The sequence below is a fragment of the Rhodoplanes azumiensis genome (assembly GCF_042682915.1).
In the GTDB taxonomy this organism is placed as follows: Bacteria; Pseudomonadota; Alphaproteobacteria; order Rhizobiales; family Xanthobacteraceae; genus Rhodoplanes; species Rhodoplanes azumiensis.
In genome coordinates this window covers 170,459-226,025 of sequence record NZ_JBHUIW010000003.1, presented here as the reverse complement: position 1 = coordinate 226,025, position 55,567 = coordinate 170,459, and the positions used below count along the sequence as shown (strand labels likewise).

Sequence of the window (55,567 nt, the reverse complement as noted above, 5' to 3'; positions counted from 1 at the left end):
GCCCGACATCGCCGAGGAGAACCCCTTGGCGTTGATCTGCAGATCGACGAGCCGCCGCGACAGCGCGTCGGCGCGCCGCTCGGTCTCGTCGAAATCGCCGGCGAGGCTCCGGGAGAGCCCGGAGGGGTCGAGATCGTCAGCCATCGGGATGTCTCCTCATCAGATCGTCGAAGGCGGTGCGGTCGATCGGGACGGCGAGGCCGAAGCCACGCGCCCGCAGCGCCAGCGCGAGCTCGCGCGGCGTCATTCGCCAGAAGGCGTCGGGAGAAAGCCGCAGGACGCCGAGGCCGAGGCCGATCGCCTCGTCCCAGGGAAACGGCGCCGCCGGCGCGCCCCGCCGCGCGCGGCCGCGCGCCGGGTCGGGCGACGTGCCGGTCAGCGGCTGCCGGCGTCCTGCGGCGAAGGAGGGTTCGGGGCGGCCCCCGCCCCGCCCACCGGCGCCAACGACCGCGGTGGTGCAGCGGGCGCGACCTCGCCGAACGTCACGGCCAACAAGTCGGCCGCGATCGCGACGAAGCCGGCGGCCCCGCCCGGCGTCGTCATGGCGGCGACCTCGGCGTCGGTCACGCCGTCGCCGGCGCCGCGCAGTCCCGCGGCGACGACGCGCGTCAGATCGCGCGCCGCCAGGCGGCCGGTCGCGAAGCGCTCGGCCAGCGCGACGAGATCGTCCGCCCCGAAGGCGCTCTCCAGCTCGGCGAGCGCGCCGAGCGTCAGCACCAGGCGCCGGCGCACGCCGCCGAGCTCGGCCTCGATCTCGCCGCGGTGTCGATTGGCCATGTGGTTGTCTCCGGTGGGGCGGCGGCCGGCGCGCGGAGCAGTGCCGTCGGCGGCCCAAAAATAGTAAGATCGATCTAGAGAGGCTAGACAGCGCTCATCCGGGCAACGGAAGAACGTCATTCGAAACGCTTTGCGGCCGACCGCAGATTTCACGAGCGCTTAAGGGACTGACTTCATAGTTCCACCGCCTCGAATGCAGAGCGGTCCCCCATGCTTCATCGCGTTTCGTCGAACGTTCTTCTGAAATCCGTCATCCTCCTGATGTCGGCCATCCTGGTTCTGGTTCTCGCCGTCGGCGCCGTCGACGCCTGGCGTCGGCAGGCGACGGCCGAACGCCTCGCCGACGTGGCCGAGGTGTCGCACGACCTGTTCCGCTCGCTCGCCAATCTGCGGCTCGGCCGCGCCCTGATCCCGCGGGCGCTCGCCTTCGACGGCGTCGTCGAGCCGGCCCAGCTCAAGCAGATCGAGGACACCCGCACGGCCGGCCGCCCGGCCCTGCGGACCGTGTCGCGGCTGCTGCCGACCATCGACTTCGCCGACCGCGACGCGCTCGCGAAAGAGTTCGCCCGGCTGTCGCAGACCTATCTGGCGCTCGATCAGGAGGCCGCCGCCGAGGTCATGAAGCCGAAGGCGCAACGCCGCGCCGATCTCGGCAAGGAGCTCGCGACGACCGCCACGGCGCTGATCGCCGTCATCGAGAAGGCCGGCCGGGCGATCGACGCGGCGGCGCGCGGCCGCGACGCCTTCATCGACCAGATGATGACCCTGAAGGATGCCGCCTGGCTGGTGCGGGTCGACGGCGGCGAGATCTCGGTGGCGATGTCGAACGCGCTCGCCGCCAAGAAGCATCTCGACGCCGCCGCGCTGACGACGCTCCAGCGCAACATCGGCCGCGTCCAGTCGGGCTTCGACATGATGGAGGCGACCGCGATCGGGCTGCCCGCGGGCTCGCCCGTGACGGCCGCCATCCGGCCCGCCAAGGACGGCTTCCTCGGCGCCGATTTCGTCGCCAAGCGCGACCGCATCGTCGCCATGCTGGGCGCCGCCGACCAGCCGATCACGCTTCCGGTCGGCGAGTGGACGCTCGACTCGGTGCCGCGGCTCCTGCTGCTCACCAAGGTCGCCGAGGCGGCGCTCGACGCGGCCGGCGATCACGCCGGCGCCCAGGTGGCGGCGGCCGGCACCAATCTGTGGATCAGCCTCGGCCTCGTGGTCGGCGCGCTGGCGCTCGCCGCGGGCGGCATCGTGATGGTCGGGCGTCGGGTGATCCGGCCCCTGCAGGGCATCCAGGCCGCGATGGTGAAGGTCGCCGACGGGAACCTCACGACCGAGGTGCCCTATCTCGACCGCACCGACGAGATCGGCAGCCTCGCCGCGGCGCTCGGCACCTTCAAGCAGAACGCCGTCGAGAAGGCCCGCTTCGAGGAGGAGCAGGAGAAGCGCCGCGAGCAGGCCGCGCGTCGCCAGGTGGCGATCGAGGAGGCGATCGCGGCGTTCGAGATCGGCATCGGCGAGGCGCTCGGGGCGCTGGGCAGCGCCGCCGGCGAGATGCGCCGCACCTCCGACACGCTCGGCGCCACGGCCGAGCAGACCAACGGCCAGGCGCGCGACGCCGCCGCGTCGTCCGACGAGGCCTCGCAGAACGTGCAGACCGTCGCGGCCGCCTCCGAGGAGCTGTCGTCGTCGATCGGCGAGATCAGCCGGCAGGTCGCCCACGCCGCCACGGTGGCCAAGCGCGCCGTCGCCGAGACCGAGGAGACCGATGCGACCGTGCAGGGCCTCACCGACGCGGCCCACAAGATCGGCGAGATCGTCAACCTGATCACGGCGATCGCCAACCAGACGAACCTGCTGGCCCTCAATGCCACCATCGAGGCCGCCCGCGCGGGCGAGGCCGGCAAGGGCTTCGCGGTCGTCGCCTCCGAGGTGAAGAGCCTCGCCGGCCAGACCGCCAAGGCGACCGAGGACATTTCCGGCCAGGTCGGCGCGATCCAGGAGGTGGCCGACCGGGCACTCGCCGCGATGCGCCGCATCGTGACGACGATCGGCGAGGTGTCGAGCGTGGCGAGCTCGATCGCGGCCGCCGTCGAGGAGCAGGGCGCGGCCACCGCCGAGATCACCCGCAACACGCAGGAGGCGGCCCGCCGCACGCGCAGCGTGTCGGAGAACATCTCCGGCGTGCAGGCCTGCGCGGGCGAGACCGGCACGGCGGCGGGCGGCGTCAAGGCGAGCGCCGAGATCCTGAAGACCCAGTCCGACACGCTGCGGAACCGGATCGACGATTTTCTGGAAAAGATCCGCGCCGCCTGAAGCAAGCCTTCAGCAACTCGACCAGAAAACACCCGCCGAGGCCCCGCGGCGGGTGTTTTTGCGTCGGCGACGGGTGCAGGACGACCGTATCGGCCCGCACGGTGCTCGTCCCGACCGTGGCGTAACCCCCGATTAATCCGAAGGAACTAAGGTTCCAGGCACAACACACGGGTGCCCCCACTATGTCGTCGCGACTGTCCACCAACGTTCTTCTCACCTCCGTCATCGCGCTCATGGCCTCGATCATCGTCCTCGTCCTCGCGACGGGGGCGTTCGAGGCCTGGCGGACCGACCGCACCGCCACCCGCCTCGCCGACACGGCCGATGCGTCCCGGCAGATGTTCCGGGCGATGGCCGCCCTGCGGGTCAAGCAGTCGTTCACGGCCCGCGCGCTGAGCACCGACGGCATGCCGGACCCGGGCCAGCTCAAGCTGATCGCACAGTCGCGCACGACGGCGATGCCGGCGCTGCGCGAGACCCTGACCATCCTGCCGAAGATCGACTTTCCCGGTCGCGACGCGCTGGTCGGCGACCTCGCCCGGCTGACCGATGCGATCGACACGTTCGACAAGCAGGCGCTGGAGGACTTCGGCAAGCCGAAGGCGCAGCGCAAGCCGGGCCTCGCCAAGGAGTTCCTCGCCACCTCCAACGCGCTGATCGGCACGCTCGACACGATCGGCAACACGCTGACGGTCCAGTCGCGCAACGAGGACGCGGTCGTCGACCAGATGATGGCGATCAAGGACGCGGCCTGGCTGGTGCGCGCCGAGGGCGGCGACATCTCGATCGTGATCAGCAACGCGCTCGCCTTCAAGAACCGCATCCCGCCCGAGACCGTGCAGACCGTCCACACCCGTGTCGGCCGCACCGAGGCGGCGTGGCAGCTTCTGGAGAGCGCCGCCGTCGGCCTCGCGCCCGGCTCGCCGGTCGCGATCGCGATGGCGAAGGCGAAGGCCGCCTACTTCGCCCCCGAGCTCGGCGCGCTGCGCGAGCGCGTGCTCGCCGCCGCGGCCTCCGGCCAGCCGCTCGACGTGCCGCTGTCCGCCTGGGACGCGGCGCAGCGCCTGATGGTCGTCGTCGCGCTCGCCGAGACGGCGCTCGACGCGGCGAGCGACCACGCCCAGGCGCAGGTCGCCGCCGCCCGCACCACCCTGATCGTCCGCCTCGCGCTGCTCGTCGGGGCGCTCGCGCTCGCCGCCGGCGGCATCGTGATGGTGCGCCGCCGGGTGATCCGGCCGCTGCAGGGCATCCGCACCGCCATGGTGCAGGTCGCCGACGGCGACCTGTCGACCGAGGTGCCCTATCTCGACCGCCGGGACGAGATCGGCAGCCTCGCCGCCGCGCTCGCCACCTTCAAGCAGAACGCGGTCGAGAAGGCCCGCATCGAGGCGGAGCAGAGCCGCCGCCACGAGACCACCGCACAGCGCCAGCAGGCGATCGAGCAGGCCATCGCGGAGTTCGAGACCGGCATCGGCGAGGCGCTTTCGGCGCTCGGCTCCGCCGCGGGCGAGATGCGCCGCACCTCCGAGACGCTCACCACCACGGCCGAGCAGACCAACGGCCAGGCGCGCGACGCGGCGACCTCCTCGGACGAGGCCTCGCAGAACGTCCAGACCGTCGCGGCCGCCTCCGAGGAGCTGTCGTCGTCGATCGGCGAGATCAGCCGCCAGGTGACCCACGCCGCCGTGGTGGCCAAGCGCGCCGTCGCCGAGACCGAGGAGACCGACGCGACCGTGCAGGGCCTCACCGACGCGGCCCACAAGATCGGCGAGATCGTCAGCCTGATCACGGCGATCGCCAGCCAGACCAACCTGCTGGCGCTCAACGCCACCATCGAGGCGGCCCGCGCCGGCGAGGCCGGCAAGGGCTTCGCGGTCGTCGCCTCCGAGGTGAAGAACCTCGCCGGCCAGACCGCCAAGGCGACCGAGGACATCTCCGGCCAGATCGGTGCCATCCAGGAGGTCGCCGACCGGGCGCTCGCCGCCATGCGGCGCATCGGCGCGACCATCACCGAGGTGTCGACGGTGGCGAGCTCGATCGCGGCCGCCGTCGAGGAGCAGGGTGCGGCGACGGCCGAGATCACCCGCAACACGCAGGAGGCCGCGCGCCGCACCCAGAGCCTGTCCGAGAACATCGCCGGGGTGCGCAGCTGCGCCGATCGGACCGGCACGGCGGCGGGGGGAGTGCGCTCCAGCGCCGCGGTGCTCAACGTCCAGGCCGACAAGCTGCGTGGCGAGGTCGACGCCTTCCTGACGAAGATCCGCGCCGCCTGAACGGCACCGCACGCCGCACAAATCCTCGGAGAAAAGCCGGCGGTCGCGAGACCGCCGGCTTTCGCGTCTTGGTGCCAACAACCTCGGCGCCCGCCCCGGCGACACCGCCGGAGCACCCGCCCCGCTCACATCATCAGCTTCGGCAGCACCAGGAAGCAGGTGCCGACGATGACGATCCAGAACATGCAGATGAACGCCATGAAGCCCCACACCTCCTTGAGCTTCATGCCGACCAGCGCCAGCGCCGGAATGACGTAGAGCGGCTGGATCAGGTTGGTGGCCTCGTCGCCGTGCACGAAGGCGTTGAACACCAGCGGCATGTTCGCCTTCAGGGCGAGCGCGGCCTCGGTGAGAATCGGCCCCTGGACGATCCACTGTCCGCCCTGCGACGGGATGAACAGGTTGATGAAGCAGGCCGACAGGAACGACCAGAGATAGATGGTGTCGACGGTCGCGACCTGGATCAGCAGCCCGGCCAGCACCTTGGCGAGACCGGAGGCGGTCATCATGCCCATGATCCCGCCGTAGAACGGGAACTGCAGCATCACTTCGGCGGCCGGCCGCATCATGTCCTTGAAGGCGGCGACGAAGCGGCGCGGTGTGTTGTACAGGAACGCGTTGAGGGTCAGGAACAGGAAGATCACGAAGTTGAAGTCGAGCGACTTCATCAGTCCCTTGGTGACGACGCTGTCGACGATCACGGCGATGCCGGCAACGCCGATGATCAGCATCAGGATGCGGCTCTCGTTCATGCGGTCCGCGAAGGTCCGCTCGCCCGCCTCCTCCTCGGCCTCGACGACCGGAACCGGCTCCTGCTTCGGCGCGAAGGCGATCACCTCCTCGGCCGGCGGCCGGGTGAACACACCGATCAGGATCACGGTGACCACCATGATGAAGAAGATCGTGGTGTTGACCGGGTTGTAGACCGTCTGGTCCTGGGTCCACACGCCGATCGAGCTCTCCAGGAAGTGGCCTTTGGTGGCGACCAGGGCGTAGACGCTGGCGCTCGGGCCCCAGGTCTGGCCGATCACCATCGTGGCATAGCCGGCCGCGATCATCAGCGGGAAATGCATCCCCTTGACGTTGCGCGACAGCTGCATGGCGAGGATCGGCGTCAGGATGGTCGAGAACGCCCAGTTGATCAGGCTGGAGACGAAGCCGAAGACGAGCAGCACGATCATGCCGACCCACGGCGCCCGCGGCAGGCGGGCCACCGCGGCGAGCCCGCGCTCGATCAGCGGCGCCTTGGCGGCGGCGCCGCAGCACACCACCATGAACGACATCTGGAAGGCGAAGCCGATCATCGACCACAGGCCGTTGTACCAGCCGACCACCAGTCCCATAGGTTTGTCCGGGCTCACCATCAGGCCGCAGACATAGGCGAGCAGAGTGAGGATGACGCAGAAGACGAACGAGTCCGGAATGTAACGGTCCGCGGCGAATTGAAACGACTTCGACAGTCGCCAGAGCATCTGTTTTTCCCTCGTGTGTTCTTGTCGGTTCCGACGCGGCTCAGGCGTAGAACGCGGACGCCTTGAGCTGATGGACGAGCTTGCGCATGAACTGCCTGCGGATCGCCGCGACCTGGTCGGGCGGATAGGTGAAGAACCCCTCCCCGGACTTGAGGCCGAGCTTTCCCTCCCGCACCTTGGCCCGCAGCATCGCGTTGGCGCGGCGGGAGTCGTCCATCACGGCGAGCAGGTTGTCGCCGACCACGCACCAGATATCGAGGCCGCCGAAGTCGGCCACCTCGAGCTGGCCCGTGGTGGCGTAGCGGAACGCCGGCCCGAACTTCAGCGCGCGGTCGACGTCCTCGGGCGCGGCGATGCCCTGTTCGATGATCGAGAACACCTCGCGGGCGACGCCCTGCTGGATGCGGTTGGCGACCAGCCCCGGCACGTCCTTGAGCACCTTGACGGTCTGCTTGCCGACGGCGCGGTGCAGCGCCTCGATCTCGGCGTAGACCGCCTCCGGCATGTTGCCGAAGAAGGAGAGCTCGACGATCGGCATCAGATGCGCCGGGTTGTACCAGTGCGTCACCATGGTGCGGCGCCGGCGCTCCGGCCCGAGTCGGGCCGTGATGGCGTCGAGCGGCAGGCTCGAGGTGTTGCTGGCCAGCACCGCGTCGGGCCGGCAGATCGCGTCGAGCTCGGCGAACAGCGACTGCTTCAATTCGAGCTGTTCCGGTGCCGCCTCGACGACGAAGTCGCACGGCGCGACCGCCTCGCTCAGGTCGGCGACCGGCACGATGCGGTCGAGAGCCGCGGCCGCGGCCGCGGCGTCGACGTAGGCCTCCTCGACCAGAAGGTCGAGCTCCTCGCGGATCAGCGGCTTGGCGGCAGCGAGCACCGCCGCGCTCGGATCCTGGAGTCTCACGTCGAAACCGCCGAGCGTGAAGGCCGCGGCGATGCCGTGGCCCATCGTCCCGGCGCCGACGACCCCGATGGTTCTGATCATCGTCGCCCCCTAGCGCCGCAGGTCCAGGATCTCGCGCACCTCGGCCGGGGTCGCGACCGCGTTGCCGGCCTCGCGGATCAGCCGCGCCGCCCGCTCGACGAACTCGGCGTTCGACTTCGCCAGCCGTCCCTTGGCGTAGAAGACGTTGTCTTCCATCCCGACCCGGACATTGCCGCCGAGCGCGATGGTGGCGTAGAGGATCGGTAGATGCGCGGCGCCGATTCCGAACGCCGACCACTTGGCGTCGGCCGGCAGCAGGCCCTTCAGGAACACCAGGTTCTCGACCGTCGCGGCGATGCCGCCGGCGGCGCCGAGGACGAACTGGAAATAGCCGGGCGACGGAATCACGCCCTTCTTCATGTAGTGCTGGGCGTTGTAGAACATGCCGGCGTCGAAAACCTCGATCTCCGGCCGCACGCCGTGCGCGCCCATCGTCCGGCCGAGCGCCTCCAGAAAGCTCGGATGGTTGATGAACAGCGTCGTGTGCATCCAGTTCATCGAGCCGCAGTCGTAGGAGGCGAGCTCCGGCTCGAGCGCGATCAGATGCGCCATGCGGGTCTCGTCGGTGGCGTTCAGGTCGCCCGATGTGGTGAGATTGAGGACGATGTCGCAGCGCTCGCGGATCAGCGCCACCGTCTCGGCGAAGCGGTCCTTGTCCATGGTGCCGCGGCCCTCCGCGTCACGCATGTGGAGATGCGCGATCCCGGCGCCGGCCTGCCAGCACTCGTGAACATCGGCGGCGATCTCCTTCGGGGTCAGCGGGATGTTGGGGTTGTGCTCCTTGGTGGGAAAGGCGCCCGTGGTGGCGACGGTGATGATCTGTCTGGTCATGCGGTCTGATCCTCGCAGTGTGCGAAAGGACGGACTGCAAGACCAAAGCCAGCGGCGATCGACGACGTCACAAGGGCTTTTCGGCATCCGGCGATGACCGTCGTCATCGCGATCCGGGGATGCGGCGCGTCCGGCCGCACCGCGACGCGGAGACGGCGGCGATGCCGAACCGCATCGCCCCGATGACGGACATCATCGCGCGATGCGCAGCCCGAGGCGCTTGGCCTTCTTCACCACGGTCGACTGGTCGATGCCGAGCAGGTCGGCCGCCCGCCGGGTGCTGCCGCCGGCCGCCAGCGCCCCCGCGATGGCGCGCCGCTCCGCCTCGGCGACGATCGCCTGGAGGCTGCGCTCGGTGCCGGCGCCGCCGCCGGTCGGCAGGTCGAGCAGCGGTGCCAGCAGCGCCTCGTCGATCACGGTGCCGCGCTCCGAGACGATCACCAGCCGCTCCATCAGGTTGCGCAGCTCGCGCACGTTTCCGGGCCAGGCGTAATGCGCCATCATGTCGAGCGCCTGCCGGCTGATCCGCACCGCCTTGTCGTACTTGGCGTTGTCGGTGCCGAGGAAGTGCCCGGCCAGCACCTCGACATCCTCGGGCCGGTGCCGCAGCGGCGGCAGCGTGATGGGGAACACGTCGAGCCGGTAGAACAGATCCTCGCGGAACCGGCCCTGCCGGACGTGGTCGCGCAGGTCGCAGTTGGTGGCGGCGAGGATGCGGACGTCGAGCCGCTGCCGGCGGGTGCCGCCGACCCGGGTGACCTCCTTGTGCTGGATCACCCGCAGCAGCTTCGACTGCAGCTCGATCGGCATCTCGCCGATCTCGTCGAGCAGCAGCGTGCCCTTGTCGGCGAGCTCGAACAGGCCCATGCGGCCACCGCCGGCGGCGCCCGTGAACGCGCCCTTCTCGTGGCCGAACAGCTCGGACTCGAGCAGGCTCGCCGGAATCGCCGCGCAGTTGACCTTGATGAAGGGGCGGTTGCGACGGTTGCCGCGGCGGTGGATCTCGTCGGCGACCACCTCCTTGCCGACGCCGGTCTCGCCGCCGATCAGCACCGTCACGTCGAGGTCGGCCACCTGCTCGATCTGGGTCAACACGGTGCGGATCGCGGCGCTGCGCCCGAGCAGGCTGTGGCTGGGCACCTGGCGGCGCAGATGCTCGATCTCGCGGCTGGTCTTCACGGTCGCGTCGGCCACCGCCTTCATCTTCTCCTGGGTCGCCTCCAGCTCGGCCTGCATGACGGAGAGGTCGGTGATCTCGCGATCGACGACGATCACCATCTTGACCTCGCCGTCGTGGTCGAGCAGCGGATTGCCGCTGATCAGCATCCGGGTGCCGTTGCGCACACTCTCGCCGACCGCGTTGACCTGACGGCGCCGGCGGATCACCTCCGGGGTCACGGCGTTCCGGTAGAGGCCGGCGGCGAGCAGATCCGCGACGTTGCGGCCGACGATCTCCTCGGCCGCGATGCCGGTGATGCGCGTGTAGGCGCGATTCACCCACAGGGTGCGGCCGCTGCCGTCGGCGATGTAGACGCCGTCGTAGAGATGATCGCCGATCTCCCGGAAGTCGAGCTCGCGCGCCCGGCGCAGCGCCGTGCGCACCGTCTCGAGATCGCGCCGCAGGGCGGTCGGATCGAGCGCCGCCACGCCCGGACCGGCGACCGTGGCGATCAATCCGTCCAGGATGGCGGCGGCATCGGTCTCGTCGGGCGCGAGCATGGCACGTCTCCGGTCGGGCGGCGGCGCCGGCGCGGAGACGGAGAGGACGCGCGAGCCGCCGGCGTCCGGACCGCCACGACCGGCTCGGGTGGGACCGGTGAACACTATGGCACCACGGCCCGGCATCAATTGGGGACGCTACCGAGGGCGCCGCCGCCACGACCGGCGTTCATCGGACCAGGTCGCGCACCACCCGGAACCCGACGATCGCGCTGCGGTCGTCGGGCTTGTTCATGATGCGGGCGGCGGCGCGCAGCCGTCGGGCGTCGTCGACCCAGGAGCCGCCACGCACGACGCGCCGGCTGCAGTCACCGTCCGTCCGCGCCCGTCCGTCGCCCGGCCTGGCGGCATGGCCGTCGTTCCAGCAGTCGGCCGCCCACTCGGCCGCGTTGCCGTGCATGTCGAAGAGCCCGAACGCATTCGGCGCATAGCGGCCGGCCGGCGCCGTGTAGACGGCGTCGTCCCGGCACGGCACGAACAGGGTCGGGCCGCGGCCCGCGAGCGCGTTGCGCAGCGTCAGGTCGGCCGCGTTGGCGTAGCCGCACATCGCCGCCGCGTCGTCGCCGAAGTGATAACGTGGCGCCGGCCCCGCGGCCGTCACGCCGCGCGCCGCATACTCCCACTCGGCCTCGCTCGGCAGACGATAGGCGCGGCCCGTCTGCTGCGACAGCCACGCCGCATAGGCCGCGGCGTCGTGCCAGCCGACGCAGACGACCGGATGGTCGCCGGCCTGCGCAAAGCCCGGATCGCGCCACGAGCGCCCGGCGCGCTCCTCCACATTGCCGTCCTCCAGCGTGTAGCAGGCCGACGCGGTCGGCCGGCCGGTCGCCGTCACGAAGGCGGCGTACTGGTCGACCGTCACCTCGCTGCGGCCGACCGCCACGGGCCGCGCGATCGTCACGACCTGGACCGGGCCCTCGTTGGCGGTGCGCTGCGGCTCGGTGTCGGGCGAGCCCATGCCGAAGCGACCGGGCGGCACCACGATCATCTCGGGGCAGCCCGGGCAGTCGGTGAAGCGGTCGCCCGGCGCCAGCGCGCGCTCCTGCACGTCGCTCAGCGGCCCGGCGAGCATCTTCGGGGGCGCCGCGAATCCGACCGCCGGTGTCGCCTCTGTCTCGTGCGGCGCGGCGGGGGCGACCGGCGGCGCCACCGCCGCGACACGATCCCGTCCCTCGCCCTGCGGCTGCGTCGGCCGTGCGACCGGCGCGGACGCGGCATCGCCGCCGGCGAGAAAAACGTCGCCGCCGACGATCTGATCATAATAGGCGGGGAACTGGTCGTAGCCGACCGCCCGGGTCATCGCGACGACGCGCCGGCGCGTCTCGGTCGCCACCGCCTTGAGGTCGAGCCCCGGCGTCTTCAGCGTCTCGGCGAAGACGCGGGTGAACACCGAGTTCGGATGCGGGTCGTCCGGTCCCAGCCGGTCGAGCGCCGACTGGCCGAAGCCGGCCGCGTAGATCGAGAACAGCCCTTGCGCCGAGGCGCCCGGCAGCAGGCCCCGCGCGCCGCCGACGGCGCGGCGGTCGCTGCCCTGCAGGGGATTGTCGCGGCAGGCGTCGAGCACCACGATCGACACCCGGGCGCCGGCCTGCACCAGGCGCTCGACGACGCTCGCCTCGGCGATCGCGTGCTCGGCGAGCCGGCCCTCCTCGCCGCGTCCGGCGGCGCGCGGCACCGGGATGTCGGACGGCAGGAGATAATTGGCGCCCGACAGCGCGACCCCGTGGCCGGCGAAATAGACGAAGGCGGTGTCGTCGCGCCCGACCCGCGCGGCGAGATCGGACAGGCGGTCGACCAGGGTGCGGCGGTCGGCATTGGCGACGAAGATCACCTCGAAGCCGAGCCCGGCGAGCGTGTCGCGCATCAGCCGCGCATCGGCGACGGCGTTCCTGAGCTGCCGCTCCGGCCCGAGATGGACGTAGGCGTCGTTGCCGATCACCAGCGCGACGCGCCGATCGGGCGCTGCCGCGGCCGACGTCGCCAGGCAGATCAGCACCAGCGCGACCGCCCCCGCGAACACCCGCGACAGACGCGCCGCGACGCCGCGCCATGGACGCGATAACCCGGTCGATAACCCGGTCGAGCGACATCCGGTCGTGATCAGCACCCGCGGCCGGCACGCCATCTCACGCCACCGCATCGCGAGCCTCCTCGCGCGGTCAGGAGCGGCCCGCCGCGGGCCCCGCGGGCAGGGCTACTCACCGTGAATCTGGGGCGCGCCGAGGCCCGTTCAACTCCGTAAGGACGCGGAGCCACGCCGGCGGCAGCGCCGCGGCTAGCTCGTGTTCGGATAAGCAACCAGAATGGACTATCAGTTTTATTTTAATTCTCCTTTTACCGGAGGTTGTCATCTTGCATTTGGAATGTGAGCCTCCCGACGCCCCGCACTCGCGCCGAAGAGAAAAAGGCCCCCCCGATGAGCGACGCCGACATTCGTGCCCGCCTGCAGTTCGCCGACATCGACGACGAGACCCGCAACCTGCTGCGCGAGATGCGTCCCCTCGTCGAGAAGCATCTGCCGGGCATTCTCGATCAGTTCTACGCCCAGGTGGATCGCTTCCCGGACGCGTCGGGCATGTTCGCGAGCGACGCGCGCAAGCGCCACGCCAAGCAGAAGCAGCTCGAGCACTGGGCGACCATCGTCAAGGGCGACTTCAGCGACGACTATGTCCGCTCGGTGAAGCGCATCGGCGAGACCCACAACAAGCTCGGCCTGGAGCCGCGCTGGTACATCGGCGGCTACAGCTACGTGATGGTGCGGCTCGTCGCGATGATCGAGACCGAGTTCAAGGACGGCTGGTTCGGCTCCGCGGCGGAGCGCCGCACCAAGCTGATCGGCGCGCTCGTGAAGGCCGCGATGATCGACATGGACTTCGCCATCTCGGTCTATATCGAGGCCGGCGCGCGCGACAAGCGCGAGTCGCTGAACCGCGTCGCCGCCGACTTCCAGGCGAGCATCGGCGGCATCGTCGAGACCGTCTCGTCGGCCTCGCACGGCCTCGAGGACTCGGCCCGCCAGCTCACCCGCACGGCCGAGGACACCCGCTCGCTGGCGCTGACCGTCGCGGCCGGCTCCGAGGAGGCCTCGACCAATGTCGAGACGGTGGCGGCCGCCGCCGAGGAGCTGTCGAGCTCGGTGCAGGAGATCACCCGCCAGGTGCAGGAATCGAGCCGCATCGCCGGCGAGGCCGTCAAGCAGGCCGAGCGCACCGACGCGCGCATCACGGCGCTGTCGCAGGCCGCCGCCCGCATCGGCGACGTCGTCAAGCTGATCACGAGCGTCGCCGACCAGACCAACCTGCTCGCGCTGAACGCCACCATCGAGGCGGCCCGGGCCGGCGAGGCCGGCAAGGGATTCGCCGTGGTCGCCCAGGAGGTCAAGGCGCTCGCCGCCCAGACCGCCAAGGCCACCGAGGAGATCTCCGGCCAGGTCTCCGGCATGCAGATGGCGACCACCGACTCGGTGACCGCCATCAAGGAGATCAGCGCGACCATCGCGCAGATCTCGGATATCGCCGCCGCCATCGCGGCCGCCGCCGAGCAGCAGGGCACCGCGACGCGCGAAATCGCCCGCAACATCCAGCAGGCCGCGGCCGGCACCGCCCAGGTGGCGACCAGCATCAGCGACGTCAACGCCCGCGCGGTCGACTCGGGGACCGCGGCCAGCAACGTCCACGACGCGGCCCGTTCGCTCGCCGGCGAGAGCGGACGGTTGAAGAGCGAGGTGGCGCGCTTCCTCGCCTCGCTCACCGGCGGCAAGGCGGCCTGATCGCTCCGGCGGGGTCGACCAACGGCGTCGGCCACGCCGCCGGCCACGAGCCACGACACGGCCGCTCCAGCGTCCTTGTATGCACGCGCCGCCCACCGGCCCGTGCAGTCGGACGTCGCCACAGCCGCGAACGGTACGTCGCGACCGTTTCGCCGCGGCCTCGCGCCGCGGATCGACGTCCCGTTGCCCAGCATTCGCTCTTTCGCTGATCATTTCCGCGCCGCACCGCGACGACACCGCGCGAACCCCTTCGGCATCAACCTCCGGCCAGTGGCACCGTTATTGCTTTTCCGGCGTCCACACCCCCGCTGGAGACGTCGATGCGTTTTCTTCAAAGCTGTCTCTCCCCGGCCCTCCTGATCGTCGGATCGTTCGTCGCCGGATCGACGATCGCCGGGCTGCCGGCGCACGCCGAATCGGTCGTGCGCTACGGCATCTCGCTCGCCGACATTCCGCTCACCTCGGGCCAGCCCGACCGCGGCGCCGGCGCGTATCAGTTCACCGGCTACACGCTCTACGATCCGCTGGTCGCCTGGGAGATGGACGTCGCCGACCGCCCCGGCAAGCTGATCCCCGGCCTCGCCACCAAGTGGGAGGTCGACGCCACCGACAAGAAGAAGTGGCGCTTCACGCTGCGCGACGGCGTCAAGTTCCACGACGGCTCCGCCTTCGACGCCGACGCCGTGGTCTGGAATCTCGACAAGGTGCTGGACGACAAGGCGCCGCATTTCGACAAGCGCCAGAGCGCCCAGGTGAAGCCGCGCCTCCCCTCGGTCGCGAGCTGGAAGAAGCTCGACGCCAAGACGGTCGAGATCACCACCAAGGAGGTCGACAGCTTCTTCCCGTATCAGATGCTGTGGTTCCTGGTGTCGAGCCCGGCCCAGTACGAGAAGCTCGGGCGCGACTGGGACAAGTTCGCGGCCGCGCCCTCCGGCACCGGGCCGTTCAAGCTCGACAAGCTGGTGCCGCGCGAGCGCGCCGAGCTGGTCAAGAACGCGGACTATTGGAACAAGAGCCGCCTGCCGAAGACCGACCGCATGGTGCTGATCCCCATGCCGGAGGCGCTGAGCCGCACCAACGCGCTGCTCGCCGGCCAGGTCGACCTGATCGAGACACCCGCTCCGGACGCCGTGCCGCGCCTGAAACAGGCCGGCATGACGATCGTCACCAACGTGACGCCGCACGTCTGGAACTATCATCTCAGCATGCTGCCCGGCTCGCCCTGGACCGACGTGCGGCTGCGCCGCGCCCTCAATCTCGCGATCGACCGCGACGCCATGCTCGAGCTCCTCAACGGGCTCGCCAAGCCGGCCGTCGGCCAGGTCGATCCGTCGAGCCCGTGGTTCGGCGCGCCGTCCTTCAAGATCAGGTACGATCTCGCCGAGGCGAAGCGCCTCGTGAAGGAGGCCGGCTACGGCCCCGACAAGCCGCTCAAGACCACGTTCGTGATCGCGCAGGGCGGCACCGGCCAGATGCTGTCGCTGCCGATGAACGAGTTCCTGCAGGAGAGCTTCAAGGAGATCGGCATCCAGGTCGACTTCAAGGTCGTCGAGCTGGAGGCGCTCTACACCTACTGGCGCAAGGGCGCCAAGGACGAGATGTCGGCCGGCCTGACGGCCAACAACATCGCCTATGTCACGTCCGATCCGCTCTACGCCATCATCCGCTTCTTCCACTCGGGCCAGGTGGCGCCGGTCGGCGTCAACTGGGGCTTCTACAAGAACGAGAAGGTCGACGCCGTCATCGACGAGGCCAAGCGCACCTTCGATCCGATGAAGCAGGACGAGCTGATGGCCGCCGCCCACTCCATGGTGGTCGACGACGCGCCGCTGGTCTGGGTCGTGCACGACACCAACCCGCACGCGCTCTCGCCCAAGGTGAAGACGTTCGTCCAGGCGCAGCACTGGTTCCAGGATCTCACGACGATCGGGATGGAGTGAGGCACCCCCGTATCCCGTGAACGCGTCACGGCCGGCCTCGTGCCGGCCGTCCACGGGCCGCGTATTCCGCACGGACGACGTCGATCGCCGGGACGAGCCCGGCCATGACGACGGCGAAGTGACGATCGACGCGCGGTCTCGGCCGTTCGTCTTCTGCTCTGATCCCAGTTTCAGGAGCACCACCATGCGATCCCGGACTCTCGCACTCCTCCTCGCCGCGACGCTGCTGACGCCGCTCGCGAGCGTGCCCGCCGCCGCGCAGGGCACGCTGCGCATCGGCATGACGGCCTCCGACATTCCCCTCACCACGGGCCAGACCGACAACGGCGGCGAGGGCATGCGCTTCATGGGCTACACGGTCTACGACGCGCTCGTGGACTGGGACATGTCGTCGGCCGACAAGCCCTCCGACATCCGCCCCGGCCTCGCCACGTCGTGGAGCGTCGATCCGAACGACAAGACCAAGTGGACGTTCAAGCTGCGCGACGACGTGACGTTCCACGACGGGTCGAAGTTCGACGCCGCCGCCGTCGTGTGGAACCTCGACAAGCTCCTCGACGACAAGGCGCCGCAATACGATCCGCGCCAGTCGGCGCAGGGCCGCACCCGCATCCCCGCGGTCGCCTCCTATCGGGCCGTCGATCCGACCACGCTCGAGATCGTCACCAAGACGCCGGACGCGACGCTGCTCTATCAGCTCGCCTGGATCATGATGTCGTCGCCGGCGCAGTGGGAGAAGGTCGGCAAGAGCTGGGAGGCCTTCGCCAGGATGCCCTCCGGCACCGGGCCGTGGAAGCTGACGAGCTTCGTGCCGCGCGAGCGCGCCGAAATGGTGCCCAACAGGGCCTACTGGAACAAGGCGCGGGTGCCGAAGCTCGACAAGCTCGTCCTCGTGCCGCTGCCGGAGGCGAACGCCCGCGTCGCGGCGCTGCGCTCCGGCCAGGTCGACTGGATCGAGGCGCCGGCGCCGGACGCCGTCGAATCGCTCAAGAAGGCCGGCTTCAAGATCGTCACCAACGCCTATCCGCACAACTGGACCTGGCACCTCTCGCGCGTCGAGGGCTCGCCCTGGAACGACATCCGGGTGCGCAAGGCCGCCAATCTGGCGATCGACCGCGAGGGCATGAAGGAGCTGCTCGGCGGCATGATGATCCCGGCGCAGGGCTTCTTCCCGCCCGGCCACCAGTGGTTCGGAAACCCGAGCTTCAAGATCGGCTACGACCCCGCGCAGGCGAAGAAGCTCCTCGCCGAAGCGGGCTACGGGCCGTCCAAGCCGCTCGTCACCAAGGTGCTGATCTCGGCCTCCGGCTCGGGCCAGATGCAGCCGCTGCCGATGAACGAGTTCATCCAGCAGAACCTCGCCGAGGTCGGGATCAAGGTCGAGTTCCAGGTCGTCGAGTGGAACACGATGATCAACATCTGGCGTGCCGGTGCCAAGCATCCGACCGCGCTCGGCACCACGGCGATGAACTACTCCTACTTCATCCAGGATCCGTTCACCGGCTTCATCCGCTTCTCGCAGTGCAATCTCGCGCCTCCCGCCGGGGTCAACTGGGGCTACTACTGCGACCCCGAGATGGACAAGCTGCTCGACGGCATCCGCAACACCTTCGATCCGGCCGAGCAGACCAAGGTGCTGCGCAAGGTCCACGAGAAGATGGTCGACGACGCGCTCTGGCTGATGGTGACGCACGACGTGAACCCGCGCGCCATGAGCGCCAAGGTGACGGGCTTCGTCCAAGCCCAGAACTGGTTCCAGGACTTCTCGCCGATCTCGATGGAGAAGTGACAGACTCGTCATGGCCGGGCTCGTCCCGGCCATCCACGCCTTCCCGGCCGAGTCGCCGCCAGACGTGGATGCCCGGCACAAGGCTGGGCATGACGGCTCAGAGGTTGCACCATGCTCGCCTTCACGCTGCGTCGTCTGCTCTACGTCACCCCGGTCGCGATCGGGGTCACGGTGGTGTGCTTCCTGCTCGTCCACATCACGCCCGGGGATCCGCTCACCGCGATCCTGCCCGCCGACGCGACGCTCGAGCTGCAGGAGCAGATGAAGGCCGCCTACGGGTTCGACAAGCCGCTCCCCGTTCAGTACGCATTGTGGTTCTGGAAGGTTCTGCACGGCGACCTCGGCAACTCGATCGCGACCGGCCGCCCGGTCGCGACCGAGGTCTTGCGCGCGGTCAAGAACACGCTGATTCTCGCCACCGTCGCGACCGCGATCGGCTTCACGTTCGGCACCCTGTTCGGCTTCGTCGCGGGATACTTCCGCGATTCGTGGCTCGACAAGCTCGCCTCGTTCGTCTCGGTGCTCGGCGTCAGCGTACCGCACTACTGGCTCGGCATGGTGCTGGTGATCATCTTCGCGGCGCAGCTCGGCTGGCTGCCGCCGACCGGCGCCGGACCCGACGGCTCCTCCGACTGGCGGCCCGACGCCGCGCATCTGCGCTACATCATCCTGCCCGCCGTCACCATGTCGGTGATCCCGATGGGCGTCATCGCCCGCACCGTGCGGGCGCTGGTCGGCGACATCCTCTCGCAGGACTTCGTCGAGGCGCTGCGGGCGAAGGGCATGAGCGAATTCGGCGTGTTCCGTCACGTCGTCGTCAACGCCGCGCCGACCGCGCTTGCCGTGATGGGACTGCAGCTCGGCTATCTGCTCGGCGGCTCGATCCTGATCGAGACGGTGTTCTCGTGGCCGGGCTCCGGCTTCCTGCTCAACGCCGCGATCTTCCAGCGCGACCTGCCGCTGCTGCAGGGCACGATCCTGATCCTCGCGATGTTCTTCGTGCTCCTGAACCTCGCCGTCGACGTGCTGCAGACCGCCCTCGATCCGCGCATCAAACGAGGGTGACGGAGAAACCCCATGGCCGTGACGACCATCGATTCCGCGCCGGTCCCGGCGGTGCGGGTGAAACAGCTCGGACGCGGCTACTGGGCCGGCGTGCTGCGCCGCCTCTCGCGCGATCCGGTCGCCGTGACGGCCGCCGTGATCATCCTGCTGATCTTGCTCGCGGCGATCTTCGCGCCCTATGTCGCCCCGGCCGATCCTTACAAGAGCTCGATGATCCGCCGCCTGCGCCCGATCGGCACGCCTGGCTTCCCGCTCGGCTCCGACGAGCTCGGCCGCGACATGTTGAGCCGCCTGATCTACGGCGGCCGCCTGTCGCTCGTGATGGGCGTGCTGCCGGTGTTCTGCGCCTTCACGATCGGCTCGGTGCTCGGCATCGCGGCCGGCTACGCCGGCGGCTGGATCAACACCGTCATCATGCGCACCGTCGACGTGTTCTACGCCTTCCCGTCCGTCCTGCTCGCCATCGCGCTGTCGGGCACGCTCGGCGCCGGCATCCTCAACGCCATCGTGGCGCTCACGGTGGTGTTCGTGCCGCAGGTGACACGCGTCGCCGAGAGTGTGACGACACAGATCCGCACCCGCGATTACGTCGAGGCGGCGCGCGTCTCCGGCGCCGGGCCGTTCACCGTCGTGCGCGTGCACGTGCTCGGCAACGTGCTCGGGCCGATCTTCGTCTACTCGACGAGCCTGATCAGCGTGTCGATGATCCTCGCCTCCGGCCTCTCCTTCCTCGGTCTCGGCTCCAAGCCGCCGGAGCCGGAATGGGGCCTGATGCTGAACACGCTGCGCACCGCGATCTACACCCAGCCGATGGTCGCGGCGTTGCCCGGCGTGATGATCTTCGTCACGTCGATCTCGTTCAACCTCTTGTCCGACGGCCTGCGCTCGGCCATGGAGGTGAAAGCGTGACCGACACGATCTCGATCCCCGCTGCCGACACCGCCTTCGATCCCGGGGCGCGCGACCGCGGCGGCCCGGCCCAGCCGCTCCTTTCGGTGCGCGGCCTCGTCAAGCATTTCGGTGGCAAGAAATCCTGGCGCGGCGTCACCACCAGCGCCGTGCGGGCCGTCGACGGCGTCGATTTCGACATCGCCAAGGGCGAGACGCTCGGCGTCGTCGGGGAATCCGGCTGCGGCAAGTCGACCACGGCCCGCCTGGTGATGCAGATCATCGCGCCCGACGCCGGGGAGATCGTCTTCGACGGCGAGGCGCTCGGCTCGCGTGCCCTCGACCTCACGACCTATCGGCGCGAGGTCCAGATGGTGTTCCAGGACAGCTACGCTTCGCTCAATCCCAGGCTCACGGTCGAGGACACGATCGCGTTCGGACCGCGCGTGCACGGTGTGCCGAAGCACGAGGCGATGGGCCGCGCCCACGACCTCCTGTTCAAGGTCGGGCTCGAGCCCGCCCGCTTCGCCGGCCGTTATCCGCACGAGCTCTCCGGCGGGCAGCGCCAACGCATCAACATCGCCCGCGCGCTCGCCCTGCAGCCGCGCCTCGTGATTCTCGACGAGGCCGTGTCGGCGCTCGACAAGTCGGTCGAAGCGCAAGTGCTGAACCTGCTGCTCGATCTGAAGGCCGAGTTCGGTCTCACCTACATGTTCATCTCGCACGATCTCAACGTCGTGCGCTTCATGGCCGACCGCGTGATGGTGATGTATCTCGGCAAGGTCGCCGAGGTCGGCCCCTCCGACGTGATCCTGCAGCACCCGAGCCACCCCTACACGGGCGCGCTGCTCGCCTCGATGCCCTCGATGGATCCGGACGCGCGCACGCAGGAGGCGCCACTCTCCGGCGATCCGCCCAACCCGATCGATCCGCCGCCCGGCTGCCGCTTCCACACCCGCTGCCGCTCCACGTCGGCGATCTGCGCCCATGTCGAGCCGGCGCTCGCCGTCGTCGACGGCACGCACCAGGTCGCCTGCCTGATGGCGCAGCCGGGATCGGGCCATCCGCAAGCGGTGTCACTGCAGGAGACCGCCGCATGAGCACCCCACCCGCCGGCGCGCCCTTGGTCTCCGTGAGAAACCTCACCGTCGATTTCGTCGGCACGGGAAAACCGGTGCGCGCCGTCGCCGGTGTCGATCTGTCGCTCGGCGCCGGCGAGGTCGTCGCGCTGCTCGGCGAGTCGGGGTCCGGCAAGAGCGTCACGCTGCGCGCCCTGATGCGGCTCCTGCCGGAGAAGCGCGCCCGCATCGGTGGCTCGCTGATGGTCGATGGACGCGACGTGACCGCCCTGTCGCGACAGGAGCTCGCACGCTTTCGCGGCGGTACCGTCGCGATGATCTTCCAGGAGCCCGGCCTCGCCTTCGATCCGGTCTACCGGGTCGGTGATCAGATCGCCGAGGCCGTGGTCCGGCACGAGCGCGTGTCGCACAAGGCGGGCCGCGCCCGCGCGCTGGAATTGTTCGAGCGCGTGCGGATCCCTTCCCCCGAGCGCCGGCTCGACAACTTCCCGCACGAGATGTCCGGCGGCATGCGCCAGCGCGCCATGATCGCGCTCGCCCTCGCCTGCCGGCCGAAGGTGCTGCTCGCCGACGAGCCGACGACGGCGCTCGACGCCACCGTGCAGATCCAGATCCTGCTCCTCCTGCGCGAACTGCAGCGCGAGTTCGGCCTCGCCGTGATCTTCGTCACCCACGACATCGGCGTCGCCACCGAGGTCGCCGACCGCATCGCCGTCATGTATGCGGGCCGCATCGTCGAGCGCGGCGCCTGCCGCGACGTGATCCGGGCGCCGGCCCATCCCTACACGCGCGGCCTGCTCGCCTCGCGGGCCGATCACGTCTTCACCAAGGGCGCGCGGCTGGAGACGATCCCGGGCGCGCCGCCCGATCTCACCGCGCTGCCGCCCGGCTGCGCCTTCGCGCCGCGCTGCGGGCACGTCCTGCCGGACTGCACCGAAGCCGTGCCGGAGGAGATCGAGACCGGCGCGACTCACGTCGCGCGCTGCGTGCTGCTGCGTCCGACAGCGATCACGGCATCCGACGCGACGGATGCGACCGCGGCAGCGTGACGATCGGCTTCGCGTAGAAGCTGTCGGGACGCGGCGACATCGTGGCACGTCGATGGCGCGAGCGTGGACGTGATGCGACAGCGCGACGACGCCGTTGCCGTTCGGTCGCACCGTCGTCCGGAATGCGTCCGGACCGCGCCATCGGCGCGTCTGCGCGATTGACTCGCCTCGTTCGGGCTCCTCTATCGGGGTGCGGCTCCACCGTCACCGCCCGTGTCGGCGATGCGGCGACCGCGTGGAAAGTGGAGGAGTTCATGTCCCGGTTGAAAGTCGCTCTCCTGCTCGCCGGCGGCGCCGTGCTCGCGTGCACGCCCGCCTCGGCGCAGTCGCTCGTCAGGGTCGGCACGCTCGCCTGCCAGGTGTCGCCCTCCGTCGGCTTCGTGCTCGGCTCGAACCAGCAGGCGCAGTGCATCTTCAAGCCGAACCGCGGCCGCCAGCAGGTGTATGCGGGCGCCATCTCGCGGGTCGGCGTCGATGTCGGCGTCAGCCAGGGCGGCCCGGTCGTGTGGAGCGTGTGGGCGCCGCCGATCAAGCGGATTCCGCGCCACGCGCTCGCCGGCCGCTACTCCGGCGCCTCGAGCTCGCTCGCGGTCGGCGTCGGGCTGGGCAGCAACGTCCTGGCCGGCGGCCCGGGCGGTGTCGTGTCGCTGCAGCCGCTGCGGCTGCAGGAGTATGTCGGCGTCAACGTCGCGCTCGGCATTTCGGGCCTGGTCCTGCAGTGAGCGAACGCTCTTTCTGATCCGCCGTCTCGCTCGGATCGACCAAGGCCGCGGCGCCGACGCCGCGGCCTTCTTGTTTGGAGGCGCCGCGATGCGGCAGACGGCGATCGCGCCGCGCGATCGTCAGAAGAAGCGTGCGTCGTCGCCCACCAGCAGAGGCCGCAGACTCGGCACCACCGGAAATCCGTAGCCGCTTCCGGGCGCGTCGAAGACGAGGCGACCTTCGGCGTGATAGCTGGAGGTGTACAGCTCGGCCCCGATCATCTGCAGCGCGACCACCAGCGCCTGCATCGAGTCCACACCGGCCGCCTCCATTCGCCTGGTGCCGTCCGGCCAATCGATTTCGTAGACGCAGACCCAATGCCCGTCGATCGTTGCGGGCGCGTGGATGCGGATCTGCATTCGGACTGTTTCTCCACCTTCGGCGCGGTACGACAGATTGCGGTCCACCATGATCATCGTTTGTCGCTCAATAGTTCAGTGGCGGTATGGGAAGCCCTTGCAGGCAATTGGCATAGCGAAGGCTCGCTTGAGCATAACACGTGGACAATCCAACCATACGGCAGTGGAAAACATCCTGTTTGTACTGAGCTTCGCATTCCGCCTCGCGTGCCGGCGAGAAGCGGCGAGCGGCCAGTCGTACGGACCCGGTCAAGCCCTGGCCTGCGTTGCTGCGACTGCCCGAAGTCGTGTTTGACTGTGCATACCGCGCACCAGGGGTCCAGTCGTTGTCCGGCGTGACATCCGAGAGAATTTCGAGCTCGTCCTGCCGAGCAAGGGCCTCACCTCCCCCGCCTTCGCTCGTCCACTGCCCGCCGTCGGGATTGCCGGCGGGCACGCACGGCTGGTTCTCGTCGTAGTTGGCCTTGCGGCAAGTCTCGGCGTAGCGACGGAGCGCTGTCATGCAGCGGGCGAAGGCGCGATCACAAGCCGTCTTCAGCTCGGATTGCCGTGCGCGGTCGAGGCGCAGACGCAGGCGCAGCAGCTTCACCTCGACGACGAGCGCGTCGTGAGCGATGCGCAAGCGTGCGATGTCCGCCGCGAGAAAGGAGTCGAGCGGCATGATGGAGCAGTCCGCGTGGAAGCGGGACGAGACGGCGATCGCATCGCGCTACAGCGCCGCGAAGGTCAGCGCGCCGGCCGATTCGAGCGCCAGCTCGAACGTCACCTCGCCGTCGTGCTCGCCGGCGAACTCGAGGCTGGTGATCTGGAACGGCCCCGTCACGGTGCCGAAGTCGGGGACGACGAGCTGATAAGTGCGCACCGTTCCGTCGAAGAAGGTCTGGCGCAGCAACGCGTCGGAGGCGGCGTCCTTGAACAGGCCGCGGCCCGACACGGCGGCGCGTTTGACGCCGGCGCCGTCCAGGAGCTCGCGCCAGCGATCGACCGACTCGGCATGCGTGACGTCGACCGTCTCGGCGTTGAAGGCGAGCCGTCGCGAGCGCAGGCCCGCGACCGTGACGAAGCCGGCGCCGTCCTGCACCTTCAGCAGCAAATCCTTGCCTTTCTGGGCGGCCATGTCTGTTCTCCGATCTGATCAGGATCACGCCGGCTCGGTGACGGCGCGGAACCGCACCAGCGCGTGATAGGTTCGGCCGTCGCTCTCGCGCCGCACGTCGGCGAGCGAGAAGCGCAGGTTGACGAGGCGGTGGCCGGCGAGCGTCAGCGCCGCGTCGTCGAGCGCCTGCAGGAGCGCGCCGGCGATCGTGTGCGCCTCGCGATGGCCGCCCTGGCGCGACCAGGCGTGCAGGGTGAGCTGATGCTCCTCGGTCGGGCCCATGTCGCCGGAGACGTCGGTCGCGCGCGCCTCGCCGAGCGTCACGTAGGGAAAGGCCGGACGGCGCGGCGGCTCGTCGTAGACGCGGGCGCCGCCGAGCAGCGCGACCAGCGCGCCGTCGGACGACAAGGCGGCATGCACGGCGCTGCGCAGCGCCACGGCGGCCGTGGACATGGGACGTCTCCGTGATGTGACGAGAGCGATGGGATCGGGATCAGTCGATGCGCTCCTCGGCATCGACGATCAGATACCGGCCGGCCGGATCGAGATCGCGCACGGCGACCACCCGGAACAGCCGCGAGCCGGCGCGAAAGCGGTTGAGCGTCGTGATCTCGGGCCCCGCCCGGACGAGGATGCGATGCGTGACGACGGCGCCGGCCGAATCGGCCTCGACCACGCCACGCTCGCCGCGCGGCGCGAGCGCCGCCCACAGCGTCGCCACCGCGACGTGATCACGAACCGTGCCGCCGGCGCCGTCGGCGGTCTCCACCGGCGCCTCGAGCACGAGGCGGCGGCGGAGCGTTCCGGGATCGGGCGTCACGGCGCCAGCACCCGGAAGGGCGCGACGAGGGCCGCGATCGTCTGCGGCGGCTGCGCCTGCGCCTCGGTGCCGCGGTGCTCGTAGAGATGCGCGAGCCACAGCCGCACCGCCTGGACGAGCGGCGCCGGCACGGCGGCCGCGTCGTCGCCGTGCCCGACCGTGACGTCGATCGCGATGCCGGCGACCCGCAACCCCGGCGCCGGCACGGCGGCGCTCGAAAAGCTCACGATGCCCGGCAGCGACACGGTATCGAGCGTGAACACGGCCGGGTCGATCGCCTGCGGCATGCCGGCGGCGTCGAAGACACGCGCCGCGGCCACGCTGCACAGCGGCGCCGGCAGCACCCGCAGGCGCCCGCCCGCCGGCCAGGCGTCGCGCACCAGCCGCCAGGTCTGGGTGATCAGGGCGCGCCGGGTCGCCGCCTCGACCAGCCGGCGCGCCGCCGCGATCAGAGCCGCGATCGAAGCGTCGTCGGCGTCGTGATCGACCCGCAGGAAGGTCTTGGCGTCGGCGAGCGTCACCGGCTCGCTCGCCGGCCCGGCGAGGAGAATGGCCATCTCGGTTCTCCGCTTCTGGTGACAAAGCGCGTTGACAAAGCGCGCCGGTTGCGGCTCTTCGGTCGCATGCGCCGCTCGCCCGCCCTGCCGCTCACGCTCGCCGGCACCGTTCCCGGCGCGGCCGTCGTCGGTTTCCTCGTCGCCGGCCTGGTCGCCGGCACGATCCTGCTCGGACCGACCTCACCCGCCGCCGCCATGGTGGCGACGCCGACCGCGCCGCCGCAGCTCGCCCGGCACGTCGTGATGATCGTCGGCTCGCGCGGCACCTCGTGCACGGGCACGGTCGTCGCCCGCGATCTCGTGCTCACGGCCGCGCATTGCGTGCAGCCGGGCGCCGACTACAAGCTCGTGAGCTTCGACGCGGCCCGGCAACCGACGCTGCTCGACGTCGCGAGCATCGCGCGCCATCCGGGGTTCGCGATGGCGGAGCTGAACGGCCACCGGGCCACCGCCGACATCGCACTGTTGAAGATCGCCGCGCCGCTGCCGGCCGCCTTCGTGTCGGCACGCCTCGCGCCCGCGACGAGCGCGGCGGTCGGCGACACCTTCACGGTCGTCGGCATGGGGCTCGCCGTGCGCGGCGACGGCCGCAGTGGCGGCACGGCACGCGCCGCCGTGCTGGTCGCCACCGGCCGGCCGGGCTCGCTGCAGCTTCGCCTGCACGATCCCACGACCCGCGGCGAGACGGCGGGCGCCGGCGCCTGCACGGGCGACTCCGGCGCCCCTGTCTTCACCGAGACGAGCAGCGGCCCTGCGATAGCCGGCGTGGTGAGCTGGTCGACCGGACCGAAGCTCGCGGCCGGCTGTGGCGGCCTCACCGGGGTGACGCCGCTGACGAGCTACCGCGCCTGGGTGGTCGACACGGCGCAGCGGCTGGGCACCCGCCTCGCCGCGCCGTGAGGCGGCGCCGCGACGCCGCACCACCGGAAGGCCGACCTGCCGGTCGTCCTGGTGACGGGCTACGTCGAGTCGGCGACACCGAGGCGCGCGAGGCCGAACAATCCGGTGCAGTTCAGCGACGCCGAGCGCCGGCATCACGGCGACGACGAGACCTGAGTCGTTTCCCTTACGGATTCGACCTGATCACGACCTCTCCGATCGGATCGTGCCCGGCGGAGCCGGTCGCACGAGTCGCGTCAGCCCTGTTCAGCTCTTGTTAACTCATGTGATTTCGAGCGACACGCCGGGCCGACGAGCAGCCATGCCGTCGATCCCATAGTGGCGAGCACGCCACGATGTTAGGAATTGTCGCGTCGGGCGCCGCCGCGGATCTGGCCGATGCTCGCACCGTGTGTCATCCTCGGCACAATGCTTGCTTCGTGATTACGGACCCTGTCGGGGACGACGTGACATACGAAGTCGGCACGGAAAAAAGGAGCACCCCCATGGACCACTCCGTCACCGCCATCGTCCTGGACGCCATGCCGGTGTTGCTGCTCGCGCTCGCGGTGGTGCTGCTGCCGGCGACGATCGAGCCGCCGACCAGCAGACAGCCGGTGCGCGCCCGCACGCCGCGGCCGCGCCGCTGAACGCGCGCAGGCCTCTGCAGCACGGGCCTCACAACCGCCGCACCTGCGGGCCGGCACGCGCGCCGCTGATCAGCGCCGTCACGGCCCAGACCAGCGCGTCGAGCCGGTCGGGCGAGCGGCCGGACGACAGGCCGTCGAGGCCGAAGTCGCACATCTCGTCCTCCAGCGCGGCGAGCGCGCCGACATGCTTGACGCGGCCCTGCTCGTAGAGCGCCGCGACCGGCTCGGCCCTCAGCCACTTGCCGCGCGTCGCGTGCACGGCCTTCACGGGCACGGTCGCGTCGACCTCGCGCAACACCGTCTTCACCATCTCGCCGCCCATGTTCACCTCGGCGACGATCGCGTCGGCATCGAGCCGGCGATAGAGCGCGACGGCGCGCGCCGCCCACCCGGCGGGCGTCAGTCCGCCCTGCGAGGCATCCTCCAGCACGTAGACGACGCCGCCGGCGCCCCGCCCCGCCGCGACCAGGCCGCAGGCGTCGGCGCCGCGGCGTGACGTGCCCGGCGGATCGAGCCCGACGACGATGCGCGCGAGCGGCGGCGCCGCGCGCACCCGGCACGCTTCGATCAGCGCCCGCGACCACAGCGCATCGGGGCGGTCGTCGATCAGTTCGCCGTCGAGCTCCTGGCGGCCGAGCCGGGTGCCGGCGTAGCGGGCGACGACCGTCCGAAGGAACACGGGCGAAAGATGATCGCGGTTCGCCGCCGTGCCGGCCCGTGTCACCCGCGTATGCGGGTCGACGAGCAGTCGCCTGATCAGCGGGATCGGCCGCGGCGTCGTGGTGATCATCTGGCGCGGCCGAGGGCCGAGCCGCAGGCCGAACTGCAGCATGTCGAAGGCGGCCTCGGCATGGCGCCACTTGGCCAGCTCGTCGCACCACGCGGCGTCGAACTGAGGGCCGCGTAAGGAGTCCGGATCGTCGGCCGAGAACACCTGCGCCACCGCGCCGTTCGGCCATTCGAGGCGGCGCCGCGTCGGCACCCAGGTCGGTCGCTCGGCCCGCGGCGAGATGCGCAGGAGCCCGGAGGCGCCCTCCACCATCACGTCGCGGGCGTCGCGCTCGCTCTCGCCGATCAGGGCGAGCGCGCCGTAGCGCCGCGCCGCATAGGGCGGCGTGCCGGCGACCAGCGCCCGCACCCATTCGGCGCCGAGCCGGGTCTTGCCGGCGCCGCGCCCGCCCAGCACCAGCCAGGTCGTCCACGGGCCGCCGTCGTTGCCGGTCTCGGCGTGCTGCTGATGCGGGTGGGCGAACAGCGCGAAGTCAGCCTCGAGCCTCCGCAGCGCCGTCGCCGGCAGGTCCGCCAGCATCGTCCCGGTCAGTCCCGCCGCGGACGAGCTGCTCAATGCGGCGCGCAAGCACGCGACGGAACTCGTCGATGTCTCGGGGCAGGTCGTCATCGGGATCGCTCGGGAGAGGCTCGCGCAGACGGCGCACCTTGGCGAGCGTGTCGGTGAGACGCTCGAGGCTGCGCACCACCCGCTCGGTGTCGCTCGCCGCGCTCCTCTGCGCCGTGCTTCTTCGCGCGCTGCCGGACCGCTCCGGTGGAGCCGACCGGCTCGCCTCCAGCGCCGCGATCTCGCGGGCCACCGCCCGTTCGAGCCGATCGGCCAGAGTGCCGATCGCCGGTGCCGCCGACCGCGCCGGCCGCCGGACTCGCGCAGCGGGCGTCGCGCGCACGGCCCGTCCAGCGCGCACGGCCGGCGCGATCGGCGCGATCGGTGCCGCGTCGGCCGGCGGCGTGGTGGGCGGGTCGTCGCCCGGCCGCCGCCAACCCTCGCGGCGGACGAGCTGATAGAAGGTCGAGCGCGGAACGTGGTGCTCGTCCGCGATCGCGTAGAGCGGGATGTCGGTCGTCTCGACGCTGCGCCGCAGCGCCGCCAGGCGCTCCGGCGCCCAGATGCGCGGCTCGAATCGGTCCGTCATGGCGGTCCCGCGAATTGGATCGGACGTGGATCGGATGATGCGGCGCACGCGGCGACGGCGGCGGCGAGCCCGGCCGTGCCGAGACGGGCGCGCGGATAGAACCGGCGCACGACTGGAAAGGGCGCACGAACGATCTGTCACACCGGCGGCTCACCCGGCCGGCACGACGAAGAACAGGCATCCGACGGCCCACCGGCAGGTGGACCATCGGCAGGCGACGCGACATCACGCCCGACCGCGTCGCAGCCGGACCGCACAGGGCGCGAGGCTGGTCAGAACCCGCGTGCGATCACCGGCCCCTGCGCGATCACCGACGCAGGCCGACGGCTCACTGACGCACGTAGGTGTCGGTGCAGTTGACCGGGCCCCAGGTCGACTTGCTGCACGTCTGCTTCGTCACCCAGGTCACCGGCGCAGCCGCCACCTTGGTGGGCGCGGATGCGGGCGCGGCCGCCGCGGGACTCGCGGCCGGAGCCTTCGGGGTCGCCGCCGGCGTCGACGCCGTCACGGGTGCGACCGGCTGCCGCTTGGAGATGAACGGGATCTTGTCGAACGCGAACAGCACCGCGACCAGGGCCACGAGGACGAAAACGATGCGCATGACGACTCTCCGAAATGGGGCGTCCGGCTCGATCGAGATCAGCGACAGGAAGGCCGGCCGCCAGAAAAAATCCGTTCGAACAATTCCAGGTCGGCAGTAGCCCGGTGCCGACACGCGGTCAAGAGGACGGCCCTCCGGCAAGCCACGTATGCGGCGGATCGTCGGGGGGTGCGCCGCCGTCTCCGCCGTCGCCGTATCGACCACCGCGGCGCGGCCGCGCCGCGCCCGGCGCCGCGACGGTGCGACCCGCTGCCGCTCACCGGAACCGGCACGGCGGTGAGCGGTTGCCGGTCGAAACGCCACGGAGGAGCTCATGAAAGTCATTGCGATCACGGCCGTGCTCGGCGTGCTGGTGCTCGTCCTGTCCGGCCGGCTGACGCCGTTCGACAGCGACAAGACGCGCCAGGATCAGACGCGCCAGCAGGTGAGCGCGGCACCGCCCCCGGCGACGCCGACCCCGGCGACGCCGACCCAAGCGGCGCCGACCCAAGCGGCGCCGACCCAAGCGGCGCCGACCCAAGCGGCGCCGCCCCAGGCGGCGCCGCCCCAGGCGGCGCCGTCGCAGCCGGCGACGTCGCAGCCGGCGGCGTCGCAAGCGGCCGCCGCCCCGACCAAGGCGCCGAGCCCGCAGGCGGCCCAGACCGCCGCGCCTGGCGCGCCCCCGACCGCGACCCCGGCCCCGGCGGCGCAGTCGCAAGCCCGGACGCAGGCGCCGGCCGCCGAGGCCGCGGACCGCGCGGCGACGCCGGGACGCACCGCCTTCAAGACCGAGCTCGTCTGCTCACGCGGCATCTGGGGCACGCAGAGCTGCACCGAGAGATACGTGCAGGAGTGACACCGGGGAGTGTGACACCGGGGAGTGTGACACCGGGGAGTCACACCGTCGCGTGACACCGCCGGCGCGAGACGTGCCGCCGGCGGGGGCGAGCGGGTCGTCCCCGCCGGGGGCTTCCAGGCGGCTCAGCTCGCGGCGAACTTCAGGAGCTTGATCGCCTCGAAGTCCTGCACGCCGCCGCCCACCCGCTTGGTGGTGTAGAACAGCACGTAGGGCTTGGCGCTGTAGGGATCGCGCAGCACCCGCACGCCGGTGCGGTCGACCACCAGATAGCCGCGGCGGAAGTCGCCGAAGGCGATCGACAGCGAGCCGGCGGCGATGTCCGGCATGGCGTCGTCGATCACCACCGGATAGCCGAGCAGCGTCGCCGGCTGACCCGCCGCGAGGCCGGGCGCCCACAGATACTGTCCGGTCGTGTCCTTGAACTTGCGCACCACCGACTCGGTCTTGCGGTTCATCACGAAGGTGGCGTTGCGGCGATAGGCGACGCGCAGCGCATAGGCGAGATCGATCAGCACGTCGGCCGGATCGGAGGCCGGGAAGGCCCCGGCCGCGCCGCTCGCGACGGTGCCGATGTTGCCCCAGCTCCACGAGCCGTTCGCCACCGTCGGGTAGGCGAGGAAGCCCTTCGGCTTGTTGACGCCGTCGCCCGCCACGAAGGCGGCGCCCTCCTGCTCGGCGAACGCCTGATCGACCTCCGCGGCGAGCCAGGCGTCGATGTCGACCATGGCGTCGTCGAGCAGCGTCGCCGTCGCCGCCGGCATGGCGTAGAGCTCCATGGTCGGGAAGGCGAGCTCGGCGAGCGCCGGCGTCGCGGTCTGCGGCCGGCTGCCGGTCTCGCCGATCCAGCCCACCGTCGGGCCGCTCGTCATGAACGGCTTCTTGTAGACGCTCGCCGAGACCGTGCGGGTGCCGGCGATCGACCGGATCGGCGACACGTCGACGAGGCGGCGGCCGATCTCGCGCTCGACCTCGGGCGGCACCAGATAGCCGCCGTCCGGCGCCGAGCCGATCGACAGCGCCTTGCGCTCGATCGCCAGCAGGCCGGACGCGTCGCCCTTGCGGACATAGGCGTCGAACGCCGCCTTGTGCTCGCACGCCGCCGGGTTGTCGAAGGCGTCGCGGCCGTCGCGGGCGTCGCGGCCGAGTGCCGGGCGGGCGCTCTTGAGCGCCAGCGCATCGACCCGGCGCTGCTGCTCGACGAGCGTCGCGTCGATGCGGGCGAGACGCTCCTCGGTGAGCGGGTCGGCGGCGCCGCGCCGCTCGATCCGGCCGAGCCGGGCGTCGTTCGTCGCCTTGTAGGCCTCGAAGGTGCGCATGAAGTCGTCCATGGTGGGCTGCGCGCCGACATGCGCCGGGATGCGCAGGTCGATGCGGGGATCGAGCCCCGCCTTGGTCTCCGGCGAGGCGCAAGGCGCGAGGTTCGACGGCACGCGGTCGAGATCGATGTCCATGATGGCTCCTGATGGCTGGACGGACTTTTCGAGGATCAGCGGCGCGACGCAGACGCGGCGCGCGAGGCGGCGGCAGGCCCGCGGCCGGTGGCCGCCCGGGACTTCACGGCCCGCACGCGCGCGCCGGAGAGCAGCGGGAACGTGACGATCGAGATCTCCCACAGGTCGATCACGTCGAGCTTGCGGATGCGGGTCGCGGGATCGATGCGCCCCTTGACGGTGCGGAAGCCGATGGAAAGCCCGTCGACCGCGCCCTCGCGCACCAGCGCCAGCACCTCGCGGGCGCGCGCCACGTCCGGGATCAGCCTTCCGCGCGCCTTCAGGCCGCGGATGTCTTCCGTGAGGTCCAGCCAGATGCCGATCGGCTCGGCCGGGTCGTGCTGGAACAGCATCGGGATGCGGCGCAGGCCGCGGGTGCGCAGCGTCTGCGCGAAGGCGCCCGGCATCACCATGTCGCGCGCCTGGTCGATCTCGCCGAACAGCGAGGCGTAGCCCTCCACGGTGCCGTCGGGCTCGACCCGCGCGACCGGACGGAGATCGAGGCGAGGCGCATCGGCCCGCGGCAGAGGGGCGAGAGGTGCGTGCATGATGATCCCCGACACGGACGGACACTGATGTTTCGCGGCGTCGGCGACGCGCGCGAGCGCCGGTCGCCCGCCCGACGAAAGACGGGCGGCGCGGCCCTTCCGGGCGGGGCGCGATGGGGCTACAACCGGTGTCGTTCGGGCGGCGTCGGTCCGCGATACGGCCCCGCCTGCGAGTGAGGCGTCCCGCGATGCTGAAGCATCTGAAAGCCAACAACGCCGCCTGGGCGAAGCGCATGGTCGAGCACGATCCGGACTTCTTTCGGCGGCTCGAGCGGCAGCAGGCGCCCGAATATCTGTGGATCGGCTGCTCCGACAGCCGGGTGCCGGCCAACGAGATCGTCGATCTCGATCCGGGCGAGTTGTTCGTCCACCGCAACGTCGCCAACCTGGCGCCGCCGCAGGACGCGAACTACCTCTCGGTGCTGCAGTTCGCCGTCGACGTGTTGAAGGTGAAGCACATCATGGTGGTCGGCCATTACGGCTGCGGCGGCGTCAAGGCGGCCGTGGACGGCATGCGGCGCGGCCTCGTCGACCACTGGCTGCATCCGATCCGCGAGGTGTGGAACGACCATCTCGAGGAGCTGATGGCGATCCGCGACGAGAGCGCGCGGTTCGACCGGCTGTGCGAGCTGAACGTGATCCGCCAGGTGAAGAACGTCGCCTCCGACATCTTCGTGCAGGAGGCGTGGGCGCGCGGCCAGCCCTTGTGGGTGCACGGCTGGGTCTATTCGCTCGCCGACGGCCTCGTCACCGACCTCGACGTCACGGTCGGCGGCATCCAGGCGTCGCCGTGAACCGGGTCGCGGAGCAGGTCACGTCGTGGCGCATGTCACTTGGCGGCGCGCCGGCGACGGGTGCGCGGGCGCTTGTGCGCATCGCGCAGCTCGCGCCGGCCGAGCCGGTCGAGGTGAACGAAGAACTCGCGGAACACCGCGACATGGTCGGGCCGCGACTTGGTCTCGCCGCGCAGGCTGCGCAGCACCGCATGCAGCGTGTCCATCAGGATCGTCTCCCCGTCAGGATCGTCTTCGAAACGTGTCGTTGAACCGGGCGAGCGAGCGGACGAAGTCGTCGAAGCGCCGCGAGGTCGCCGCGTGCGCGCGCAGCGCATAGACGGCGAGCACGCTCGACGACGACGCCCACAGGAACAGTGCGAGATGCGCCAGATCGCCTCGGCTCGCGAAGGTGTCGACGAGGTCGGTCATGGGGGATCCTCGGCATCGTCGGTCTCGGCGCGAAGCAGATCCGCGGCGCCCGCGGATCACCTCTCCCCAGCGGGGAGAGGTCGACGCGCGAAGCGCGTCGGGTGAGGGGGTGCCGGCCTCTCGATGAAACAATCGGCCTCGGCACCCCCTCACCCCGACCCTCTCCCCGCCGGGGAGAGGGAGCAGGCCGAGCTCGTGGCCACGTCCAAGGACGATCGCAGGGACGAGCGGGGGAACCTGATCACATCGCATCGCCGCTGATCACATCACGTCGCCGCCGGCGATCGGGCCGAAGCCGAGCATGGCACGTTTCTCGTTGACGGTGAGGAAGGACGCGGCGCCGACCCGCTCCCACAGCGCGACGCGGTCGGCGGCCAGCGCGTCGATGCGGTCGGTGTCGATCTCGAGCCGCAGCGCGCCGCCCTCGGCCGCCCCGGCGGCCGCCCCCGAGGCCGGCCCGAAGGCCGGCGAAAGCCACTGGGCGAGCGCGCTGCCGATGCGGGCGCCCAGCGGCAGCACCGTGTGGCGCCAGAAGGCACGGTTCGCCTCCTGATAGTTCGCATAGGTGTTGTCGCCCGGGATGCCGAGCAGCATCGGCGGCACCCCGAAGGCGAGCGCGATCTCGCGCGCCGCGCCGTTCTTCGCTTCGAGGAAATCCATGTCCTTCGGGGTCAGCGCCATCGCCTTCCAGTCGAGCCCGCCCTCGAGCAGCAGCGGCCGGCCCGCGTTGGCGGCGCCCTGGTAGGTCGTCTCCAGTTCGCGCTTGAGCCGCTCGTACTGGTCGTCGCCGAGAATACCGCCGTCGGGCGCCGCGTAGACGAGCGCGCCGGAGGGCCGCGCCGCGTTGTCGAGCAGCGCCTTGTTCCAGCGCGCCGCGGCGTTGTGGGTGTCGACTGCCACGGCCGCCGCCTCCAGGGCGCCGAGGCCGTAGTGATCGTCGAGCGGATTGAACAGCACCAGATGCAGGATCGGCGGCGGCTCGCCGGCTTGCTCGAACCGCACGGTGCGGCCCGCCACCGTGTAGTCGTAGGCCTGCGCCCAGCCGTCCGGCCCCGGCACGACGCGCATGCGGTCCGGCCGCAGCGCGAACAGCTCGCGCGGCGCGCCGTCGAGCGTCACCAGCTCCAGATAGCCGTTGCCGCTGATCATGAGATGCGCGGTGAGCGCCTCGATCAGCGTCGCGCCGTCCTGGCGCGGATTGGGCCGGTTCAGCAGATCGGTCAGCGGATGGCGCTCGTGCAGCACGTCGCCCTCGTAGGCGAGGAACGTGAGCGCCGCGACGTTCTCGGCGACCAGCTTCACGGCGCGATGCACGATCGCGTTGGTCGAGAAGCCCTCGCGGGCGAGCGCTGCGTAGTCGCGCGGCGTCCACCGCGCCGTGCCGCCCGGCTCCAGCCGGATCAGGCGGGCGATGCGCGAGCTCTTCTGCTCGGCGACGGTCGCGGTCGCCGGCGCGGCCGGACGCGCCGGCCGGACCGGAGGCGCGGTCTCGGTCGGGTGCGCGGCATCGCGCCCGAAGCGCAGGATGCGGTTCAGCATGGGGCTCTTCCGATGGGAGGCGGGCCGGTGGGGAACGGCCGGTACGGGTATCGCGTTGGTCCGGCGGCGGCGAGACCTTGCCGCGGCGAGCAGAGAACCGATGGACGACATGGCGCGACCGAGCGACGAGACCCCGATCACCCCGTCGGCCACACAGGCGCGGCAGGGCACCACGGGCCACGATGTCCGTTACATGCTCGGCTTCGGCGTGATCGGGGCCGTCGTGGCGTTGGCCGTGGTCTATCTCTGGTTCTTCGCCGCCTGAGGCAGGGCCAGCCCGGGGCCGCGACGCAAGTCTCGACCGTGCCCGATTGCTACCGAAGCAGCGTCACGGTGTCAAGGAATATTTTCTCCTTCGAAAGATTTTTTTCCTCAACCCCTCATCGGCATCGGCCTGGCCGACGTCTCCCGCGTGGCGCGATCACGGGCGCGGTCCGTGCCCCGCCGACACGACGGAGAACCACCACGCGACGTGATGACGAAGCCGACTCGCCCGCCCGCCGGCGGCCAGCCTGCGGCGTCATCACCCCTCGAAAATCCCGCGCAAATACTTCGGCGCTCCGGCCGGCGCGACGATTTTACCCACAAATATTTCTCTCACGTCGTAAAGCTGTAAAACAATCCAGAGATGCAAATTACCTCTTCATCGCGTTTTGCGATGGCTCTCGCCGACCGCTCGGCAGCCGGCCCCGTCCGTTTCGCCTAGCCGAATGGACTTACACAGAAATCCGGCCACGACCGTGCCGATTTTCGCGGGTCGAGGCCGCGCTCGTCCGGCTCGAGGCATCGAGTTGCAGACAGTTCGACGAAAAGTCGCAGGCAGATTATCCCGCGGATCGAATGAAACGCGCCAAGGTTCTCTCAACATCGCCGATCGACATACCTTGGTCACAGGCGGATTTCCGCCCGCCGGCGCGTTCGAACACAGAAGCGTTCGACGACCGCGAGCGTTCCGGCACCGGCTCGGCCCGACAGGATCCGGAATGATGAGCACCCCCATCGCGTTCCCCCGCTTCGGCCGGCGCCGGATCACACCGCAGGCCTGCGTCCTGACCGGCCGGTCGCATCTGCGCGCCTTCCTGGGCGAGGCGCTGGCCGAGCTCGGCTTCGTGGTGCGCGCGTGCGCCGACGACGACGGCTTCGCCGCGGCGGCCGCGACGACGCCGCTCGATCTCGTGGTGCTGCCGCTGCCGGACGGCCCGGCGACGGCCGACCGGCTGCGGCGGCTCGCCGTGGCGAGCCCGGAGGCGAGCGTGCTGCTGCTCGGACCACCGGCCTCCCCGGCGCTCGCGGCCGCGCAGGAGCTCGCCGCGGCGCTCGGCCTCACGGCGCTGACGCCGCTCGCCACGCCGTTCCGGCCGGCCGATCTCGCCGCGCGGGTCGCGCATCTGGCGCCGCGCCGCGCCACCCTGCAGGCCCCGGTCGACATCGAGGAGGCGCTCGCCGCCGGCTGGCTGGAACCGTGGTACCAGCCGCAGGTCGATCTTTCGACCGGCACGATCCGGCGCGCCGAAGCGCTCCTGCGCCTGCGTCACCCGGTCTGGGGCGTGATCGAGCCGGCGCGCTTCCTGCCGAGCGGCGCCGACCTGCCGTGGCGGGCCGTCTCCGATCTCGTGGTCGACCGCGCGATCGCCGACTGGCGCGGCTTCGCGGCGCGCGGCACCCCGATCGGGCTCGCCGTCAACGTGCCGCTCACGGTGCTGCGCGAGCCGGATTTCGTCCGCAGCCTGTGGCGGCGGCTGCCCGATCATCCGGCGTTTCGCGGGCTGACCGTCGAGGTCGACTGCAGCGAGGTGGTGGCGCATCTCGACGAGGCCGTGGCGATCGCCCGCGAGCTGCGCTTCTGCAATGTCGGCGTGTCGATCGACGACGCCGGGCCGGGCTGGACGCCGCTCGCGGCGCTGCCGCACTTCCCGTTCGTCGAGCTGAAGGCGGACGGCGGCACGGTGCGGGGCTGCGCGACCGACGCGGCCAGGCACGCCGTTTGCGCGGCGCTGGTCGAGCAGGCGCGCCGCGTGCGGGTGCCGATCGTCGCCGAGGGCGTGGAGGGCGAGGAGGATCTGGCCGCCGTCAAGGCGCTCGGCTTCGACAGCGTGCAGGGCTTCGTCGTCGCCCGGCCCATGGAGGCGAGGAAGCTCGCCCGGCTGCTGGCCCGCCAGGACACGGCGACGACGCGGCCACCGGCGGTCGGCTGAGCGACGCGGCACGGAACGGGGGCGGCGCGCCGCCGCCGCTCAGCGGGCCGTCGGCAGGCGCTTGGCGCGCGGCGGGATGCGCTCCGGCCAGGAGACGATGCGGTCCTCGAGATCCTCGCCGTTCATCGCGTCCTCGAACAGCCCGACCCGGCCGCGCACCGAGACGCCTGCGGCATGCACGGTCTCGGGGTCGCCGGACACCAGCGGGTGCCACCAGTAGAGGTCGCGCCCCTCGGCGATCAGGCGATAGCCGCAGGTCTTCGGCAGCCATTTCAGCCGCGGCACGTTGGTCGGCGTGAGGCGGTCGCAGTTGTGGACGATGGCGTGCCGGTTCGGATAGTCGCGGCACCGGCAGGTGTAGCCGTCGAGCAGCCGGCAGCCGACGTCGGTGTGGAAGATCTCGCCCGTGTCCTCGTCCTCGAGCTTGTTGAGACAGCAACGCCCGCAGCCGTCGCACAGGCTCTCCCACTCGGCCGCGGTCATCTCGGCGAGCGCCTTGCGCTTCCAGAACGGCAGCTCGGGCGACACGTCGCGCCTCGCCTCACGCGGCGGATCGAGCTTCGGGTCGGGCAGGCGGTCGGGCGTGCGGTCGGGCATCGGTCTCCCTTCGGCGCCGGCGCGGGGACGACCGGCGCGAGGGCTTCAGATGTCATGCGCGGGGGGGAGATTCAACCTCGGCCTCCAATCGACGGTGAGGAGACGCGCCGCCGGCCGCCCCATGCTCCGCTCGTCCCTGCGCAGGCGGGAACCCGGGAGCGACAGGGCAACGACGCTTCTGGATGCCCGCCTTCGCGGGCATGAGCGGCGTGTGAAGGATCGCTCGTGCCCCTGGATCCCGGCTCGCGGCGCGGTGCGCCGCGTCCGGGACACGGGCACTTGTTCCTCTCACAAGAACAGCCCCGCCACGTCGATCGTCGAGCGCCGTCCGACCGCGTCGAGATTGGTCGCGAGCCAGGCTTTCGCCGCAGCGCGGCCTTCGTCGCGCAGCCGCGTGAGCAGCCCCCAGTCGGGATGGAACTGGGTGACCCCACCCAGCGTCGCCATCACGCTGTCGTCGCCGATCCAGTGCATGTACATGCGGTGGTGCTTCTCGCCGTCGAGCTCGTGGGTGTCGATCAGCTTGGTCACGAAAGCGATCGCCCGCATCTCGCGCATCAGCGACGAGTTGAAGCTGATCTCGTTCATCCGGTGCAGCACGTCGGCGGCGCTGCGCGGCAGCTCCGGCCGCTCGCGGGCGCCGACCTGCACGACGATCACGTCGCGGCAGCCGTCGCGATAGACCAGTGGATAGATCGCCGGGTTGCCGAGGAAGCCGCCGTCCCAGAAATACTCGCCGTCGATCTCGACCGCCTGGAAGTAGGGCGGCAGGCAGCACGAGGCGAGCACGGTCTCGACCGTGATGCGCGGCGTCTCGAAGATCGCGATCTTGCCGGTGCGCACATTTGTGGCGTCGAGATAGAGGCGGATCGCAGCCGCGTCGTTGACGCGGTCGAAGTCGACATGCTCGAGCAACAGCTTGCGCAGCGGGTTGAAGCGGAACGGATTGATCAGGTCGGGCGGCAGGCTGTGGGTGAGCGCATGCACGGCGGCGTGCGAGGGCATGTATTCGGGCGGCAGGCCGAAGGCCTGCGCGAGGCGGTCGACGGCCGACCAGGCGAGCCCGAACACCGCCTCCATGCGTGACACCGCCTGCCAGAAGGCGGCGAGCTTCTCGCGCGCCCGCTCGGGGCCACCGGCCACGAGACCATCGGCGAGCAGCACCGCGTTCATGGCGCCGGCGCTGGTGGCGCTGATCGCCTCGACGGAAAGCCGCCCATCCTCCAGCATGGCGTCGACGACGCCCCACGCATACGCCCCGTGCGCGCCGCCCCCCTGCAGGGCGAGCGCGACGGGCTTTTTCTGGTGATGCCCGGGCGTGACGTCATCGCTCATGACGGCCTCGATATGCTCGAGTCCGCCCCGCACTTCGCTTTACCTCTCCCCAGTGGGGAGCGGTCGGTTCTCGCGCCACAGCGCGAGAACCGGGTGAGGGGGTGCCGAGCTCTCCATCGACGCATACGCCCCTCACCCCGGTCGCGAGCTTCGCTCGCGCCCGACCCTCTCCCCTCGGGAGAGGGTAAGACCCACCAGCCGCCAAGCTCGGAAAGATCACCTCCCCTACCCCTTATTCTTCCGCTTCTTGCCGGTCGTCTCCATCGCGGCCTCGATCGCCTCGCACAGCGTCCTCAGCACCTTGATGCGGGCGTACAGCTTGTTGTTGGCCTCGACGAGAGTCCACGGCGCCGTCGCCGTCGAGGTGCGGTCGACCATGTCGCAGATCGCCGTCTCGTAGCGGTCCCATTTTTCCCGGTTGCGCCAGTCCTCGGGCGTGATCTTGAACCGCTTGAACGCCACCTTCTCCCGCTGCTTGAAGCGCTTAAGCTGCTCGGCCTTGCTGATCGCCAGCCAGAACTTCACGACGACGATGCGATGGCGCACCATCGCCTCCTCGAAGTCGTTGATCTCGCCGTAGGCCCGCATCCAGTCGGCCTCCGCGCAGAAGCCCTCGACCCGCTCGACCAGGACGCGGCCGTACCACGAGCGGTCGAAGATCGCCACCTGGCCGCGCCCGGGCAGGTGCCGCCAGAAGCGCCACAGATAGGGCTGCGCCCGCTCCTCCTCGCTCGGCGCCGCGATCGACACGGTCTGGTAGGAGCGTGCGTCGAGCGCCCCGGTGACGCGCCGGATGGCGCCGCCCTTGCCGGCCGAGTCGTTACCCTCGAACACCGCGACGACCGCCATCTCCTTGAACCGCGGATCGCGCACCAGCGCGTTGAGCCGGCCTTGCAGAACCTCGAGCTCCTTGTCGTAGTCGTCGCGTGTCAGCGGCTGGTCGAGCGCGAGCGCGCTCAGCACCGTCACCTTGTCGGCCGGGGCGAGCAGCGGCGGCGTCTTGTCGGGGAGTTTCTTGACCGGCTTCTCGTCGAGCCGCTCGCGCAAGGCGGCGAGCAGGTGGCGTCCGAAGGTGAGGGCGCGGAAGCGCGGATCGGCGCCCGGGATGACGATCCACGGCGCCTCGCCGGTCGAGGTCTCGCGCAGGAACGGCTCGCTCACGCCGACGAACTCGTCGTACATCTCGTGGAACGTCCATTCGTGCTCGGTGACGCGCCAGCGCGTCGCCTCGTTCTTCTCCAGGGCCTTCAGCCGCTGCTTCTGCTGCTTCTTGGACATGTGGAACCAGTACTTGAGCAGCAGCACGCCCTCGTCGCACAGCATCGTCTCCAGCCGGCGGATGTCGCCGATCGCCTGGGCGAACTCGGCCTCGGTCGTCTCGCCCAGCGCACGGCGGACCATCGGCATCGTGTGCCAGGCGCCGAAGAACACCCCGATCCGCCCTTTCGGCGGCAGCGCCCGCCAGAACCGCCAGGCGTCCGGGCGCTCGCGCTCCTCGTCGGTCGGCTGGAAGAAGGCGCGCACGCCGATATGGCGCGGGTCCATCCACTCGTTCAGCAGATTGACGGTCTCGCCCTTGCCGGCCCCCTCGACGCCGGCGATCAGGATCAGCACGGCGAAGCGGCGCTGCGCGGCGAGGTCGAACTGGGCGTCGAGCAGCGCCTCGCGCAGCTTGGTCTCCTCGCGCTTGAAGACGGCTTTCGGAACGTGATGGGAGAGATCGGCGGATTCGAACATGGCGGGCCACCGTGGTTCGACCGTGGTGTCGGGACGACATGATCACGAAAACGTCTGCGGGCCGGACTGATCCAGATCAAGACCGTATCACGGAACCGATCTAGGCTCGTGTTTCGTTCGAACCGCGTCGGCCGCATCGGCGCGGCGCGAAGGGTTCGGTCGTGGAACGGGCTTTCCTTCCCGGTCGCGACCGGTATAGTCCCGCCCGGGACGGGCCTGCTTGGCGAGGGCCGCGATGATACGGGTCGAGACGAGTTTCCTTCCTGCTCCGGGCGATGCCGCGACCGGACACTGTCGCACGGCTGCGGTGCTCGGGGCTACGCTGGTCGGCGCTGCGCTGGTGTCGGTGCTCGGCCTCGCCGGGCCGGCGGCGGCGCAGAGCGGGACCGGCAAGGGCGTTCCGGTCGCCGTGGTCGAGGAGGTCCGCGGCAAGGCCTCCGGCCTCGAGTTCATGGACTACGTGGAGGCCGGACGGGTCATCAAGCTCGGACCGAAGGACACGATCGTCCTCGGCTACCTGAAGTCCTGCCTGCGCGAGACGATCACGGGCGGCACCGTGGTGGTCGGCGCGGAGCAGAGCAAGGTGCATCTCGGCCAGATCGACAGCGTCAAGGTCGAGTGCGACGCCACCGCCCAGCTCGCCGAGCGGCAGGCGACCGAGAGCGCCGCCACGGTGTTCCGCGGCATGGGGCCGAACAAGGCGACCGGCGGGGGCGCCGGCGGCGAGCCGCCCCGCACCCTCGTGCTGTTCGGCCGCTCGCCCGTGTTCGAGCTGAAGGAGCCCGCGACGCTGACCCTCGAACGGCTCGACAAGGCCGGCGACAAGCAGACCATCGCGGTGACCCAGAGGATGCTCCTGCGCGGCCGCTTCTACGACATGGCCAGGTCCGACAAGTCGCTCGCCGCGGGCGGCAGCTACGTCGCGACGCTCGGCTCCCGCAAGGTCGCCTTCAAGGTCTCGGCCAACGCCAAGCCGGGCGTCACCCCCGCGGTCGGCCGGCTGGTGCGGTTCGAGTGACGTCGACGGCCGAGCCGATGGCATCGTGCTCGGGGCTACCCCCCTCCCCACCCCTCCCCCACAAGGGGGGAGGGGGCCGGCTGCGGCGAGGCGCCGGATCATCACGATGACAGACGCAGTGCGTTCGATCACGAGCGGTCGCCCCCCTTGCGTTCCCTCCCCCCTTGTGGGGGAGGGACAGGGAGGGGGGTGAGCCACGAGCACCACGTTTGCTTTTGGCCGCTCCCGACACTCATGAAACGCTGGCGCAAGCGTGATCTGTTCGCCGTCGCCCTGATCGTGCTCTCCTGCGGGCTGGTCGTCGCGCTGCCGGCGCTCGACCGGGTGTCGGGCATCTCGCTCGACATCCTCACGGCGCTGCGCTGGCACACCTTCGGGCCCCGCCACGACCCGGCGCAGGCGCCGGCCGTCGTCGTCGCCATCGACGAGCAGACGTTCCGCACGCCGCCGCTCGCCGGCTCGCCGACGCTGACCTGGACGCGCGAGATCGGCCGCGTGCTCACCGCCGTGGTGGACGGCGGCGCCGCCGTGATCGGCTTCGACATCGTCTTCCCGACCTCGATCGAGCAGTCGGAGATCCCGCTCGGCGAGGAGCCGCTGGGCAGCCGGCTGCGCGGCTTCGACCGCGACTTTCTGCGCGCGCTCGCGCTCGCCGCCCGCAGCGACAAGGTCGTGCTGGGCGAGGTGCTGCACGGCGAGCGGCCGGTGCGCCCGGCGGCCGGCCAACGCATCGCGGTCGGCCAGCAGAAGAACATCCGCGCGCTGAACACCCATGCGGACGCCGACGACGTGGTGCGCCGGCTGCCGCTGTGGTTCACGGTCGGCGGCAAGCCCCTCCCCTCGATGGCGCTCGAGCTCGCCGCGCGCACGCGCGGCGTCGCACCCGTGCTGGAGCCGGACGGCACCACCCGGCTCGGCGACTATCGCATCCCCAGCGCCGTGGAACGCACCCAGACGCTCGCCTTCGACGGCGGCGCCGACGACGTGCCGACCTACTCGTTCGCCGATCTGCGCGCCTGCGCCGAGAAGGGCGACGCGGCGTTCTTCCGAAAGACCTTCGCCGGCAAGGCGGTGCTGTTCGGCACCCTGCTCGACGTCGAGGACCGCAAGCTCACCTCGAAACGCTTCGCCACCGGCCGCGAGGGCGCCCGCGCCCCACGCTGTGCCCTGCCCGCCCCGGCCGCCGACCGGACCGCGGCGGCGGACGACGCGCCGGTGCGCCGCTCGATCTCCGGCGTCTACATCCATGCGACCGCCGTCAACGACCTCCTGCGCCGTGACGTGCTGCGCGAGCCCGGCCGGCTCGGCGTCACGGCGATCGCGCTCGCGATGGCCGGGCTCGCCGCGACCGGCGCCCTGCTGGTCGGCCCCGGCATCGCGACGCTGCTGACGCTCGGCCTGATCGCGGCGCTGACCGCGACCGGCACGGTCGCGCTCCAGCACGGGCTCGCGCTGCCGCTGGTCGGCCCGGCGCTCGCCGCACTCGCCGCGACGGCCGGGACGATCGGCTGGCGCCTGGTCGCCGCCGACCGCGAGGAGCGGTTCCTGCGCAAGAGCTTCGCGCTCTATCTGGCGCCCCAGGTGATCGACCGCATGCTGGAGGCCGACGAGCCGCCGGCGCTGGGCGGCGAGATGCGCGACGTGACCGTGTTCTTCTCCGACATCGCCGGCTTCTCGTCGATCGCCGAGACGATGACGCCGGCCGCGCTGGTCGCCTGGATGAACGCCTATCTGTCGGAGATGACCGACATCGTCGAAGGCTGCGGCGGCTACGTCGACAAGTATATCGGCGACTCGATCGTCGCGGTGTTCGGCGCGCCGGCCAACGACCCCGACCATGCCCGCAATGCGGTCCTGGCGGCGCTGCGCTGCCGCGAGCGGCTCGCCGTGCTCAACGAGACCGCGGCGTTCCAGGGTCATCACCTCGCCCACCGGATCGGGCTGAACTCCGGCGAGGCGCTGGTCGGCAACATCGGCTCGCGGCGGCGCTTCAACTACACGGTGATGAGCGACGCCGTGAACCTCGCCTCGCGGCTGGAAGGCGCCAACAAGTATTTCGGCACGTCGATCATGGCGTCGGAGACGACGGTCGGGCGCACCGGTGACGCCTTCGCCTGGCGCGAGCTCGACGCGATCCGGGTCAAGGGCCGGGTACAGCCGGTGAAGATCTTCGAGCCGATCGCCGAGGCCGGGCACGTCACGCCGGCCCAGGCCGACTGCGCCGCCGCCTACGCGAGGGGCCTCGCCCGTTTCCGCGCCCGCGACTTCGCCGGCGCCGCCGTGGCCTTCGGCACGATCGCCGCCGTCGACCCGCCCGCCGCCCTGTTCGCCAGCCGCGCCGAGGCGCTGGCGAGGACGCCCCCGGACCCGGACTGGGAGCCGGTGTTCACCCTGGAGGGGAAGTAGGCGCTCGCCACTTTTCACCTCTCCCCGCAAGCGGGGAGAGGCTCGGGCTCCGCGCCCAGAACAGGGCGAACAGGACGAGCCCCGGGCGCACGCCCCGGGCCGCTCCCCGAGACGCCTGGATTGCTCACCCCGGGTGATCACCCGAGGTTCCCCGTCCCCCTGCCCCGTCGTATGGTGCGGCCCGCATGACCGACCTCGCCCGCCGCACCGCCTTCGGCTTTCTGCGCCTCTCCGCGATGATGACCCTGCTGGTGATGGTGCCGGCGGGGTCGCTCGGCTACTGGCCGGGCTGGCTGTTCCTCGTCTCCTCGCTCGGCTCGGCCGGCGTGATCGCGCTCTGGCTGCTCCACGCCGACCCGGCGCTCCTGGAGCGGCGGCTGGAGGTCGGCGCCGCCGCCGAGCGGCAGCCGACCCAGAAGATCATCCAGGCCTTGGCGTCGGTGATCGGCATCGGCCTGATGGTCGTCCCGGGGCTCGACTGGCGGTTCGGCGGGTCGACCATGCCGACCGCGCTCGTCTGGATCGGCAATCTCGGCATCGTCGCCGGCTACGCGCTGTGCTTTCTGGTGTTCCGCGAGAACACCTGGACGTTCGGCACCGTGCAGGTGAGCGAAGGCCAGACCGTGGTGACGACCGGCCCCTACGCGGTGGTGCGCCACCCGATGTATGCGAGCGCCCTCTTTCTCTTCCTGTTCGGCCCGCTGGCCCTCGCCTCCTGGTGGGCCTTCGTGCCGGCCGCCGCCATGGTGCCGGCCGTGATGGCCCGCATCGTCGCCGAGGAGCGGTTCCTCGCCACGCACCTGCCCGGCTACACGGAGTACCAGGCAAAGGTGCGCTGGCGCCTCGTGCCGGGCCTCTGGTAGAGGCTCCCGCGACACCGTTACGCCGCGGCAAGCGGGTTTCCACCCGCCGGCCGACGCGCTAGAACGCCTCCAATCCGGTGCCGGCCGATCCGCTCGGTTGTCGTTCCGGGACGGTGCGGAGCACCGGACCCGGAATCCAGCCACGACTTCCGAAACCGTCGCTGGAGTCCGGGTTCGCGGCTTCGCCGCGCCCCGGAATGACGGCGAAGAGATCATCCGTAACCGATACGGTCCGCACCGCCGGCATCCGGCCGGCCCGAAAGATCACCAAACCGCCCGAGGTTCGACATGCCGCAGTACCGCTCCCGCACGACCACGCACGGCCGCAACATGGCAGGCGCCCGCGGCCTGTGGCGGGCGACCGGCATGACGGACGCCGACTTCGGCAAGCCGATCGTCGCGGTGGTGAACTCCTTCACCCAGTTCGTGCCCGGCCATGTCCACCTGAAGGATCTGGGCCAGCGCGTCGCCCGCGAGATCGAGAAGGCCGGCGGCGTCGCCAAGGAGTTCGACACGATCGCGATCGACGACGGCATCGCCATGGGCCACGATGGCATGCTCTACAGCCTGCCGTCGCGCGAATTGATCGCCGACAGCGTCGAGTACATGGTCAACGCGCACTGCGCCGACGCCATGGTGTGCATCTCCAACTGCGACAAGATCACGCCCGGCATGCTGATGGCGGCGCTGCGGCTGAACATCCCGGCCGTGTTCGTCTCCGGCGGGCCGATGGAGGCCGGCAAGGTGGTGCTCGGCGGCAAGACCAAGGCCGTCGATCTGATCGACGCGATGATCATGGCGGCCGACGACCGCCAGAGCGACGCCGACGTGCAGGTGGTGGAGCGCTCCGCCTGCCCGACCTGCGGCTCGTGCTCGGGCATGTTCACGGCCAACTCGATGAACTGCCTCACCGAGGCGCTCGGCCTGTCGCTGCCCGGCAACGGCACGCTGCTCGCGACCCACGCCGACCGCGAGCGCCTGTTCGTCGAGGCCGGGCATCTGATCGTCGACCTCTGCCATCGTTATTACGAGCAGGACGACGCCGCCGTGCTGCCCCGCAACGTCGCGACCTTCAAGGCGTTCGAGAACGCCATGGCGCTCGACATCGCGATGGGCGGCTCGACCAACACGGTGCTGCACCTGCTCGCCGCCGCCCAGGAGGGCGAGGTGCCGTTCACCATGCAGGACATCGACCGGCTGTCGCGCCGCGTGCCCTGCCTGTGCAAGGTCGCGCCCTCGGTCGCCGACGTGCATGTCGAGGACGTGCACCGCGCCGGCGGCGTGATGGCGATCCTGGGCGAGCTCGACCGCGCCGGCCTGATCGACACCTCGGTCGGCACCGTGCATACCAAGTCGCTCGCCGAGGCGCTCGACCGCTGGGACGTCGCGCGCACCACCTCAGAGACCGTGCACACGCTGTTCCGTGCCGCACCGGGCGGCGTGCCGACCCAGGTCGCGTTCAGCCAGGAGCGGCGCTGGGACACCCTCGACCTCGACCGGCAGGCCGGCGTGATCCGCAGCGCCGCGCACGCCTTCTCCAAGGACGGCGGCCTCGCGGTGCTGTTCGGCAATATCGCGCTCGATGGCTGCATCGTGAAGACGGCGGGCGTCGACGCCTCGATCCTGACCTTCACCGGCAAGGCCAAGGTGTTCGAGAGCCAGGACGCGGCGGTCGAAGGGATTCTCGGCGGCGCCGTGACGCCGGGCGACGTCGTGATCGTCCGCTACGAGGGGCCGCGCGGTGGGCCCGGCATGCAGGAGATGCTGTATCCGACCAGCTATCTGAAGTCGAAGGGGCTCGGCAAGGTCTGCGCACTGGTCACCGACGGGCGCTTCTCGGGCGGCAGCTCGGGCCTCTGCATCGGCCACGTCTCGCCCGAGGCGGCCGAGGGCGGCGCCATCGGCCTGGTCGAGGACGGCGACGCGATCGAGATCGACATCCCGAACCGCAAGATCCATCTCGCCGTGAGCGACGAGGAGCTCGCCCGCCGCCGTGCCGCCATGGAGGCGAAGGGCGACAAGGCGTGGCAGCCGGCCAAGCGCGACCGCAAGGTCTCGGCCGCCCTCCAGGCCTATGCGGCCTTCACCACGAGCGCCGCCCGCGGCGCCGTGCGCGACGTGACGCAGGTCCGGCGCTCGTAAGCGCGACGCTCACGCCCACGCCCCTTGTCACCTCTCCCCGCGTGCGGGGAGAGGTCGACGCGCGGACCGCGCGGCGGGTGAGGGGGCGCTTCCGCGAGTGTCTGCATCGCAAGTCTCAGGGCCAGCTCTCTGCATCGGGGAGAGACCCCCTCACCCGACGTCCGCGCTGAACGCGCGAACGTCGACCTCTCCCCGCAAGCGGGGAGAGGTGGCGATCGCGTGCGCCGAGGGGTGAGAGGTGAGCGGAGGCACCGTCCTCACGCCGGCGGCGTGCCGTGGGTGTGAAAGCTCTCGATCGTCTTGAGGCCCCAGGCCTGGCCCTTCATGCGCTCGGTCTGGGTCCAGGTGACGGTCTGCCAGTCGGGCGCCAGGATCAGGCGCGCGCCCGCGTTGGCGAGCTCGACGCGGTTGCCGGCCGGCTCCCAGACATAGAGGAAGAAGGTCTGCTGGACGGCGTGCTTGTGCGGCCCGGTCTCGATGTGGACGCCGTTCTCCAGGAACACGTCGGCGGCCTGCAGGATGTGCTCGCGCTGGTCGACCGCGTAGGTGACGTGATGAAAGCGCCCCCGCACCCCCGTGGCGTCACGGGTGTAGGCGACGTCGTAGGACTTGTTGTTGACCGTGAACCAGCAGCCGCCGACCGTGCCGTCGTCGAGCACGATCTGCTCGGTGACGCGACTGCCGAGCGCCTTCGGCACGAAGTCGCGGATGGCGGCGACGTCGGTCGCCAGCAGATTGAGGTGATCGAGCCGGCGCGGGGCGATCACCCGGTTGGGCACGCGCTGGGCCTGATTCTTGAGCGCCGGCTTCTCCTCCGGCGGCGGCACGTAGCGCCGCGTCTCGTAATAGATCTCGAAGACGTGGCCGTCGGGATCGTGGAACCGGTAGGCCGGACCGTGGCCGAGATCGCCGTCGCTCCAGCCGATGCCGCAGCCCATCGCCTCGATCGCGGCGACGCGGCGCGCCAGCGCCTGCGGGCTCGCGGCGCGATAGCCGACGTGACGCATGCCGGTGGTCGGCGCCGCGGTGAGCTTGAGGGTGTGGAACTCGTAGTCGTCGAAGGCGCGCAGGAAGACGCTCTCGCCCTCGCGGCCGCTCTCCGAGAGGCCGAGCACGCGGGTGAAGAAGTCGAGACTCTCGTCGGGCTTGTCGGTCAACAGCTCGACATGGCCGAGATGGGCGATGTCGAAGATCGGCTCGTCCATGGGGGATCCTCGAGACGGAACACCGTCCGGCACGGCGCCGGACGTGCCCAAGGATAGGCGCCCGGCCGCCGTCCGCAAATCGCGTCGGTCGGCAGAAGTTCCGAGATCCGAATTACTTCTGCCGCACCGCAACAACGACGATCCGCAGGAATGCGTGTGGTCGCCAGTCGTTGCGGGTGTATCCCGCATCTCCGTGCACCCGGTCGATCGACGTCCGGCGTGTGCGATGATCTGCCCTCGGCTCGGGTCGCGACGCCCCCCGGGGGGCGGCTTTGTTGCGGGCTCAGGATTCGCCGCCGTCATTCCGGGGCGTGGAGCCTGTGCTCGGGCGGCGCGATGCGCGACCCGAGTGCGCCGTCCTGGAATGACCGAGTTCGGCTCACGCCAAAACGTGAAACGGGCGGCCGTGAGACACCTCTCATCGACCGCCCGTAGCGCATCACGCCGCACGCGCCCGCGAAACGAACGGAGCGCCCGGATGACCGTCTAGGCACGTCGCGCGGACTCCACTTTGACCTGGATCATTGAAACGCCTCTTCGGCGGCCGGGCCGGTCGTCTTTTCCCGAACCGGACTCGCCGGACAGTCCAGCCGGGTAGGCCAACCTGCCGCCGTGGATACGCGAGAGTGCCGTCCGCCGCGCCCGCCGCGGGCCGCACCGCCGGGGAATCGTCTTCTCCCGACGAGTGGCGCGACGACAACAGCCTTGTCGCGAATCACCGCTGCGAAACACGCATCTCGTTATTTTTCCCCGCCCGTTGACGGTCCCGACCGGCGACCGCCAACTCGGCCGCATGACCCTGATCGCCGACACCTCGATTCACACCTCGTTCGACACCGCCGCCGCCGCCGCGACACGGCGCGCGACCGGCGACGTCGCTATCGTCGGACGCCGCCGCCAGCCGGCCGTGACGGCGATCGCCGCGACCGTCCTGACGCTCGGCGCCGCCTGGCTGGCCAGCGCCTCGGGCTGGCGCTTCGCCGCGCTGTGGATCGTCGGCGCCCTGCTCGGCGTCGCGCTCTATCACGCCGCCTTCGGCTTCACGCACGGCTTCCGGGTGCTCTTCATCGAGCGCCGCAGCGCCCATGTGCGGGCCCAGATGCTGCTGCTCGGCACCACGGTCCTGCTGTTCTATCCGTTGCTCGCCGCCGGCGGCGTCCTCGGCCAGCCGGTGCGCGGCTTCGTGTTCCCGGCCGGGCTCGAGGTGGCGCTCGGCGCCTTCCTGTTCGGCATCGGCATGCAGCTCGGCGGCGGCTGCGCCTCCGGCACGCTCTACACGGCGGGCGGTGGCTCGACCCGCATGCTGGTGACGCTCGCGAGCTTCGTCGTCGGCGCGACGCTCGCCACCTTCACCTGGGAGCACTGGCACGTGCTGCCGAGCCTGCCGCCGATCGGCGCCGTGCAGACGCTCGGCCTGTGGCCGGCGCTCGCCGGCACGCTCACGATCCTCGGCCTCGTCTGGTGGGGCGCGGCGCGGCTGGAGCGGGCGCGGCACGGCCGTGTCGAGCCGATCCTTCGTCGTCCATCGCGGTCGGACACGGCCTCGCTGCTGCGCGGCCCCTGGCCGTTCGCCGTCGCGGCGCTCGCCATCGCGGTGCTCGAGCTCGCCACCCTGCTGATCGCCGGCCGGCCGTGGGGCATCACCCAGGCCTTCGCGTTGTGGGGCTCGCACGCCGTCGACCGGCTCGGCCTCGACGACCCGACCTTCTGGGCGTTCTGGGAGGAGCCGACGCGGGCCGACGCGCTGTTGCGGCCGCTCTCGGCCGACATCACCACCGTGATGGATGTCGGCCTGATCGTCGGCGCGCTCCTCGCCGCCGGGCTGGCCGGCCGCTTCGCCCCGACGCTGCGGGTGCCGCTGCCGCACGTGCTCGCCGCGATCGTCGGCGGCCTGCTGCTCGGCTTCGGCGCCATCATGGCGACCGGCTGCAACATCAGCGCCTACGTGTCCGGCATCGCCTCGGGCAGCCTGCACGGCTGGCTGTGGATCGTCGCCGCCCTGCCCGGCAACTGGGTCGGCACCAAGCTGCGCCCGCTGTTCCGGCTCGCCGCGTGAGCGGCGCGGGGATCCCGTTGTCGAGTGGATCCGCTCGCCGTCGTCCCGGGGCGCCGCGCAGCGGCGAACCCGGAACGACGGCCACCGTGATCAGGTTGACGACAAGGCCTAGCCGCAAGACGGCCCCCTGAGGAAAACGGCCCGGGCCGCAGCCCGGGCCGCCCGGCGGAGTGCCTTCCGCCGATCGCCGCCGGAGGCCGGCGTTCGCCCCGCCGGCCCCACGAGAGCGACGATGTCCCGCGGACGATGTCGCCGGGTCACCGTCCCTTGATGGTCAGGATCAGCGTCGCGATCCCGCCCACCACGGCACAGCCGACCAGATAATAGAGACCGCCCGCATAAGAGCCCGTCGCCGAGATCAGGAAGCCGATCGCGACCGGCGCCAGCGACGAGAAGCCGTTGCCGAGCCCGTTCATGATGCCGGCCGCCGTCGAGATGCCGCGACTCGGCACGATGTCCTGCATCAGCGTCCAGGCCGCCGGCCCGCCGAGTCCGATCGAGCCGACGCCGAAGGCGAGGAAGATCGCCGCCGTCATGTTGTCCGAGGCGTTGGCGGCGAAATAGATGCCGATGCCGACGCCGACCATGGCGAACAGGATGACGGGCGCGCGCCGCCCCATCATGTCGCACAGGACGCCGGAGACGATCTTGGTGACGACGCCGAGGATCCACGGCAGCGCGGCGAGCGCCCCCATGGCGGCCCAGGAGAAGCCGCGCGCCTCCTTCAGATAGCTCGGCACCCAGGTCATCGAGCCCCAGATCACCGAGGTGTGGACGACGTAGTACACGACCAGCAGCCAGAACTGATAGTCCTTGGCGAAGGACTTGAACTTGCTCCACAGCGTGTCGGTCGCGTCGGCCGGCACGGCGGCCGCCTTGGCGCGCTCGGCCGCGAGGCCGGCCTCGATATGGTCGATCTCGAGCTGGTTGATGCGCTTGTGGTCACGCGGCCTGTCGGCCGTGAAGAACCAGATCGCCGCCAGCGGGACGAGGCCGGCCGTCGCCAGGATGAAGAAGCTCGACCGCCAGCCGGTGAGATGGATGATCGCCGTGAACAACGGCATCGCCACGGCCGGCGCGATCGCCATGCCGGTCTGCCACACGGCGTTGGCCTTGCCGCGCTCGTCCGGCCGGAACCACTCCTTGATGTATTTGCTCTGCATCGGGAAGTGGAGACCCTCGCCGAGCCCCAGGATGACCCGCGAGAACAGCATCAGCATGAAGGTCGGTGCCAGGCCGCCGATGATCAACGAGACGCCCCACATCACGACCGACAAGGCCATGGCCTTGCGGGGCCCCAGAAAGTCGCCGATCGGCGCCAGCACGACGTTGCCGACGCCGTAGGCGATCAGGAACAGCGTCATCAACAGGCCCTTCTGGACGGCCTGCCCGGTGATGCCGAAATAGTCGAGGAATTCCGGATCGACGACCAGGATCGAGACGTTCACCCGGTCGATGTAAGAGAAGAAGACGACGAGCAGCAGGATGCCGGCCAGCACATGGCGCTGATGCGTCGGCCTGGCTGCCTGGTCGATCGCGACCGAAGTCGACATGACGAAGCCCTTCTGTTTCTCGGATACGGGCCGCCACGCGGCGCCGCCTCGACTTCGTGCGGTCGGAACGAGCGGCGCCGGCGGACGATGGTTGCGGCCCGGCGTCGCCGCCGGGCCTTTCTGATCAGCTCATGTACTTCTTGGAGCGGGTCACCGTGACCTTCATGCACTTCTCGATCGTCTCCGGGGTCGGCTCCTGGCCGATGCCCGGCAGGTCCGGCACCTTGTACTTGCCGTTCACCGGCTGATAGTCGTACAGGCAGGTCGCCCGGCTCTCCGGATTGAGCGCCCGCTGATGGTGCTCGTGGATGATGAAGTTCGGGATCACGGCCTCGATCTGCAGGGCCGCGGCCTTGGAGATCGGGCTGCCGCAGACGTGGATCTGCACGGCGCAGTCGTAGGTGTTCGCCATGTCGCAGATCTTCTTCGCCTCGGTGAGGCCGCCGCACAGGCACAGATCCGGCTGGATCACGTCGATCGAGCGGTCCTCGAGGAACGGCCGATAGCCCCAGCGCGTGTAGATGCGCTCGCCGGCGGCGATCGGCATCTTCACCGCCTTCTTGATCTCCAGCATCGAGCGCGAGTTGAGCGGGTGGCACGGCTCCTCGTAGTAGAAGATGCGCAGATCCTCGAGCGCCCGGCCGATCTGGATCGCCGAGACCGTGTCGGTGTTGGCGTGATGCTCGAGGATGATGTCGAGATCCGGTCCGCCGGCCTCGCGCATCGCCGCCATCCGGTCGTAGACGGTGCGGATGACGCGGTTCTCCAAGGGTCCGGTGATCTTCCACGGACCTTTGCCGTCCGGTCGGTCGGAGAAGATGATCGGATCGACCTTGATGCTGTCGTAGCCGTCCGCCATGGCGACGCGCGTCACCTCGGCGTAGTCCTCCGGCGTGATCAGCACCTGCTTGTCGATCTTCGGACCCCAGTTGAACTGGAGCTGACTCGCATAGGTGCGCAGGTCGTCGTTGGTCTTGCCGCCCATCAGCTGCCAGACCGGCATGTCGAAGGCCTTGCCCTTGAGATCCCACAGCGCGATGTCGATGCCGGAGATCGCGGCATTGACGACGGTGCCGCCGCCCATGCCCCAGAAGGTCTTGCGGAAGATGGTCTCCCAGATCTTCTCGATATTGAGCGGATCCTCGCCGATGATCACCTCGGCGAAGTCCTGCACCATGCCGAAGCCGGCGCGCCAGCCCTTGCCGTAGGCGAGGCCGACCTCGCCGAAGCCGCTGATGCCCTCGTCGGTGTTGACCCGCACGATCACGGGCGACCAGTCTCCGCGCGAGGAGCCGGCGTTGCCGCTCGGCATCTGCATGACGTCGACGCTGACGATCTTCATTTTTTGTCCTCCGTCTTGGATCGGGATGGGATGAAAGGGGACCGGTCTTTCGGCGCGGCCCGTCAGGATTTGCTGCGGGGTGCCGCGGCCGGGACGAGCCCCGGCACGGCGGCCGTGGAGGGGCGGCCCGAGGCGGTGCGCGCCGCGGCGAATCCGCCCCGCTCGCGGAAGCGGGTGAAGACGACGAGGCAGAGCGCGAGGCCGACCATCGGGACGGCGAAGGCGCGGCCGTAGAGGGCGACCGGATCGCCGCCGGCGCCGACCAGATCCGGATGGGCGATCACGACGCCGATCACGTACTGATAGAACGCGCCGCCGCACTGCAGGAACATGGTCACGGCCCCGACCGCGGCGCCGGCGTAGCGCGGGTCGAACAGCTCCTTGGAGGCGGCGAAGCAGACCACGAAGGCGCCGCCCGAGAGGCCGTACCAGAAGAACAGCGCGCCGAGCATCCAGCCGCTCAGGTCGCCGGTGAAGAACACCAGCGGCACGTAGGAGAGGAGATGCAGGACGCCGCCGAACAGCAGCACCGGCCGGCGTGCGCCGAACACCTTGTCGGAGAGCCAGCCGGCGAGCGGGCAGCCGATCGTCATGCCGAGCGGGAACAGCATGAGAATGTGGCCCGCTTCCGGCTTGGAGAGGCCGTAGACCGTGTGCAGATAGGGACCGGCCCACAGCGAGCCGACGCCCATGAAGGTGCCGTAGAACGAGAACACCAGGACGCCGATCAGATAAACGCCGGGATTCGAGAACACGGTGGCGACGGCGCGGCGCAGATCGGCGAGCGCCGACCCGCCGCCGGCCGCAGGAGCCGCCCGCTTCGGCGCCGGCGTGCCGCGCCGCGCGTACTCGGCCGGCGTGTCGACGACGACGAACCAGCAGACGACGGCGGCGACCGCGGTGAGCGCGGCGACGATCGTGAACACGTCGCGCCAGCCGATCGCGCCGATCGCCGCGGTGAGCGGCGCGGTCGACAGGAGCGCGCCGATGTTGCCGAAGGCGAGCAGCAGGCCCGAATAGGTGGCGAGCTCGTCCGGCCCGTACCAGTCGGAGAAGATACGCAGCGCCGCGACGTAGACGACGCTGACGCCGAGGCCGATGACGAAGCGGCTCGCCGCCAGCGTGCCGATGCCGGAGCCGAACGCGAAGGCGAGGCCGGCGAGCGCCGCGATCAGCACGAACACGGCCATGGTGCGGCGCGCGCCCCAGCCGTCGGACAACAGGCCCGACGGGAACACGGCGGCCGCATAGGCCCAGAAATACATCGACGCCATCAGGCCGAGTTGCGCCGGATCGAGCCCGAGCTCGCCGGCGATCACCGGGCCGACCACCACGGGGGCGGCACGATGGAAATAGGAGATCACGTAGGTGAACGCGACGACGACGAAGATCAGCGCCCGCCGGCGCCGGATCGGCGTCTCCGGCAATGCTGCCCCGCGTGCATCGCAGGTCGGTTCGGCGGTGGTGGATCGGCGGCTCATACGGAATGCTTGCGAATTTGGTGCGGCCGACTCCGGAGGAGGTGCACCGCATAAGGAGAGTTACGGAGAGCGCGAGGGTCGTGAGGAGGCGGGGCTACATTCCGACGGTCCTGCTGATCGTCTCGCCGACGGCGCCGGCGATACGTGGTAGCGCGATCCGTAGCAGGGTAGCGTTGAGGACGCGGCGCGCCTTCGATATCAGGACGAAGACTATCGACGACCTGCCAATCTCGACGACCGGCCATTCTTCGCGATCAGACAGCCGCTCCGATCCGCCATGACGATCAGAACCGACGACTGGATTCATCTCCAGGTGCCCGAGCTCGACGGGCTGCCGCGCCCCATCATCGTGCGCTCGCAGCATCTGCCGAAGCGTCATCTGTTCCCGCGGCATTCGCATCGCTGGAATCAGTTCCTCTACG

General features: G+C 70.5%; 51 protein-coding genes (2 of these 51 cut by a window edge). 22 read left to right on the top strand and 29 right to left on the bottom strand.

The genetic code is table 11. From position 1 onward, the window contains the following. From ACFSOX_RS04605 to ACFSOX_RS04595, 3 genes are all read right to left on the bottom strand, one after another. Positions 1 to 144 carry the start of a phage tail tape measure protein gene (locus ACFSOX_RS04605; RefSeq protein ID WP_378476605.1) on the bottom strand. It extends 480 nt beyond the left edge of the window, so only the first 144 of its 624 coding nucleotides appear in the window; it begins with the start codon at positions 142 to 144; its stop codon lies off the left edge, out of view. After that, the gene (locus ACFSOX_RS04600) at positions 137 to 277 is read right to left on the bottom strand and encodes a rcc01693 family protein (RefSeq protein WP_378476726.1); all 141 of its coding nucleotides are present in this window, start codon (positions 275 to 277) and stop codon (positions 137 to 139) included. The genes ACFSOX_RS04605 and ACFSOX_RS04600 overlap by 8 nt, the downstream gene beginning before the upstream one ends. A 98-nt stretch (positions 278 to 375) precedes the next feature. Continuing rightward, complete coding sequence (locus ACFSOX_RS04595; protein WP_378476604.1) at positions 376 to 777, bottom strand: gene transfer agent family protein; 402 nt, start codon at positions 775 to 777, stop codon at positions 376 to 378. Positions 778 to 987: 210 nt separating this feature from the next. On the opposite strand from ACFSOX_RS04595, the gene ACFSOX_RS04590 reads away from it, so the two are divergent. Both ACFSOX_RS04590 and ACFSOX_RS04585 read left to right on the top strand, forming a co-directional pair. Continuing rightward, on the top strand, positions 988 to 3,087 hold the full coding sequence (locus ACFSOX_RS04590) for a methyl-accepting chemotaxis protein (RefSeq protein WP_378476603.1): 2,100 nt from the start codon (positions 988 to 990) through the stop codon (positions 3,085 to 3,087). Positions 3,088 to 3,269: 182 nt separating this feature from the next. Further along, positions 3,270 to 5,360 carry a methyl-accepting chemotaxis protein gene (locus tag ACFSOX_RS04585; RefSeq protein WP_378476602.1) on the top strand — a complete coding sequence of 697 codons (2,091 nt, stop codon included), beginning with the start codon at positions 3,270 to 3,272 and terminating at the stop codon, positions 5,358 to 5,360. Positions 5,361 to 5,485: 125 nt separating this feature from the next. On the opposite strand, the gene ACFSOX_RS04580 is transcribed toward ACFSOX_RS04585, so the two are convergent. The 5 genes from ACFSOX_RS04580 to ACFSOX_RS04560 all read right to left on the bottom strand — a co-directional run bounded on the left by ACFSOX_RS04580 (position 5,486) and on the right by ACFSOX_RS04560 (position 12,387). After that, the gene (locus ACFSOX_RS04580; RefSeq protein ID WP_378476601.1) at positions 5,486 to 6,832 is read right to left on the bottom strand and encodes a short-chain fatty acid transporter; all 1,347 of its coding nucleotides are present in this window, start codon (positions 6,830 to 6,832) and stop codon (positions 5,486 to 5,488) included. Positions 6,833 to 6,872: 40 nt separating this feature from the next. Further along, positions 6,873 to 7,817 (bottom strand): 3-hydroxyacyl-CoA dehydrogenase family protein, encoded by a 945-nt coding sequence (locus ACFSOX_RS04575; protein WP_378476600.1) that lies wholly within the window; start codon positions 7,815 to 7,817, stop codon positions 6,873 to 6,875. Positions 7,818 to 7,826: 9 nt separating this feature from the next. Beyond that, the gene (locus tag ACFSOX_RS04570) at positions 7,827 to 8,648 is read right to left on the bottom strand and encodes a beta-keto acid cleavage family enzyme (protein ID WP_378476599.1); all 822 of its coding nucleotides are present in this window, start codon (positions 8,646 to 8,648) and stop codon (positions 7,827 to 7,829) included. A 192-nt stretch (positions 8,649 to 8,840) separates the two neighbouring features. Then, complete coding sequence (locus ACFSOX_RS04565; RefSeq protein WP_378476598.1) at positions 8,841 to 10,367, bottom strand: sigma-54 interaction domain-containing protein; 1,527 nt, start codon at positions 10,365 to 10,367, stop codon at positions 8,841 to 8,843. A gap of 169 nt (positions 10,368 to 10,536) precedes the next feature. Next, positions 10,537 to 12,387: an SUMF1/EgtB/PvdO family nonheme iron enzyme gene (locus ACFSOX_RS04560; protein ID WP_378476597.1), complete on the bottom strand. Its 1,851-nt coding sequence runs from the start codon at positions 12,385 to 12,387 to the stop codon at positions 10,537 to 10,539. Between the two features lie 396 nt (positions 12,388 to 12,783). Here ACFSOX_RS04560 and ACFSOX_RS04555 point away from each other — a divergent pair, with 396 nt between their 5' ends. The 8 genes from ACFSOX_RS04555 to ACFSOX_RS04520 all read left to right on the top strand — a co-directional run bounded on the left by ACFSOX_RS04555 (position 12,784) and on the right by ACFSOX_RS04520 (position 22,668). Next, positions 12,784 to 14,136, top strand: coding sequence for a protoglobin domain-containing protein (locus tag ACFSOX_RS04555; RefSeq protein ID WP_378476596.1), 1,353 nt, complete (start codon positions 12,784 to 12,786; stop codon positions 14,134 to 14,136). Positions 14,137 to 14,456: 320 nt separating this feature from the next. Next, on the top strand, positions 14,457 to 16,076 hold the full coding sequence (locus tag ACFSOX_RS04550) for an ABC transporter substrate-binding protein (RefSeq protein WP_378476595.1): 1,620 nt from the start codon (positions 14,457 to 14,459) through the stop codon (positions 16,074 to 16,076). Between the two features lie 184 nt (positions 16,077 to 16,260). Continuing rightward, positions 16,261 to 17,865: an ABC transporter substrate-binding protein gene (locus tag ACFSOX_RS04545; RefSeq protein WP_378476594.1), complete on the top strand. Its 1,605-nt coding sequence runs from the start codon at positions 16,261 to 16,263 to the stop codon at positions 17,863 to 17,865. A 111-nt stretch (positions 17,866 to 17,976) separates the two neighbouring features. After that, positions 17,977 to 18,930 (top strand): ABC transporter permease, encoded by a 954-nt coding sequence (locus ACFSOX_RS04540; protein ID WP_378476593.1) that lies wholly within the window; start codon positions 17,977 to 17,979, stop codon positions 18,928 to 18,930. A gap of 12 nt (positions 18,931 to 18,942) precedes the next feature. Beyond that, complete coding sequence (locus ACFSOX_RS04535; RefSeq protein WP_378476592.1) at positions 18,943 to 19,839, top strand: ABC transporter permease; 897 nt, start codon at positions 18,943 to 18,945, stop codon at positions 19,837 to 19,839. Between the two features lie 14 nt (positions 19,840 to 19,853). Next, a complete protein-coding gene (locus ACFSOX_RS04530) occupies positions 19,854 to 20,918 on the top strand; it encodes an ABC transporter ATP-binding protein (RefSeq protein WP_378476725.1) in 1,065 nt (354 codons plus the stop codon). Next, positions 20,915 to 21,946, top strand: coding sequence for an ABC transporter ATP-binding protein (locus tag ACFSOX_RS04525; RefSeq protein WP_378476591.1), 1,032 nt, complete (start codon positions 20,915 to 20,917; stop codon positions 21,944 to 21,946). The genes ACFSOX_RS04530 and ACFSOX_RS04525 overlap by 4 nt, the downstream gene beginning before the upstream one ends. 254 nt (positions 21,947 to 22,200) lie before the next feature. Continuing rightward, positions 22,201 to 22,668 (top strand): DUF992 domain-containing protein, encoded by a 468-nt coding sequence (locus ACFSOX_RS04520; RefSeq protein ID WP_378476590.1) that lies wholly within the window; start codon positions 22,201 to 22,203, stop codon positions 22,666 to 22,668. A 120-nt stretch (positions 22,669 to 22,788) separates the two neighbouring features. Here the strand turns inward: ACFSOX_RS04520 and ACFSOX_RS04515 are convergent, their stop codons facing one another. The 6 genes from ACFSOX_RS04515 to ACFSOX_RS04490 are packed head-to-tail and all read right to left on the bottom strand — an operon-like array spanning position 22,789 to position 25,540. Continuing rightward, positions 22,789 to 23,124, bottom strand: coding sequence for a DUF6968 family protein (locus ACFSOX_RS04515; protein ID WP_378476589.1), 336 nt, complete (start codon positions 23,122 to 23,124; stop codon positions 22,789 to 22,791). Positions 23,125 to 23,134: 10 nt separating this feature from the next. Continuing rightward, the gene (locus ACFSOX_RS04510; RefSeq protein WP_378476588.1) at positions 23,135 to 23,728 is read right to left on the bottom strand and encodes a hypothetical protein; all 594 of its coding nucleotides are present in this window, start codon (positions 23,726 to 23,728) and stop codon (positions 23,135 to 23,137) included. A gap of 48 nt (positions 23,729 to 23,776) precedes the next feature. Then, entirely contained in the window at positions 23,777 to 24,184 is a 408-nt protein-coding gene (locus tag ACFSOX_RS04505) for a phage major tail protein, TP901-1 family (protein WP_378476587.1), read from the bottom strand. 24 nt (positions 24,185 to 24,208) lie between these two features. Continuing rightward, a complete protein-coding gene (locus ACFSOX_RS04500) occupies positions 24,209 to 24,616 on the bottom strand; it encodes a DUF3168 domain-containing protein (RefSeq protein ID WP_378476586.1) in 408 nt (135 codons plus the stop codon). A 40-nt stretch (positions 24,617 to 24,656) separates the two neighbouring features. Further along, the gene (locus tag ACFSOX_RS04495; protein ID WP_378476585.1) at positions 24,657 to 24,983 is read right to left on the bottom strand and encodes a phage head closure protein; all 327 of its coding nucleotides are present in this window, start codon (positions 24,981 to 24,983) and stop codon (positions 24,657 to 24,659) included. Further along, on the bottom strand, positions 24,980 to 25,540 hold the full coding sequence (locus ACFSOX_RS04490; RefSeq protein ID WP_378476584.1) for a head-tail connector protein: 561 nt from the start codon (positions 25,538 to 25,540) through the stop codon (positions 24,980 to 24,982). Before ACFSOX_RS04490 ends, ACFSOX_RS04495 begins: the two co-directional genes overlap by 4 nt. A gap of 195 nt (positions 25,541 to 25,735) precedes the next feature. Here ACFSOX_RS04490 and ACFSOX_RS04485 point away from each other — a divergent pair, with 195 nt between their 5' ends. After that, the gene (locus tag ACFSOX_RS04485; protein ID WP_378476724.1) at positions 25,736 to 26,440 is read left to right on the top strand and encodes a S1 family peptidase; all 705 of its coding nucleotides are present in this window, start codon (positions 25,736 to 25,738) and stop codon (positions 26,438 to 26,440) included. Between the two features lie 485 nt (positions 26,441 to 26,925). After that, the gene (locus tag ACFSOX_RS04480) at positions 26,926 to 27,069 is read left to right on the top strand and encodes a hypothetical protein (protein ID WP_378476583.1); all 144 of its coding nucleotides are present in this window, start codon (positions 26,926 to 26,928) and stop codon (positions 27,067 to 27,069) included. A gap of 28 nt (positions 27,070 to 27,097) precedes the next feature. Here ACFSOX_RS04480 and ACFSOX_RS04475 read toward each other — a convergent pair whose 3' ends face one another. The 3 genes from ACFSOX_RS04475 to ACFSOX_RS04465 all read right to left on the bottom strand — a co-directional run bounded on the left by ACFSOX_RS04475 (position 27,098) and on the right by ACFSOX_RS04465 (position 29,595). Further along, entirely contained in the window at positions 27,098 to 28,378 is a 1,281-nt protein-coding gene (locus ACFSOX_RS04475; protein WP_378476582.1) for a DNA-packaging protein, read from the bottom strand. After that, a complete protein-coding gene (locus ACFSOX_RS04470) occupies positions 28,332 to 28,994 on the bottom strand; it encodes a hypothetical protein (RefSeq protein ID WP_378476581.1) in 663 nt (220 codons plus the stop codon). The genes ACFSOX_RS04475 and ACFSOX_RS04470 overlap by 47 nt, the downstream gene beginning before the upstream one ends. A gap of 328 nt (positions 28,995 to 29,322) precedes the next feature. Next, the gene (locus ACFSOX_RS04465) at positions 29,323 to 29,595 is read right to left on the bottom strand and encodes a hypothetical protein (RefSeq protein WP_378476580.1); all 273 of its coding nucleotides are present in this window, start codon (positions 29,593 to 29,595) and stop codon (positions 29,323 to 29,325) included. A 313-nt stretch (positions 29,596 to 29,908) separates the two neighbouring features. Here ACFSOX_RS04465 and ACFSOX_RS04460 point away from each other — a divergent pair, with 313 nt between their 5' ends. Further along, complete coding sequence (locus ACFSOX_RS04460; RefSeq protein WP_378476579.1) at positions 29,909 to 30,430, top strand: hypothetical protein; 522 nt, start codon at positions 29,909 to 29,911, stop codon at positions 30,428 to 30,430. 125 nt (positions 30,431 to 30,555) lie between these two features. Here ACFSOX_RS04460 and ACFSOX_RS04455 read toward each other — a convergent pair whose 3' ends face one another. Further along, on the bottom strand, positions 30,556 to 31,884 hold the full coding sequence (locus ACFSOX_RS04455) for a phage major capsid protein (RefSeq protein WP_378476578.1): 1,329 nt from the start codon (positions 31,882 to 31,884) through the stop codon (positions 30,556 to 30,558). Between the two features lie 35 nt (positions 31,885 to 31,919). After that, positions 31,920 to 32,471: an HK97 family phage prohead protease gene (locus ACFSOX_RS04450; protein WP_378476577.1), complete on the bottom strand. Its 552-nt coding sequence runs from the start codon at positions 32,469 to 32,471 to the stop codon at positions 31,920 to 31,922. 188 nt (positions 32,472 to 32,659) lie between these two features. Between ACFSOX_RS04450 and ACFSOX_RS04445 the strand changes: the two genes are divergently transcribed. Then, complete coding sequence (locus tag ACFSOX_RS04445) at positions 32,660 to 33,265, top strand: carbonic anhydrase (RefSeq protein ID WP_378476576.1); 606 nt, start codon at positions 32,660 to 32,662, stop codon at positions 33,263 to 33,265. A 35-nt stretch (positions 33,266 to 33,300) separates the two neighbouring features. On the opposite strand, the gene ACFSOX_RS04440 is transcribed toward ACFSOX_RS04445, so the two are convergent. From ACFSOX_RS04440 to ACFSOX_RS04430, 3 genes are all read right to left on the bottom strand, one after another. Further along, positions 33,301 to 33,471, bottom strand: a complete 171-nt coding sequence (locus ACFSOX_RS04440; protein ID WP_378476575.1) for a hypothetical protein — start codon at positions 33,469 to 33,471, stop codon at positions 33,301 to 33,303. A 16-nt stretch (positions 33,472 to 33,487) separates the two neighbouring features. Next, on the bottom strand, positions 33,488 to 33,676 hold the full coding sequence (locus tag ACFSOX_RS04435; RefSeq protein ID WP_378476574.1) for a hypothetical protein: 189 nt from the start codon (positions 33,674 to 33,676) through the stop codon (positions 33,488 to 33,490). 261 nt (positions 33,677 to 33,937) lie between these two features. Continuing rightward, the gene (locus ACFSOX_RS04430; protein WP_378476573.1) at positions 33,938 to 35,215 is read right to left on the bottom strand and encodes a phage portal protein; all 1,278 of its coding nucleotides are present in this window, start codon (positions 35,213 to 35,215) and stop codon (positions 33,938 to 33,940) included. A 109-nt stretch (positions 35,216 to 35,324) separates the two neighbouring features. Here ACFSOX_RS04430 and ACFSOX_RS04425 point away from each other — a divergent pair, with 109 nt between their 5' ends. Further along, positions 35,325 to 35,480, top strand: coding sequence for a hypothetical protein (locus tag ACFSOX_RS04425; protein ID WP_378476572.1), 156 nt, complete (start codon positions 35,325 to 35,327; stop codon positions 35,478 to 35,480). A gap of 721 nt (positions 35,481 to 36,201) precedes the next feature. Further along, positions 36,202 to 37,410: an EAL domain-containing protein gene (locus tag ACFSOX_RS04420; RefSeq protein ID WP_378476571.1), complete on the top strand. Its 1,209-nt coding sequence runs from the start codon at positions 36,202 to 36,204 to the stop codon at positions 37,408 to 37,410. Positions 37,411 to 37,449: 39 nt separating this feature from the next. On the opposite strand, the gene ACFSOX_RS04415 is transcribed toward ACFSOX_RS04420, so the two are convergent. The 3 genes from ACFSOX_RS04415 to pap form a co-directional block, all read right to left on the bottom strand. Next, positions 37,450 to 38,007: a YcgN family cysteine cluster protein gene (locus tag ACFSOX_RS04415; protein WP_378476570.1), complete on the bottom strand. Its 558-nt coding sequence runs from the start codon at positions 38,005 to 38,007 to the stop codon at positions 37,450 to 37,452. A 288-nt stretch (positions 38,008 to 38,295) separates the two neighbouring features. Continuing rightward, positions 38,296 to 39,342: a patatin-like phospholipase family protein gene (locus tag ACFSOX_RS04410; protein WP_378476569.1), complete on the bottom strand. Its 1,047-nt coding sequence runs from the start codon at positions 39,340 to 39,342 to the stop codon at positions 38,296 to 38,298. A gap of 225 nt (positions 39,343 to 39,567) precedes the next feature. Next, complete coding sequence (gene pap, locus ACFSOX_RS04405; RefSeq protein WP_378476568.1) at positions 39,568 to 41,079, bottom strand: polyphosphate:AMP phosphotransferase; 1,512 nt, start codon at positions 41,077 to 41,079, stop codon at positions 39,568 to 39,570. 307 nt (positions 41,080 to 41,386) lie between these two features. Between pap and ACFSOX_RS04400 the strand changes: the two genes are divergently transcribed. From ACFSOX_RS04400 to ilvD, 4 genes are all read left to right on the top strand, one after another. Beyond that, positions 41,387 to 42,097: a hypothetical protein gene (locus tag ACFSOX_RS04400; RefSeq protein ID WP_378476567.1), complete on the top strand. Its 711-nt coding sequence runs from the start codon at positions 41,387 to 41,389 to the stop codon at positions 42,095 to 42,097. A gap of 234 nt (positions 42,098 to 42,331) precedes the next feature. Continuing rightward, complete coding sequence (locus tag ACFSOX_RS04395) at positions 42,332 to 44,503, top strand: CHASE2 domain-containing protein (RefSeq protein WP_378476566.1); 2,172 nt, start codon at positions 42,332 to 42,334, stop codon at positions 44,501 to 44,503. Positions 44,504 to 44,688: 185 nt separating this feature from the next. Continuing rightward, positions 44,689 to 45,366, top strand: a complete 678-nt coding sequence (locus tag ACFSOX_RS04390) for a methyltransferase family protein (RefSeq protein ID WP_378476565.1) — start codon at positions 44,689 to 44,691, stop codon at positions 45,364 to 45,366. A 288-nt stretch (positions 45,367 to 45,654) separates the two neighbouring features. After that, positions 45,655 to 47,508 (top strand): dihydroxy-acid dehydratase, encoded by a 1,854-nt coding sequence (ilvD, locus tag ACFSOX_RS04385; protein ID WP_378476564.1) that lies wholly within the window; start codon positions 45,655 to 45,657, stop codon positions 47,506 to 47,508. A 257-nt stretch (positions 47,509 to 47,765) separates the two neighbouring features. Here ilvD and ACFSOX_RS04380 read toward each other — a convergent pair whose 3' ends face one another. Further along, positions 47,766 to 48,713, bottom strand: a complete 948-nt coding sequence (locus ACFSOX_RS04380) for a catechol 2,3-dioxygenase (RefSeq protein ID WP_378476563.1) — start codon at positions 48,711 to 48,713, stop codon at positions 47,766 to 47,768. A gap of 793 nt (positions 48,714 to 49,506) precedes the next feature. On the opposite strand from ACFSOX_RS04380, the gene ACFSOX_RS04375 reads away from it, so the two are divergent. After that, a complete protein-coding gene (locus ACFSOX_RS04375; protein ID WP_378476562.1) occupies positions 49,507 to 50,769 on the top strand; it encodes a YeeE/YedE family protein in 1,263 nt (420 codons plus the stop codon). A 257-nt stretch (positions 50,770 to 51,026) separates the two neighbouring features. On the opposite strand, the gene ACFSOX_RS04370 is transcribed toward ACFSOX_RS04375, so the two are convergent. The 3 genes from ACFSOX_RS04370 to ACFSOX_RS04360 form a co-directional block, all read right to left on the bottom strand. Beyond that, entirely contained in the window at positions 51,027 to 52,322 is a 1,296-nt protein-coding gene (locus tag ACFSOX_RS04370; RefSeq protein WP_378476561.1) for an MFS transporter, read from the bottom strand. Positions 52,323 to 52,446: 124 nt separating this feature from the next. Further along, positions 52,447 to 53,664 carry a mandelate racemase/muconate lactonizing enzyme family protein gene (locus ACFSOX_RS04365; protein ID WP_378476560.1) on the bottom strand — a complete coding sequence of 406 codons (1,218 nt, stop codon included), beginning with the start codon at positions 53,662 to 53,664 and terminating at the stop codon, positions 52,447 to 52,449. A 62-nt stretch (positions 53,665 to 53,726) separates the two neighbouring features. Beyond that, positions 53,727 to 55,145: an MFS transporter gene (locus ACFSOX_RS04360; RefSeq protein WP_378476559.1), complete on the bottom strand. Its 1,419-nt coding sequence runs from the start codon at positions 55,143 to 55,145 to the stop codon at positions 53,727 to 53,729. Between the two features lie 277 nt (positions 55,146 to 55,422). Between ACFSOX_RS04360 and ACFSOX_RS04355 the strand changes: the two genes are divergently transcribed. After that, positions 55,423 to 55,567, top strand: the 5' end (the start) of a protein-coding gene (locus tag ACFSOX_RS04355; RefSeq protein ID WP_378476558.1) for an AraC family transcriptional regulator. It continues 659 nt past the right edge of the window; 145 of the gene's 804 nt are visible here — the first part of the coding sequence; the start codon lies at positions 55,423 to 55,425; its stop codon lies off the right edge, out of view.

Coding starts and splice junctions, on each gene's coding strand:
- ACFSOX_RS04595 (WP_378476604.1), bottom strand. CDS start 777: ATGGCCAATCGACACCGCGGCGAGATCGAGGCCGAGCTCGGCGGCGTG.
- ACFSOX_RS04590 (WP_378476603.1), top strand. CDS start 988: ATGCTTCATCGCGTTTCGTCGAACGTTCTTCTGAAATCCGTCATCCTC.
- ACFSOX_RS04585 (WP_378476602.1), top strand. CDS start 3,270: ATGTCGTCGCGACTGTCCACCAACGTTCTTCTCACCTCCGTCATCGCG.
- ACFSOX_RS04580 (WP_378476601.1), bottom strand. CDS start 6,832: ATGCTCTGGCGACTGTCGAAGTCGTTTCAATTCGCCGCGGACCGTTAC.
- ACFSOX_RS04575 (WP_378476600.1), bottom strand. CDS start 7,817: ATGATCAGAACCATCGGGGTCGTCGGCGCCGGGACGATGGGCCACGGC.
- ACFSOX_RS04570 (WP_378476599.1), bottom strand. CDS start 8,648: ATGACCAGACAGATCATCACCGTCGCCACCACGGGCGCCTTTCCCACC.
- ACFSOX_RS04565 (WP_378476598.1), bottom strand. CDS start 10,367: ATGCTCGCGCCCGACGAGACCGATGCCGCCGCCATCCTGGACGGATTG.
- ACFSOX_RS04555 (WP_378476596.1), top strand. CDS start 12,784: ATGAGCGACGCCGACATTCGTGCCCGCCTGCAGTTCGCCGACATCGAC.
- ACFSOX_RS04550 (WP_378476595.1), top strand. CDS start 14,457: ATGCGTTTTCTTCAAAGCTGTCTCTCCCCGGCCCTCCTGATCGTCGGA.
- ACFSOX_RS04545 (WP_378476594.1), top strand. CDS start 16,261: ATGCGATCCCGGACTCTCGCACTCCTCCTCGCCGCGACGCTGCTGACG.
- ACFSOX_RS04540 (WP_378476593.1), top strand. CDS start 17,977: ATGCTCGCCTTCACGCTGCGTCGTCTGCTCTACGTCACCCCGGTCGCG.
- ACFSOX_RS04535 (WP_378476592.1), top strand. CDS start 18,943: ATGGCCGTGACGACCATCGATTCCGCGCCGGTCCCGGCGGTGCGGGTG.
- ACFSOX_RS04525 (WP_378476591.1), top strand. CDS start 20,915: ATGAGCACCCCACCCGCCGGCGCGCCCTTGGTCTCCGTGAGAAACCTC.
- ACFSOX_RS04520 (WP_378476590.1), top strand. CDS start 22,201: ATGTCCCGGTTGAAAGTCGCTCTCCTGCTCGCCGGCGGCGCCGTGCTC.
- ACFSOX_RS04515 (WP_378476589.1), bottom strand. CDS start 23,124: ATGATCATGGTGGACCGCAATCTGTCGTACCGCGCCGAAGGTGGAGAA.
- ACFSOX_RS04510 (WP_378476588.1), bottom strand. CDS start 23,728: ATGCCGCTCGACTCCTTTCTCGCGGCGGACATCGCACGCTTGCGCATC.
- ACFSOX_RS04505 (WP_378476587.1), bottom strand. CDS start 24,184: ATGGCCGCCCAGAAAGGCAAGGATTTGCTGCTGAAGGTGCAGGACGGC.
- ACFSOX_RS04500 (WP_378476586.1), bottom strand. CDS start 24,616: ATGTCCACGGCCGCCGTGGCGCTGCGCAGCGCCGTGCATGCCGCCTTG.
- ACFSOX_RS04490 (WP_378476584.1), bottom strand. CDS start 25,540: ATGGCCATTCTCCTCGCCGGGCCGGCGAGCGAGCCGGTGACGCTCGCC.
- ACFSOX_RS04485 (WP_378476724.1), top strand. CDS start 25,736: ATGGTGGCGACGCCGACCGCGCCGCCGCAGCTCGCCCGGCACGTCGTG.
- ACFSOX_RS04480 (WP_378476583.1), top strand. CDS start 26,926: ATGGACCACTCCGTCACCGCCATCGTCCTGGACGCCATGCCGGTGTTG.
- ACFSOX_RS04475 (WP_378476582.1), bottom strand. CDS start 28,378: ATGCTGGCGGACCTGCCGGCGACGGCGCTGCGGAGGCTCGAGGCTGAC.
- ACFSOX_RS04470 (WP_378476581.1), bottom strand. CDS start 28,994: ATGACGGACCGATTCGAGCCGCGCATCTGGGCGCCGGAGCGCCTGGCG.
- ACFSOX_RS04465 (WP_378476580.1), bottom strand. CDS start 29,595: ATGCGCATCGTTTTCGTCCTCGTGGCCCTGGTCGCGGTGCTGTTCGCG.
- ACFSOX_RS04460 (WP_378476579.1), top strand. CDS start 29,909: ATGAAAGTCATTGCGATCACGGCCGTGCTCGGCGTGCTGGTGCTCGTC.
- ACFSOX_RS04455 (WP_378476578.1), bottom strand. CDS start 31,884: ATGGACATCGATCTCGACCGCGTGCCGTCGAACCTCGCGCCTTGCGCC.
- ACFSOX_RS04450 (WP_378476577.1), bottom strand. CDS start 32,471: ATGCACGCACCTCTCGCCCCTCTGCCGCGGGCCGATGCGCCTCGCCTC.
- ACFSOX_RS04445 (WP_378476576.1), top strand. CDS start 32,660: ATGCTGAAGCATCTGAAAGCCAACAACGCCGCCTGGGCGAAGCGCATG.
- ACFSOX_RS04440 (WP_378476575.1), bottom strand. CDS start 33,471: ATGGACACGCTGCATGCGGTGCTGCGCAGCCTGCGCGGCGAGACCAAG.
- ACFSOX_RS04435 (WP_378476574.1), bottom strand. CDS start 33,676: ATGACCGACCTCGTCGACACCTTCGCGAGCCGAGGCGATCTGGCGCAT.
- ACFSOX_RS04430 (WP_378476573.1), bottom strand. CDS start 35,215: ATGCTGAACCGCATCCTGCGCTTCGGGCGCGATGCCGCGCACCCGACC.
- ACFSOX_RS04425 (WP_378476572.1), top strand. CDS start 35,325: ATGGCGCGACCGAGCGACGAGACCCCGATCACCCCGTCGGCCACACAG.
- ACFSOX_RS04420 (WP_378476571.1), top strand. CDS start 36,202: ATGAGCACCCCCATCGCGTTCCCCCGCTTCGGCCGGCGCCGGATCACA.
- ACFSOX_RS04415 (WP_378476570.1), bottom strand. CDS start 38,007: ATGCCCGACCGCACGCCCGACCGCCTGCCCGACCCGAAGCTCGATCCG.
- ACFSOX_RS04410 (WP_378476569.1), bottom strand. CDS start 39,342: ATGAGCGATGACGTCACGCCCGGGCATCACCAGAAAAAGCCCGTCGCG.
- pap (WP_378476568.1), bottom strand. CDS start 41,079: ATGTTCGAATCCGCCGATCTCTCCCATCACGTTCCGAAAGCCGTCTTC.
- ACFSOX_RS04395 (WP_378476566.1), top strand. CDS start 42,332: ATGAAACGCTGGCGCAAGCGTGATCTGTTCGCCGTCGCCCTGATCGTG.
- ACFSOX_RS04390 (WP_378476565.1), top strand. CDS start 44,689: ATGACCGACCTCGCCCGCCGCACCGCCTTCGGCTTTCTGCGCCTCTCC.
- ilvD (WP_378476564.1), top strand. CDS start 45,655: ATGCCGCAGTACCGCTCCCGCACGACCACGCACGGCCGCAACATGGCA.
- ACFSOX_RS04380 (WP_378476563.1), bottom strand. CDS start 48,713: ATGGACGAGCCGATCTTCGACATCGCCCATCTCGGCCATGTCGAGCTG.
- ACFSOX_RS04375 (WP_378476562.1), top strand. CDS start 49,507: ATGACCCTGATCGCCGACACCTCGATTCACACCTCGTTCGACACCGCC.
- ACFSOX_RS04370 (WP_378476561.1), bottom strand. CDS start 52,322: ATGTCGACTTCGGTCGCGATCGACCAGGCAGCCAGGCCGACGCATCAG.
- ACFSOX_RS04365 (WP_378476560.1), bottom strand. CDS start 53,664: ATGAAGATCGTCAGCGTCGACGTCATGCAGATGCCGAGCGGCAACGCC.
- ACFSOX_RS04360 (WP_378476559.1), bottom strand. CDS start 55,145: ATGAGCCGCCGATCCACCACCGCCGAACCGACCTGCGATGCACGCGGG.